General features: G+C 36.2%; 72 protein-coding genes, 2 tRNA genes, 2 rRNA genes and 1 riboswitch (2 of these 77 only partly in view). Of the genes, 10 read left to right on the top strand and 66 right to left on the bottom strand.

What is annotated here, in order from left to right; all coding sequences use genetic code 11:
* The 18 genes from ACXKY9_RS01810 to ACXKY9_RS01725 form a co-directional block, all read right to left on the bottom strand.
* Positions 1–3,281, bottom strand: the 5' portion of a protein-coding gene (locus ACXKY9_RS01810) for a phage tail spike protein (protein ID WP_038415075.1). Its footprint begins 2,278 nt before the window's first position; 3,281 of the gene's 5,559 nt are visible here — the first part of the coding sequence; its start codon is at positions 3,279–3,281; the stop codon falls past the left edge of the window.
* Complete coding sequence (locus tag ACXKY9_RS01805) at positions 3,278–4,747, bottom strand: distal tail protein Dit (protein ID WP_038413233.1); 1,470 nt, start codon at positions 4,745–4,747, stop codon at positions 3,278–3,280. The genes ACXKY9_RS01810 and ACXKY9_RS01805 overlap by 4 nt, the downstream gene beginning before the upstream one ends.
* Before the next feature lie 41 nt (positions 4,748–4,788).
* Positions 4,789–8,433, bottom strand: a complete 3,645-nt coding sequence (locus ACXKY9_RS01800; RefSeq protein WP_038413231.1) for a phage tail protein — start codon at positions 8,431–8,433, stop codon at positions 4,789–4,791.
* Positions 8,434–8,663: 230 nt separating this feature from the next.
* Positions 8,664–9,026: a hypothetical protein gene (locus ACXKY9_RS01795; protein ID WP_038413229.1), complete on the bottom strand. Its 363-nt coding sequence runs from the start codon at positions 9,024–9,026 to the stop codon at positions 8,664–8,666.
* 6 nt (positions 9,027–9,032) lie between these two features.
* Positions 9,033–9,626, bottom strand: coding sequence for a major tail protein (locus tag ACXKY9_RS01790; RefSeq protein WP_001004921.1), 594 nt, complete (start codon positions 9,624–9,626; stop codon positions 9,033–9,035).
* Positions 9,627–9,956 (bottom strand): hypothetical protein, encoded by a 330-nt coding sequence (locus tag ACXKY9_RS01785; protein ID WP_038413227.1) that lies wholly within the window; start codon positions 9,954–9,956, stop codon positions 9,627–9,629. It abuts the gene before it with no gap.
* Positions 9,953–10,309 carry an HK97 gp10 family phage protein gene (locus tag ACXKY9_RS01780; protein ID WP_038413224.1) on the bottom strand — a complete coding sequence of 119 codons (357 nt, stop codon included), beginning with the start codon at positions 10,307–10,309 and terminating at the stop codon, positions 9,953–9,955. The genes ACXKY9_RS01785 and ACXKY9_RS01780 overlap by 4 nt, the downstream gene beginning before the upstream one ends.
* Positions 10,302–10,601: a phage head closure protein gene (locus ACXKY9_RS01775; protein WP_038413222.1), complete on the bottom strand. Its 300-nt coding sequence runs from the start codon at positions 10,599–10,601 to the stop codon at positions 10,302–10,304. The genes ACXKY9_RS01780 and ACXKY9_RS01775 overlap by 8 nt, the downstream gene beginning before the upstream one ends.
* A complete protein-coding gene (locus ACXKY9_RS01770) occupies positions 10,598–10,870 on the bottom strand; it encodes a head-tail connector protein (RefSeq protein WP_038413220.1) in 273 nt (90 codons plus the stop codon). Before ACXKY9_RS01770 ends, ACXKY9_RS01775 begins: the two co-directional genes overlap by 4 nt.
* A complete protein-coding gene (locus ACXKY9_RS01765; RefSeq protein WP_001016250.1) occupies positions 10,867–11,124 on the bottom strand; it encodes a hypothetical protein in 258 nt (85 codons plus the stop codon). Before ACXKY9_RS01765 ends, ACXKY9_RS01770 begins: the two co-directional genes overlap by 4 nt.
* A 15-nt stretch (positions 11,125–11,139) precedes the next feature.
* Positions 11,140–12,324 (bottom strand): phage major capsid protein, encoded by a 1,185-nt coding sequence (locus ACXKY9_RS01760; protein WP_038413218.1) that lies wholly within the window; start codon positions 12,322–12,324, stop codon positions 11,140–11,142.
* A 16-nt stretch (positions 12,325–12,340) separates the two neighbouring features.
* On the bottom strand, positions 12,341–12,925 hold the full coding sequence (locus ACXKY9_RS01755) for an HK97 family phage prohead protease (protein WP_000361708.1): 585 nt from the start codon (positions 12,923–12,925) through the stop codon (positions 12,341–12,343).
* On the bottom strand, positions 12,882–14,105 hold the full coding sequence (locus ACXKY9_RS01750) for a phage portal protein (protein ID WP_038413216.1): 1,224 nt from the start codon (positions 14,103–14,105) through the stop codon (positions 12,882–12,884). The genes ACXKY9_RS01755 and ACXKY9_RS01750 overlap by 44 nt, the downstream gene beginning before the upstream one ends.
* A 13-nt stretch (positions 14,106–14,118) precedes the next feature.
* Positions 14,119–15,819, bottom strand: coding sequence for a terminase large subunit (locus ACXKY9_RS01745; protein ID WP_038413214.1), 1,701 nt, complete (start codon positions 15,817–15,819; stop codon positions 14,119–14,121).
* Positions 15,816–16,178, bottom strand: a complete 363-nt coding sequence (locus ACXKY9_RS01740) for a hypothetical protein (protein ID WP_038413211.1) — start codon at positions 16,176–16,178, stop codon at positions 15,816–15,818. Before ACXKY9_RS01740 ends, ACXKY9_RS01745 begins: the two co-directional genes overlap by 4 nt.
* Before the next feature lie 92 nt (positions 16,179–16,270).
* Positions 16,271–16,666: a hypothetical protein gene (locus tag ACXKY9_RS01735; RefSeq protein ID WP_038413209.1), complete on the bottom strand. Its 396-nt coding sequence runs from the start codon at positions 16,664–16,666 to the stop codon at positions 16,271–16,273.
* A gap of 2 nt (positions 16,667–16,668) precedes the next feature.
* Complete coding sequence (locus ACXKY9_RS01730; protein ID WP_038413207.1) at positions 16,669–16,971, bottom strand: HNH endonuclease signature motif containing protein; 303 nt, start codon at positions 16,969–16,971, stop codon at positions 16,669–16,671.
* 16 nt (positions 16,972–16,987) lie between these two features.
* The gene (locus ACXKY9_RS01725) at positions 16,988–17,209 is read right to left on the bottom strand and encodes a hypothetical protein (protein ID WP_038413205.1); all 222 of its coding nucleotides are present in this window, start codon (positions 17,207–17,209) and stop codon (positions 16,988–16,990) included.
* Positions 17,210–17,380: 171 nt separating this feature from the next.
* On the opposite strand from ACXKY9_RS01725, the gene ACXKY9_RS01720 reads away from it, so the two are divergent.
* Together ACXKY9_RS01720 and ACXKY9_RS01715 are read left to right on the top strand one after the other, a co-directional pair.
* On the top strand, positions 17,381–17,569 hold the full coding sequence (locus ACXKY9_RS01720; RefSeq protein ID WP_080546591.1) for a type II toxin-antitoxin system HicA family toxin: 189 nt from the start codon (positions 17,381–17,383) through the stop codon (positions 17,567–17,569).
* A 51-nt stretch (positions 17,570–17,620) separates the two neighbouring features.
* On the top strand, positions 17,621–18,046 hold the full coding sequence (locus tag ACXKY9_RS01715; RefSeq protein WP_038413203.1) for a type II toxin-antitoxin system HicB family antitoxin: 426 nt from the start codon (positions 17,621–17,623) through the stop codon (positions 18,044–18,046).
* Positions 18,047–18,431: 385 nt separating this feature from the next.
* Here the strand turns inward: ACXKY9_RS01715 and ACXKY9_RS01710 are convergent, their stop codons facing one another.
* The 21 genes from ACXKY9_RS01710 to ACXKY9_RS01610 form a co-directional block, all read right to left on the bottom strand.
* Complete coding sequence (locus ACXKY9_RS01710; RefSeq protein WP_038413911.1) at positions 18,432–18,833, bottom strand: hypothetical protein; 402 nt, start codon at positions 18,831–18,833, stop codon at positions 18,432–18,434.
* Between the two features lie 37 nt (positions 18,834–18,870).
* Entirely contained in the window at positions 18,871–19,176 is a 306-nt protein-coding gene (locus ACXKY9_RS01705; protein WP_228161370.1) for a hypothetical protein, read from the bottom strand.
* A gap of 17 nt (positions 19,177–19,193) precedes the next feature.
* On the bottom strand, positions 19,194–19,721 hold the full coding sequence (gene recU, locus ACXKY9_RS01700; RefSeq protein ID WP_000540089.1) for a Holliday junction resolvase RecU: 528 nt from the start codon (positions 19,719–19,721) through the stop codon (positions 19,194–19,196).
* Between the two features lie 38 nt (positions 19,722–19,759).
* Positions 19,760–20,119 (bottom strand): hypothetical protein, encoded by a 360-nt coding sequence (locus ACXKY9_RS01695; protein WP_038413198.1) that lies wholly within the window; start codon positions 20,117–20,119, stop codon positions 19,760–19,762.
* A gap of 82 nt (positions 20,120–20,201) precedes the next feature.
* The gene (locus tag ACXKY9_RS01690; RefSeq protein ID WP_001093039.1) at positions 20,202–20,993 is read right to left on the bottom strand and encodes a prohibitin family protein; all 792 of its coding nucleotides are present in this window, start codon (positions 20,991–20,993) and stop codon (positions 20,202–20,204) included.
* A gap of 1 nt (position 20,994) precedes the next feature.
* Entirely contained in the window at positions 20,995–21,135 is a 141-nt protein-coding gene (locus ACXKY9_RS01685; RefSeq protein ID WP_170951649.1) for a hypothetical protein, read from the bottom strand.
* A 4-nt stretch (positions 21,136–21,139) separates the two neighbouring features.
* On the bottom strand, positions 21,140–21,430 hold the full coding sequence (locus ACXKY9_RS01680; protein WP_038413196.1) for a hypothetical protein: 291 nt from the start codon (positions 21,428–21,430) through the stop codon (positions 21,140–21,142).
* 58 nt (positions 21,431–21,488) lie between these two features.
* A complete protein-coding gene (locus ACXKY9_RS01675; RefSeq protein WP_038413194.1) occupies positions 21,489–21,923 on the bottom strand; it encodes a hypothetical protein in 435 nt (144 codons plus the stop codon).
* Between the two features lie 38 nt (positions 21,924–21,961).
* Positions 21,962–22,519, bottom strand: a complete 558-nt coding sequence (locus tag ACXKY9_RS01670; RefSeq protein ID WP_001245737.1) for a hypothetical protein — start codon at positions 22,517–22,519, stop codon at positions 21,962–21,964.
* A 23-nt stretch (positions 22,520–22,542) separates the two neighbouring features.
* Positions 22,543–22,773, bottom strand: coding sequence for a hypothetical protein (locus tag ACXKY9_RS01665; RefSeq protein ID WP_038413192.1), 231 nt, complete (start codon positions 22,771–22,773; stop codon positions 22,543–22,545).
* Complete coding sequence (locus tag ACXKY9_RS01660) at positions 22,766–23,245, bottom strand: hypothetical protein (protein WP_038413190.1); 480 nt, start codon at positions 23,243–23,245, stop codon at positions 22,766–22,768. Before ACXKY9_RS01660 ends, ACXKY9_RS01665 begins: the two co-directional genes overlap by 8 nt.
* Before the next feature lie 11 nt (positions 23,246–23,256).
* A complete protein-coding gene (locus ACXKY9_RS01655; RefSeq protein WP_038413188.1) occupies positions 23,257–24,210 on the bottom strand; it encodes a DnaD domain protein in 954 nt (317 codons plus the stop codon).
* 93 nt (positions 24,211–24,303) lie between these two features.
* Complete coding sequence (locus tag ACXKY9_RS01650) at positions 24,304–24,642, bottom strand: hypothetical protein (RefSeq protein ID WP_038413186.1); 339 nt, start codon at positions 24,640–24,642, stop codon at positions 24,304–24,306.
* Positions 24,575–24,790 (bottom strand): hypothetical protein, encoded by a 216-nt coding sequence (locus tag ACXKY9_RS01645; RefSeq protein ID WP_038413184.1) that lies wholly within the window; start codon positions 24,788–24,790, stop codon positions 24,575–24,577. The genes ACXKY9_RS01650 and ACXKY9_RS01645 overlap by 68 nt, the downstream gene beginning before the upstream one ends.
* A complete protein-coding gene (locus tag ACXKY9_RS01640; RefSeq protein WP_000178946.1) occupies positions 24,790–25,503 on the bottom strand; it encodes a hypothetical protein in 714 nt (237 codons plus the stop codon). Before ACXKY9_RS01640 ends, ACXKY9_RS01645 begins: the two co-directional genes overlap by 1 nt.
* A 17-nt stretch (positions 25,504–25,520) precedes the next feature.
* Positions 25,521–25,955, bottom strand: a complete 435-nt coding sequence (locus ACXKY9_RS01635) for a hypothetical protein (RefSeq protein WP_000453492.1) — start codon at positions 25,953–25,955, stop codon at positions 25,521–25,523.
* 26 nt (positions 25,956–25,981) lie between these two features.
* Entirely contained in the window at positions 25,982–26,170 is a 189-nt protein-coding gene (locus ACXKY9_RS01630; RefSeq protein WP_001187283.1) for a hypothetical protein, read from the bottom strand.
* A gap of 11 nt (positions 26,171–26,181) precedes the next feature.
* Positions 26,182–26,997, bottom strand: a complete 816-nt coding sequence (locus ACXKY9_RS01625; protein ID WP_038413182.1) for an ORF6C domain-containing protein — start codon at positions 26,995–26,997, stop codon at positions 26,182–26,184.
* Between the two features lie 15 nt (positions 26,998–27,012).
* Complete coding sequence (locus ACXKY9_RS01620) at positions 27,013–27,168, bottom strand: DUF6906 family protein (RefSeq protein ID WP_021729278.1); 156 nt, start codon at positions 27,166–27,168, stop codon at positions 27,013–27,015.
* A 53-nt stretch (positions 27,169–27,221) separates the two neighbouring features.
* Positions 27,222–27,410: a hypothetical protein gene (locus ACXKY9_RS01615; RefSeq protein ID WP_000383685.1), complete on the bottom strand. Its 189-nt coding sequence runs from the start codon at positions 27,408–27,410 to the stop codon at positions 27,222–27,224.
* A gap of 13 nt (positions 27,411–27,423) precedes the next feature.
* Positions 27,424–27,678: a DUF739 family protein gene (locus ACXKY9_RS01610; RefSeq protein WP_001042666.1), complete on the bottom strand. Its 255-nt coding sequence runs from the start codon at positions 27,676–27,678 to the stop codon at positions 27,424–27,426.
* Positions 27,679–27,863: 185 nt separating this feature from the next.
* Here ACXKY9_RS01610 and ACXKY9_RS01605 point away from each other — a divergent pair, with 185 nt between their 5' ends.
* From ACXKY9_RS01605 to ACXKY9_RS01595, 3 genes are read left to right on the top strand one after another with little or no spacing between them, the layout of a single operon-like run.
* Complete coding sequence (locus ACXKY9_RS01605) at positions 27,864–28,343, top strand: helix-turn-helix domain-containing protein (RefSeq protein WP_038413181.1); 480 nt, start codon at positions 27,864–27,866, stop codon at positions 28,341–28,343.
* Between the two features lie 13 nt (positions 28,344–28,356).
* A complete protein-coding gene (locus ACXKY9_RS01600) occupies positions 28,357–28,797 on the top strand; it encodes an ImmA/IrrE family metallo-endopeptidase (RefSeq protein ID WP_021729275.1) in 441 nt (146 codons plus the stop codon).
* Complete coding sequence (locus tag ACXKY9_RS01595; protein ID WP_325767384.1) at positions 28,794–29,891, top strand: tyrosine-type recombinase/integrase; 1,098 nt, start codon at positions 28,794–28,796, stop codon at positions 29,889–29,891. Before ACXKY9_RS01600 ends, ACXKY9_RS01595 begins: the two co-directional genes overlap by 4 nt.
* A 65-nt stretch (positions 29,892–29,956) precedes the next feature.
* Here the strand turns inward: ACXKY9_RS01595 and guaA are convergent, their stop codons facing one another.
* The 16 genes from guaA to ACXKY9_RS01515 form a co-directional block, all read right to left on the bottom strand.
* Positions 29,957–31,495, bottom strand: a complete 1,539-nt coding sequence (gene guaA, locus ACXKY9_RS01590) for a glutamine-hydrolyzing GMP synthase (RefSeq protein ID WP_000743906.1) — start codon at positions 31,493–31,495, stop codon at positions 29,957–29,959.
* A 164-nt stretch (positions 31,496–31,659) separates the two neighbouring features.
* Positions 31,660–31,761: riboswitch (purine riboswitch) on the bottom strand.
* Between the two features lie 453 nt (positions 31,762–32,214).
* Entirely contained in the window at positions 32,215–32,424 is a 210-nt protein-coding gene (locus tag ACXKY9_RS01585; protein ID WP_016090283.1) for a hypothetical protein, read from the bottom strand.
* Positions 32,425–32,436: 12 nt separating this feature from the next.
* Positions 32,437–32,766 (bottom strand): phage head closure protein, encoded by a 330-nt coding sequence (locus ACXKY9_RS01580; RefSeq protein WP_016090284.1) that lies wholly within the window; start codon positions 32,764–32,766, stop codon positions 32,437–32,439.
* Between the two features lie 16 nt (positions 32,767–32,782).
* A complete protein-coding gene (locus ACXKY9_RS01575) occupies positions 32,783–34,423 on the bottom strand; it encodes a terminase large subunit (RefSeq protein WP_016090285.1) in 1,641 nt (546 codons plus the stop codon).
* A 4-nt stretch (positions 34,424–34,427) separates the two neighbouring features.
* A complete protein-coding gene (locus ACXKY9_RS01570) occupies positions 34,428–34,775 on the bottom strand; it encodes a hypothetical protein (RefSeq protein ID WP_016090286.1) in 348 nt (115 codons plus the stop codon).
* Between the two features lie 126 nt (positions 34,776–34,901).
* Complete coding sequence (locus ACXKY9_RS01565; RefSeq protein ID WP_016090287.1) at positions 34,902–35,192, bottom strand: HNH endonuclease; 291 nt, start codon at positions 35,190–35,192, stop codon at positions 34,902–34,904.
* Positions 35,185–35,472 (bottom strand): head-tail connector protein, encoded by a 288-nt coding sequence (locus ACXKY9_RS01560; protein ID WP_016090288.1) that lies wholly within the window; start codon positions 35,470–35,472, stop codon positions 35,185–35,187. The genes ACXKY9_RS01565 and ACXKY9_RS01560 overlap by 8 nt, the downstream gene beginning before the upstream one ends.
* A gap of 66 nt (positions 35,473–35,538) precedes the next feature.
* A complete protein-coding gene (locus ACXKY9_RS01555) occupies positions 35,539–36,801 on the bottom strand; it encodes a phage major capsid protein (RefSeq protein WP_016090289.1) in 1,263 nt (420 codons plus the stop codon).
* A 4-nt stretch (positions 36,802–36,805) separates the two neighbouring features.
* A complete protein-coding gene (locus ACXKY9_RS01550; protein ID WP_016090290.1) occupies positions 36,806–37,384 on the bottom strand; it encodes an HK97 family phage prohead protease in 579 nt (192 codons plus the stop codon).
* The gene (locus ACXKY9_RS01545) at positions 37,381–38,577 is read right to left on the bottom strand and encodes a phage portal protein (RefSeq protein WP_016090291.1); all 1,197 of its coding nucleotides are present in this window, start codon (positions 38,575–38,577) and stop codon (positions 37,381–37,383) included. The genes ACXKY9_RS01550 and ACXKY9_RS01545 overlap by 4 nt, the downstream gene beginning before the upstream one ends.
* 4 nt (positions 38,578–38,581) lie before the next feature.
* Positions 38,582–38,734 (bottom strand): hypothetical protein, encoded by a 153-nt coding sequence (locus ACXKY9_RS01540; protein ID WP_016090292.1) that lies wholly within the window; start codon positions 38,732–38,734, stop codon positions 38,582–38,584.
* Positions 38,731–38,958 (bottom strand): hypothetical protein, encoded by a 228-nt coding sequence (locus ACXKY9_RS01535; protein WP_016090293.1) that lies wholly within the window; start codon positions 38,956–38,958, stop codon positions 38,731–38,733. Before ACXKY9_RS01535 ends, ACXKY9_RS01540 begins: the two co-directional genes overlap by 4 nt.
* Before the next feature lie 331 nt (positions 38,959–39,289).
* Positions 39,290–41,719 carry a DUF927 domain-containing protein gene (locus tag ACXKY9_RS01530; protein ID WP_016090294.1) on the bottom strand — a complete coding sequence of 810 codons (2,430 nt, stop codon included), beginning with the start codon at positions 41,717–41,719 and terminating at the stop codon, positions 39,290–39,292.
* A gap of 101 nt (positions 41,720–41,820) precedes the next feature.
* Positions 41,821–42,147, bottom strand: a complete 327-nt coding sequence (locus tag ACXKY9_RS01525) for a hypothetical protein (protein ID WP_016090295.1) — start codon at positions 42,145–42,147, stop codon at positions 41,821–41,823.
* Between the two features lie 14 nt (positions 42,148–42,161).
* Positions 42,162–42,308: a hypothetical protein gene (locus ACXKY9_RS01520; RefSeq protein WP_016090296.1), complete on the bottom strand. Its 147-nt coding sequence runs from the start codon at positions 42,306–42,308 to the stop codon at positions 42,162–42,164.
* Positions 42,309–42,449: 141 nt separating this feature from the next.
* Positions 42,450–42,719, bottom strand: a complete 270-nt coding sequence (locus ACXKY9_RS01515; RefSeq protein WP_016090297.1) for a helix-turn-helix domain-containing protein — start codon at positions 42,717–42,719, stop codon at positions 42,450–42,452.
* 222 nt (positions 42,720–42,941) lie between these two features.
* Between ACXKY9_RS01515 and ACXKY9_RS01510 the strand changes: the two genes are divergently transcribed.
* Positions 42,942–43,526, top strand: coding sequence for a helix-turn-helix domain-containing protein (locus ACXKY9_RS01510; protein ID WP_016090298.1), 585 nt, complete (start codon positions 42,942–42,944; stop codon positions 43,524–43,526).
* Between the two features lie 48 nt (positions 43,527–43,574).
* The gene (locus ACXKY9_RS01505; protein WP_016090299.1) at positions 43,575–44,753 is read left to right on the top strand and encodes a site-specific integrase; all 1,179 of its coding nucleotides are present in this window, start codon (positions 43,575–43,577) and stop codon (positions 44,751–44,753) included.
* Between the two features lie 78 nt (positions 44,754–44,831).
* Here the strand turns inward: ACXKY9_RS01505 and groL are convergent, their stop codons facing one another.
* Both groL and groES read right to left on the bottom strand, forming a co-directional pair.
* On the bottom strand, positions 44,832–46,466 hold the full coding sequence (groL, locus tag ACXKY9_RS01500) for a chaperonin GroEL (protein ID WP_001029993.1): 1,635 nt from the start codon (positions 46,464–46,466) through the stop codon (positions 44,832–44,834).
* A 38-nt stretch (positions 46,467–46,504) separates the two neighbouring features.
* Positions 46,505–46,789 (bottom strand): co-chaperone GroES, encoded by a 285-nt coding sequence (gene groES / locus ACXKY9_RS01495; RefSeq protein WP_000917311.1) that lies wholly within the window; start codon positions 46,787–46,789, stop codon positions 46,505–46,507.
* Between the two features lie 391 nt (positions 46,790–47,180).
* Here groES and ACXKY9_RS01490 point away from each other — a divergent pair, with 391 nt between their 5' ends.
* Both ACXKY9_RS01490 and ACXKY9_RS01485 read left to right on the top strand, forming a co-directional pair.
* Positions 47,181–47,930, top strand: coding sequence for a CPBP family intramembrane glutamic endopeptidase (locus ACXKY9_RS01490; protein WP_000745326.1), 750 nt, complete (start codon positions 47,181–47,183; stop codon positions 47,928–47,930).
* Positions 47,927–48,118: a YdiK family protein gene (locus tag ACXKY9_RS01485; protein WP_001246200.1), complete on the top strand. Its 192-nt coding sequence runs from the start codon at positions 47,927–47,929 to the stop codon at positions 48,116–48,118. The genes ACXKY9_RS01490 and ACXKY9_RS01485 overlap by 4 nt, the downstream gene beginning before the upstream one ends.
* A 29-nt stretch (positions 48,119–48,147) precedes the next feature.
* Here ACXKY9_RS01485 and ACXKY9_RS01480 read toward each other — a convergent pair whose 3' ends face one another.
* Positions 48,148–48,777, bottom strand: coding sequence for a redox-sensing transcriptional repressor Rex (locus ACXKY9_RS01480; RefSeq protein ID WP_000372699.1), 630 nt, complete (start codon positions 48,775–48,777; stop codon positions 48,148–48,150).
* A 187-nt stretch (positions 48,778–48,964) separates the two neighbouring features.
* On the opposite strand from ACXKY9_RS01480, the gene ACXKY9_RS01475 reads away from it, so the two are divergent.
* A complete protein-coding gene (locus ACXKY9_RS01475; RefSeq protein ID WP_000602145.1) occupies positions 48,965–50,890 on the top strand; it encodes an ABC-F family ATP-binding cassette domain-containing protein in 1,926 nt (641 codons plus the stop codon).
* 485 nt (positions 50,891–51,375) lie between these two features.
* Here the strand turns inward: ACXKY9_RS01475 and tsaD are convergent, their stop codons facing one another.
* From tsaD to ACXKY9_RS01435, 8 genes are all read right to left on the bottom strand, one after another.
* Positions 51,376–52,392 (bottom strand): tRNA (adenosine(37)-N6)-threonylcarbamoyltransferase complex transferase subunit TsaD, encoded by a 1,017-nt coding sequence (gene tsaD, locus ACXKY9_RS01470; RefSeq protein ID WP_000414585.1) that lies wholly within the window; start codon positions 52,390–52,392, stop codon positions 51,376–51,378.
* Complete coding sequence (gene rimI, locus ACXKY9_RS01465; RefSeq protein ID WP_000367190.1) at positions 52,392–52,835, bottom strand: ribosomal protein S18-alanine N-acetyltransferase; 444 nt, start codon at positions 52,833–52,835, stop codon at positions 52,392–52,394. Before rimI ends, tsaD begins: the two co-directional genes overlap by 1 nt.
* Before the next feature lie 13 nt (positions 52,836–52,848).
* Positions 52,849–53,541, bottom strand: coding sequence for a tRNA (adenosine(37)-N6)-threonylcarbamoyltransferase complex dimerization subunit type 1 TsaB (gene tsaB, locus ACXKY9_RS01460; protein WP_000865756.1), 693 nt, complete (start codon positions 53,539–53,541; stop codon positions 52,849–52,851).
* Positions 53,522–53,995: a tRNA (adenosine(37)-N6)-threonylcarbamoyltransferase complex ATPase subunit type 1 TsaE gene (gene tsaE, locus ACXKY9_RS01455; RefSeq protein WP_000049649.1), complete on the bottom strand. Its 474-nt coding sequence runs from the start codon at positions 53,993–53,995 to the stop codon at positions 53,522–53,524. The genes tsaB and tsaE overlap by 20 nt, the downstream gene beginning before the upstream one ends.
* 174 nt (positions 53,996–54,169) lie before the next feature.
* Positions 54,170–54,245: transfer RNA gene (locus ACXKY9_RS01450), tRNA-Asp, on the bottom strand.
* Between the two features lie 3 nt (positions 54,246–54,248).
* Positions 54,249–54,325 (bottom strand) — tRNA-Met (locus ACXKY9_RS01445).
* A 12-nt stretch (positions 54,326–54,337) separates the two neighbouring features.
* Positions 54,338–54,453: ribosomal RNA gene (gene rrf / locus ACXKY9_RS01440) — 5S ribosomal RNA — on the bottom strand.
* Between the two features lie 48 nt (positions 54,454–54,501).
* Positions 54,502–56,218, bottom strand: a 23S ribosomal RNA gene (locus tag ACXKY9_RS01435); it runs 1,206 nt beyond the window's last position.

The following is a 56,218-nucleotide window of genomic DNA, read 5'->3' as shown; positions in this document are numbered from 1 at the left end:
AATCCTACCGCTATTTTGTTATTTACTGTTTCCGTCCATACATCTAAAGCGATCGTGTACGTATCACCTGGCTGGAAATCATTTCGGAAACTAGCTGGCATTTCTTGAGGCATTCCAAGCCACCTTTTACCTTGACCGAATTGACCATTTTTGTTAATAACAGCAACTACAGGATACCCAAACTTTTTGTCATTAACGTGCATATGATAACCCTTTGTAGGATCTGTTGTTCCAGCGTTATAACCTGTTGCCCAATTACCAGCGCGCAAATTACCGTTTAGGTTCTTATCCCATTGCAGGTCGTTATCGGCCCAATAGTGTGTGAAATCTCCGTTCCGTACATAGTTACGATCACCAGCATCATTAATGATAGATTCCGTTTTTTCAATACGCTCTTTTACACCCTCGAAACTTTGTTCCAACTCATAAGTCGATTTTGTAAAACCCGTAGGAACAGAACCTTTTTCTAGTTTAGGTTTCTTGAAACGAAATTTCTTACCCTTTGAATTTTCGTTTCTTTCAAATCTTAATCGTAATCCCCATCCAGTTGCCCGCGCATCAATTTTAAATGTAAATGATCTTCTAGACCAATTAGCGACAGAGAATCTATTGTACAAGTTTTCTGCCCAAACTCCATTAATAAATTGGAATACAAGTAAATCAATAGGAACATCGTTTTGCATATCGATACTAAATGTCATATCTTTCTCTTTTTCGTAGTCACCCATCTTAGTATTATCTAGATGGAATTGGTAGAAAGAGTCGGTATGATCTGTACATTCTACAATCATGTAATCCTCAGTGAATGATTGAGTAGCTTTGTTGACTAGTGCGCCTCCAGACATTCCAATTGTTTGTGGCTTTTGATTTCGCCCAGTATTGATTAGCCAGTTTTCAACGCCCACTGTACGAGATTCAACCTGCTCCAATTTTTTAGAGATTCTCCCAGCCTCTTCTTTGATTTCGGTTGTTATCTTGGTGAAAACATTACCATCTGCAATATCTTCAGGAGCAGGTCTCCACGAATAATCTTTACTGCCTATAGTCAATTGTGGTGAACTCTGCTGATACCAACAACCAGCAGGAGGATTTACGTCAGGTTCTATACGAAAATGACTCTCGTTATCCGTTCCCGTTGATGCCATCATACCCACTGTCACTACGAATGAAACAATTACACGCTGCCATTGATTAGTAGATTTATTTGGACGGATGCCAGTAGCACCTGCAGCAAAATAGAAAGTGTGTTGTAGATCTTGGCCATTCGGCAAACCTTTTACACGAGTAAAAATTGAATAGGTTACTTTATCTCCTACTTTTACAACTTTTCGATCTACTAAATCCTTGAAGTTATAAGCTAAAGCAGTCCATGATGTTTGAGTTTCTACGACTGCATTACCTTGAAAAACATCCTTCGAAATTTTAACTTTATCTGCTGATTTAAGCCACCAACGATTGTCTGCTTGCGCAAAGGTCAAAGCGCCATCAAAAGATTTAGAACCGATTAACAAGTTTCTTACATCGTCATTAATGTTCGCTACACTTTCTTTAACTGCTGAAATAACTTTCTTATTTCCGTCCACATCACTTTCTAATGTATTGATTTTACTTGTAGTATCAGTACTATTTTTCGTTAATGTTTCAATAGACAATTTAAATTTCTCAGAATCCTGTTCAACCTGAGTTACTTTTTTATCAATTTCACCTTGATCTCTTTGTACATCAGAAATAGTTCTTGTAACTTTTGAAAGACCCTCTGTTACTGTATTAAATTGCCCAGTTGCTTCTTCTTGCGCTTCTTCCACTTTCTTATTTAATTCTTCTTTTGTAAGTTTAATATCCTTATTAACCTGCTCCAGTGTATCTTTTTTAATAGATTCCACATCAGGAATAAGAAGCTCCCACCCTTTACCATTCCACACTTTTAAAATACCAGGTTTACCGTTACTAATATCTCGCCATAATGTTTTACCTACTATAAGATTATCAATTGGTGGGTTTTTAGCTTCAACAATATTTACCGTATTATTTTTCAGGTTTTCCTGAACCTTTTCAGCAATTTTCTTAGCGGATTCAGATTCTTTTTGAGCATCATTTGCTTTTTCAGCAGTCTCTTTAACCAACTTATCTAGCTGATCTAAAATTTCTTGTTTACTACCTAATGAAGCCAGGACTTTATTATAGAGCTTGCGTAATTCCTCGTTTGGATCAACAATTTCACGGTAATCACCAAATACATATTTATCTTGCATCGGATCTTTAAATGACTCATCTCCAGCGATTGCTCGTGCTTCAAGGTATAACTTGGGTGTAAATCCAGTATCTTTGATTCGGATTGTATCACCTTCATTAATTAACTCATGTGCCAATCCAAACACACGACCGATTGATTGTGCTTCAACTTCATAAGAAACAGATGTGTTTACACGTTTTTTCATCTCCGTTTTCATAAGAGTCATTAAACGGCCTGGAGTGATATCTTGTTCTGTCTCTGGAGTATAGAATCCGAATTTATGCTTTCCTTTTTCATTCCAGCGCTGGAACGCATCATTATCTACGATGTACGGCAGACCATTATTAATACTCTCAACTGTAACTATCTTATCTCCTTCACCTTTAACGAACCCTATAAGCGCTGTACAGACATTTTGAGAGTTTTCAATACGTTTGATTCCCATTAAATCTTTACCAAGAGTTACTTCTTTACCTATTTCTCGACCACGCTTCTTAATCATATCCACATAACGACCAACGAATTGATTACCAACAACTTCAGCACGATACACAATTTCCAAATCAAAAAGAGAAGCGATATCCTTTAATAATTTAAGCGGATCTATAGGTTCATTGATAGTCATTGTATGAAAACCAGAGTATTCTGTACGACCTCGTTTCCACTTTGTCCCTGTTAAAGCTATGTCAATAAACTCATTGACCGTTTTCCCTTCAATTCGTTGAGGATTGATAACACCTGCTTTTGCTAATAAAATCCACTCACCAGATGCATAAGTAATTACGGATCTATCATTAGAAACTTTTTCAGCTTCCGTAATTACATACGGTACAATAACACCGCTACGCACTTCTTTTAACACTAAGTTTTGTTGCAAGAGTGTAGCTGCTTGTTCTGTACCATCAGCCGTTGTAAAATCAAACTTATCAATATTGTTCTTGATTTCCCAATGCCGTTTATCATCCCAATAATCTTTAGATTGGATAGTAGAAACAATTTGTTCTGTTTGAAAATCAACAACATGAAGTATCCCACTTGGTGTCCTCATCTAAATCGCTCCCTATATTTCACCTTTGCTGTTCCTATATCAGAAGGAATAATTTCAAGTTTATTCATACCTTTATTGATAACAGGAAAATTACTAAAAATATCTTTTATGTTAATAGCGTTTTTCCCTTCAATACTGACACGACTGTTTTCTGTATCAATCACGACTTTGTCACCAACATCGACTATATAAGGCGGTGTATTTTGATTATTTAAATTCACTTTCCAAAATTTCAAATCAGAAACTGTCATCGCTTCTACTGGCGGAACATCTTGCCACTGCATGATACTAATCTGTATTTGAGCTGCTTTTTCCATATGTTTATTGTCTTTATCAGTCCACCTTGCAAAGCGTTCTGAATCATCTTTTTCTGTTCCAGGAAGAAATTTTGAAATATAAGCCTCCCAATCGTTACCGGTTCTAGCGATCCACAACCTGCCATAATACTGATTCCATGTATTCGGATAATCACCACTCTCATAAATTAAACCTGTTTTTCCAGGTTTATTATCATATCCAATTACCATCGTTCCAAAATTTTGTTCAGCTTGCCAATAGAGGTCATTCATGGCAATTTTTGAAAGAACTTTGCTGTTTTCATCGAGTATCGCTATCTCAACTCGTCCCATTTCATTAATCGTTTTACTTTTACATGTAACGTGGGCTTGCATAATAAAATCTTGTACTGGCCCACCAGGGATACTCTTCTTAACAGCTGCGCCATGCCATCCATTACCTGATCCATAGTCCGAACAATAGAATTGGTAACTATCTGTTTTCATTTCACCAACTGGATTCCCATCTTCCATAGAACTAACCTTACTCCATCCTACAGTTGTAGACATTTCATCCCATATAAGACGTTGATTTCTTTCTACAGGCAATTGCTCCATTTTTAATGGCATTCCAATACGGAAATAATCCGTTTCCTTTGCATATTTATCTTCAAACCATACATCTAAAAAAGTGTTTGGTTTCGTAATGTCAATCTCAATAATAGGATTAGAATGAACAGTTCCTTTGTTTTGAACATTTGCCGTTAACCCAAGCGCACCTGTTTGAAAATCTACTGTTCGAGTAGGTCCTAATTTATAAGGCATCGGACAAATAAACTTCAAAGTGCCTTTACCTAACGTAACGAAATCATCAGGATCAAACTCTTCATCAATCACAGCTAAATATGTTCTATCAGGAGTTGCATCAAAAACTAGCTCAACTGCTTCTTCTGTAATTAACCAAGCTGCTATTTCTTCTTTTAACGTTTCTAAATTTGTTCCATCTGGAACGATAATTCCCACAGGAACAGGAAGTGGACGAGGATCTGTTTCCATTCCTAATAATCTCGCGCCTGGATATCCAGGTGTTTTTAAGAAATTACGTTTTAAAGGCGCCCATGTTGGTGGACTCCATCCTTTTTCTATTTGGATATATTCTTTTCGTTGATTGTTGAATGTAAAAGAGCTCATTTTGACACCCCGTTTCTTTATAAAATAAAAGAAACCCAAACCTAAAAGTCTGAGTTTCTTTTTGCTTCTCTTTCTTGATACTCGGTTGTATAGCGATAAGTACCGCGTGCCACGTCTCTTCCTTCTAAATTAACAGGTACTTCAATAACTAAATCTCCACCAAGCATTGGAATGACTCCACCGCCAGATGATCCTGAAGAATAATTAATCACTGGATTCGCAACACTAGCTGCCATAGCTTGTCTACTATTTGACATATTCCCATACACACCACTCATAACACTCTTTAACCCTGATAATTGACTCATTGAACTAGCCATCATCCGGCTCATATCACTCATTAGTTGATTCATAGTTCCAGTGATACCGAGAGATCTTTCTTTTGAAGATAACGGTGTAACTGTGATAGAATTCCCTCTTTTAGTAAACAGTTCGGGGCCTTTTTCTCCAGTAATAAATGAGCCATCTCCTACAGGTTTTCCACCTTTCGCAAGCATTGGTACATGCGGAATAGTCGGCGCGCTAACTCCTGGTATATTGTTTAGTAATTCTGCTGGTGTATTAAAGCCATCTATAAATTTATTTATGATACGAATAATTCCATTGATAGCTGTACGAATACCACTTTTAATACCATCCCATACGCCTAATACTGCTGATTTCATACCTTCAAATGCTCCACTAACCGCATTTGTTACCCAACGAACAGGAGTCATAATGGCTTCTTTTAATCCATTCCAGACAGAAGATGCGGTTGACTTGATACCTTCCCAAATGTTTGAAAGTGTAGATTTAATACCATTCCAAATACTACTGCTCGTGCTACTAATCATGTTCCAAACCGTTGAAATGGCTTCTTTGATGCTATTGAATACAGAACTCGCTGTGGAAACAATTGCATTCCATAAGCTAGATAGATAGCTTTTAATCGTATTCCATACTGCACTTGTTGTGGAACTAATCGTATTCCATGTATTCACAATCCAATCTTTTATTGAGGTGAATATTGGCGTTACAAAAGCTACTAACCCGTTCCAGCATGATTGTAAGAAATTCTTAACAGCATTCCATACAGACATTGTTGCTGAACTGATTGTATCCCACACAGCAATGATCCAGGACTTGATTTTTTCAAAAATCGGCATAACAAACGCTACAAGTCCATTCCAACAAGAAACTAAGAAATTCTTAATTGTTTCCCATACAAAACTTGTAGTAGAACTAATGGTATTCCAACATTCAGAAATGAAATTCTTGATACTTTCAAATATTGGCGTAGCAAAGTATAAAATAGCCGTCCAAATTGCTTGTAAGTATTGAGTAATAAAACCCCATACAGTTTGAATCACTGTGGAAATGCCATTCCAAATCATGGAGAAGAAATCAGCAATTCCTTGTAAGATAGGAGTTAGAAAGGCAACTAGCCCATTCCAAGTGTTAATGAAAAACTCACTAATCGCTGTCCACACTTCAGAAGTAGTTTGACTGATGCCATTCCAAACTTCCGATAATGTTTCAACTACTCCATCCCATATTCCAGTCAAATACTCTACAATCGAATTCCATGTTTCCGTAGTAGTTTCAACAATCGAATTCCATGTTTCAGATAAAGACTCCATGATTCCATTCCATAGTTCTGTTAAAAATTCTTTAATGGCATTCCATGCTGAAGAAGTAGATTCACTAATGCTTTCCCATGTTTCTGTTGCCCATTGGGATATGCCTTCCCAAATTCCTGTTAGAAATTCTGTAATTGAATTCCATACCTCCATGGTCCATTTTTGGATATCGTCCCAATTTTTATAAATTGCAATTCCTATAGCTGCTATAAGCCCTATAATAATAGGAACTACAGCAACAAACGTGGCTGCTAGTCCTGCCCCGATACCAAACAGACCCATGACCGCCATAACGATAGGAGCAAGTGCCATAACCGCACCAGAAATTACACCAATAGCAACACCAATAGCCGCTAACGTTGCTGCTAATTCTGGATTATTAGAAACCCATTCTGCAAATTTCGAAACAAGGTCTGCTATCACTAATAACACTGGTTCAAGCGCCTTCTGTAAATCATTCATTGCTTTTTGCATTTTAGCCGCTGGAGACGCATCTAATTTAGAGGTGGTGTTATTTAAATCTTCTACACCTTTTTTTAGATCCACTTGTTTTCCTTCTGCTTTTAAAATGGTATCAATGATCTTCTTTCCTTGGTCTTCCCAAAGAGTACCGAACATCTTCGTGCCAAGTGCATTTCTGTCTGTAGCATTTTCAACACCAGCTAAAGCCTTGGTTGCTTCAAGCATCGCCTTTTGTCCATTTTCACCGCCACCAGCAATCGCCTGACCCCATTTTTCAAACTGGTCAGCTGAAATCTTTGTTTTATCTAAAACCTCTTGCATAGATTTATCTACACCCGCACCAAATTCCGCCATTTTGATACGTCCTTCTTTGACACCGTCTAGAAGATTATCAATATTCCACGTTTTCGTATCAATTCCAGCCGACATAATTCCTTGTACTTCTTTTGCTGTAAACCCTGCCTGCATCATTTGGTCGCCATATTCAGCAATAATATCTAGTTGCTCAGGTGGAAAACCTGTTTTAAGGAGAGTATGAACTAACCCTAAAGCTTCCTCATTTGTAATTCCTAAAGTTGCCCCAATTTCGTTCGCTTCCTGTATCAATTCGGTAAAATCAATATCAGAATAAACCGCTACAATACCAGCGGCACCTTTAGCTATGGCTGCATTTGTTTCGTCAGAAGCATCTTTATTTAATGCCCACTGCCTACGGTTTCCTTCTAAAGCTTCATCTATGTCAACACCATACGCAGTAACAGCCCTTACTGATTCTTCAACTGTCTTTTTAGATGACTCCGGCACTTCGAAAGATACATCAATTTTTGTTTTTAACTTTGATATATCCATCGCTTTTTCAACTGCGGTTGCAATTCCACCACCAGCTGCCAACCCACCAATGACGTTTTCGAGTCCTACTTGGAGCCCTTCAAACTTCTTCTCCGTTCTCTCAGCCTCTTGTTGCAAATCCCTTAACTCGTTTCGAACTTGTTGAATTGAATTTCCAGCATCCACAGATCGAAGAGCCCGTTGTAATTTTTCTATGTCAGCTTCTGTTCCCAATGCTTCCCGTCCAATAATTCCAATTGCTTGTTCTAATTGTTTACTTGTTGCTGTACCGTTTCGAATTGCATTTACAAGACGATTACCTAATGCGCCTGCAAAATCATCAACGCTTTTTCCTGTAGCACTAAACAATGTTTCTAATTGTCTTGTTGAACTCGCTACATTCTCTTGTTCAGATTTCATATTACCAAGCTTATTTTTCAGCCCATCAAGTGATCCTTGTGTAAATTCAATTTCACGCCTAAACGCGCGGTACTGTTCTTCAGAAATTTTTCCGTTTTGGAATTGTGCTTGTACTTGTTGTTCCGCTGCTTTCAATTTATCTAGCTTTTGCGTTGTATTTTCTATTTGTTGTGTAAGTAATTTTTGTTTTTGAGAAAGTGCCTCAACATTACCAGGATCGAATTTCAAAAGACGTTCTACATCTTTTAATTCTTTGGCCAAGTTGTCACTCTGCTTATTTACATCTTTTAAAGCGTTTTGAAGACCTGTGGTTTCACCATTAATTTCAATCGTAATACCTTTAATTCTTCCTGCCATTTTCTCACCCCTTTCTTAGAATGAATCAAAGTCTTTTTGGTTTGCTTTTCTTACTTTTTCTTTGTCTGGATTCTCCATTTCAGCGAATTCAGCAATGTAATCAAAGCAATCACCAATTGTCATAACTTCCAAATCCCAATGCGTTAATTTCGCTTTATAACAAAGAGCAAGGAACGTATCAGCGGTTAATTCTTCATCACTGAAAGTCCCTTGCTCTCCATTACTTTTGTTTATTTTTTTTTTGCGCCCATTGTACTTTGAATCATATCCATAATTTCCGGAATAATCTCTGAGATAGGGAATTCATCAAAACCGTCTAACCATGTAATTGGCTCGGCAATTTCTGGATTTGCTGTTTTCGCGTATAACCAAACTAAATCATAAATAACTTCAAAATCCAGTTTACTTGAATCGATATTTGCTAAATCAATAGTAGCTAGTGAACCCTCTTGAGGATTTGAAGGAGACAAAATCCCTAACTTAAACATATCAGCAAATAAATCACGTCTGAATTGTGCTTTATATCGTTTAACAGTAGCTGCTGTACTTTTTAATCGGACTTGTTTTCCATCTATTGTAATTGTCTTTTCCATTTACTATTACGCTCCTTTTGGTGCTGCTGGTTTTTTAACGTACACTTCTTTGTACCAATTTTTGTAAATTTCTTGCGTTGTTTTAGATGTTGTTTTTGTTTTAACCATAGGTCTTCCCCCTGGTGCTAAAATAATTGGACTAGAAACAAACTTCAGTTCATTTGTATTTGGCTCAGCTGAACTTGTTTTTGTTTTAGATGCAAGTGTTGGACGACTTGCTGAACAGTTATACATAACATGTCGAGTTGCATTGACATCACCATCAAACTCAAATAATAATGCGAATGGTTTTCCTTTTGCATCAGCCAATTCATTCAATACACCATCTGTTTCGTCTAATTCCTCACCAAGTGCATCAATAGCAAATTTTTCTGGGATAGTAGCAATACTTAATGTTCCATCGTAACCCTGATTATTACTTGCTGCGTAATAAAGCATGTCATCCGCATAGAATTCAATTAAATCACCGCGTGGCTCAAATGTTAGTTCCACTCCACCAGGTAATGGAATTGGCGTACCAAATGTAACTAAAAAATCCTTAATATCTAATGGCACGTAATGTACATTTTTTAAACCGAATGTTACCTTGTTTTCATTCATTTACAACAACCTCGTTTCATATATTTTTTGAAATAGTTTTTCAGATTCAATAAAAGTTCCATACGAATCATAAGGAATTTCATGATCGTCAAGGACTTGTTCTAGCTTGGCTTCTGCAACTAAATCCTTCTTAGTTGTATAAAGTTCTATATTTACATCATTTATTTTGTGATAGGCCTTATTGTCAGCGGCCATATTAGGTGATCCATCTACAAAGTAGCAAACATAAGGTGGTAAAGGTACGGGAACACCTGGTGTTTCAGTGAAATGCGAATAAGCCACAGGATAACCTGTAGCCTCAAGAATTTTCTTTAATTCACCTAATGTCATTGCCCAATCGCCCTTTCAACACGTTCAACAAAATCATGAATCGCATGCTCTTCAGCTGGTGCAATATGAACCTTTGCTGGTACTCGTCCACCATTTGCCTTCGCATGACCTTTCTCCAGTAAATGAGTAAGCTGCGGTTTTAAAGCATTATGAACAATAATCGCGTTTCCATCCTTCTTTTTTCGCCAACCTCTACTATACCTACCTGTATTTTTAGGACTTTTTTGCTTTAATTCACCCACTAAATTATCCGCTACCTCTTCCTTCGCAACTTCCATGTCTTCCTCAATTACATTGGCATATCTTTGTAGTTCTCTAGCAATTTCATTGGATAATTCATCAATATTAGCCACCTGTCTTCACCTCACAATAGAGTTCAATTCTTTCATCGTCTCTTTCATATGTGCGATAAATGTTGTATTTCTTTTTGTGATACTGTACTTTCTGTTCTTCTTGATAATCCAATGTGTAAACAATTAATACACATTTAGGCTTAAAACCATTTTGGCCCGCTTGAAAGAATTCATTTTGAGAAACACTTTTTTTCTCACAAAATACTTGTCTTGTAAAATCTTCCGCTACTTCTATTTGACCTAAATCATCTGTAGTAGTCGTTACAACTGGAAAGAATACAATATCATTCATTTGTAATCACCTGCTAAAGTGAGATGATTTTTTAACATGTTATACGATGCCTGGAATCTTTCAGCCTCTTTAGCTTCAGCAACAAATTCTGCTTTGCAATATACTTTTATCGCTCTTTTGATTAACGGATCATCGTCATTATTCGCTTTAATAGAAGAAACACCCGACAACATTAAATCGTGTCGAGCTGCCTCTATTGCATCGTTTATTTCATCGTCAAGGGCATCATGAGAAATGCGCAATGCCTTTTTTATATCTTTTAAAATCATGATTCGTTACCCCTCAATGATTGTTCAGCTGACATCGCTTCCTCTTTCCCTTGCACTTTTTCACCATTCGATAATTCATACCATCCACCGCCAGTATGCTTAGGGAATGTAGAAATCTCTTTATTTCCTTTTAAGAATCCTTTTTCAATTAAAAAGGCAACACGTTCCGAATCATTTGACTCGTACATATCGCCTTTTGAATATCCAACTTTTGTTTCTTTATCAATGAAAGCATTCAAGACTAAATGATTCATTGTATCACTCCTTTATTAAGCTGCTGGAGCTTTTTTTAAAACAACTAAAGAGTTTTTGTCTACTACTTTACCATCCACAATCATAATTGCCTTTGTAACTTGATCGTCAGTTTCATTGTCTTCATATTTCTTAACACCCATTTGGTAGTTTGTATTCAGAATATAATCCTTGTAATTAAATAAGAATGCAAATGTTGTTCCTTCAGTAGCCGTTGCGAAACTATCAACATAATTACATAGAACAACTGGACGACCTAATAAAATGCGTTCTGGTTTACCGGAAATCCCGTAATTTGTACGTGCAATCGGCTGGCCGTCTGCATCTGTCATTGCCGAAAATTCCATAAATGTCTTTTTCGTCATCGTCCAAATCGCGCTTGCTTCATACTCAAGTGGTAAAGCCGCTTCTGCATCTGTTAACGTTTTGTAGTTAATTTTCGCAACATCTAATGCTTGTCCGTCAACAGGTGTTTCCGCTAGAATCCCTTTTGGCTTACCAGACCCATCACCACTAACAATCGCTTGTTCAATCGCTTTTGTCATAGCTTCCACAATATTATTAATTAATGTTGTTTCAAATACCGCAAGAGACATTGTTTCTACTTCAAGAGAAACCGCTACGGCACAACGTAATTTATGATAGTTGAAAGTAATGCTTCCTGTAGTTTTCTTTTGTTTATCACTTCCAGAGCTTTCAGCAACCCATGTTGCGACTGGTTTAACTGCTGAAGTTGGTACTGTTACGCCACCTTTAATAGCTGTACGAGTAATTAAAGGTAGAATCATTCCTACTGCTTCAATCTTTTCGATAATTTTATCTAATACTGTTTGTGGGATAACAGAACCGATGTCACTTGTTTTCGTAACAGCATTTGCACGTAATTCAGTTGGAATTGCTTCACCGCGTAATACGTAATTCATAAAAGCATTACGATATTCAACTGTATTTGTACCAAGTTCACGTTTTTCATTTGATGAATCCGTATTAAATGTTTCAATCTTATTAGCACCAGTTGCATTTCCTTCATTGATAGAACGTGCTTCATTTAAAAGTTGTTCACGCTTCTCAATTGCTGCCAACTGATTATTAATATCTCGTAATTCTGTTTCAATTGTATCAAGGTTATCAATAGAGCGAGTTTCATCACTTAATAATTCACTGATTTCAGATTTACGTTTTAATAATTGTTCTTTATTCATGTTCAAAGTCCACCTTTTATAATAATGTTTGTAAATATAGTCTTCTGCGCTTTTCCGAGCGCTTTTTTTCTTCTGTAAAATGTTTATAAGGATCATATCCCCTAGCACTTACTTCTGAATCTGGGTATGCTGGGAAAGCTACTGCACTAACTTCTAATAGTTTTGCTTTTGTAACAGTTCGTAGCATCAAATCATCATCTGGTTCTTGGATTTCTTCACTTATCATGCTAAACCCAAACGAAACACCATCTACATCTCCACGCTTAATAGATTTGTAAGTGTCATTACCTAGAGTTGTATCTGGTAAATCCAATTCAAAGCGTAAGCCCACGGCATCCTCGCTCAAACGTAACGTATTATTCTTTGTTCTTCCCAGCACTTTAGATGTATCATGAGACCATAAAAAACGTTGGTCATCATTTTGTAATGTTTCTGTGAATGCTCCATTTTTAAATTGCTCACGAAACTTACGATAATATCCCATAACTACGGATTTCTTTTCCCACTTTACTGCATAGCCTATAAGTGTCCGATTTCCGTTATCATCTTCTCTAATTTCAATCTTCTGTGTTACTATTTCCCTTGTTTCCGTCTTGTCCATTATCCCCACCTCCTTTAACAGTTGTATTTCCGTCTTTAACTAACGCTGTATCTAGTCTTCGAATCGGCTTGTCGCCACCTTCAATTGGACCTACAGAGAGAATAGAACGCCATTCATTCGGTGTCATTGCTCCTCTATCAACCATTTGAACTAAATTCATTTTAGTCTGCATAGAAGCATATTGAAGGCTTGCTGCTTCGAAAATAATTTTGTTCCCAAAGCCACGTTCCCTACGTGAAAAAAACTTCCTGGTAAATTCCCCAGAAAGTTGCATCGCTAACGGTTCAATTTCAGATTCATAGTAAGCATTCCATTCATCCTCATTGTATTTACTTTGAATGATTTTTTCGTTTGTATTAAAGAAGTTATAAATTCTCTGTGTTGTTTCTTGCATTTGTTTTGAATCTGGAACAAATGCTTCTGGTTTAACTTGTTCTAAATCATAACGTGGATCAGATGAAGCTGCTCCACCATTTTCATTATCAATACTCAAATAATTTCTCTTAAAATTTTGAACTTGTGCATCGATGTCCTCTTGCTTTAAAACCGATTTAAATTTTAATATCCATTTCACCACTGCACTATTTTTAATTGCTTTCACAATTCCCTGATCGGTAGTTGTAACAATATCCATTAAGGAAGATAAAGCTTTACCTGGATGTTCACCAAAGAAATCATCTTCGTTAAAATCTTTTCTAAGATGGATAACATCGACATAAGGAACGGTCATTCTCTTCCCATTTTTAAAATAAAAAGTAAGAAAAATATCACCTTGAGCTCCCTCTACAACTTCTACAGTTACACATGGCAAAGGATAAATTTCAATTGGAACTCCTAATTCATCTCGTTTGATATATGCAAAGGCGTTATGGTTCAGCTCTAGCTGTACAGTCATTTTTTCTTGGAATATTTGACCTGTCATTAATGGATTCGGTTCTTCTAAAATGAATCTAATATACGGCTCTGGATTTACTTTAAATTCATTTGTATTATCTCGTATATGCTTTGCTATTAATTTACCAACAGCCTTGGCTTTAGGACGTATACAGGCCCTAATAATATCACTTTGATAGATATTCCCATTCCACGAGAAAAAGCCCCCTCCATTATCGTTTATCATTTCAAAACGGGTCGTAGTAGGCGGTTGTTTTCTACCGAATATTTTGTTGAATAACCCCAATTCCTCACCTCCCTCAAATCATATTTAAGTAATCATTACGTTTTTCTTGAAGCACAACATATGCATTTAAAAGCGCTGCGGTTCCGTCAATCCTTCTACGTTGATTATTTGTTTTGTTCGGCTGTATATTCAGGTTTTTATCCACATCAATGGCTGTATTCGATAAGCACCATTTATCAATGCTATTATTGTTGTAATTTACTAAATTAGACTCTAAATCTGCTCCTAATAATTTCATAGGGCTAGAAAGAGTTTGTTTCCCTTGGGCAACTGGAATCATTGCTTCTTTACCAAAGTAGCCTTCCATTTCCTCCACCCAATATTTTGCGGACCATCTATCATAACCGATCCACGGAATATAAATACCGAGTTCATCCCTGACTTCTAAGAACCATTGTGTTACAAATTTATAATGAACTGAATTACCTGGTGTTGTTCTCAATATTCCTTGTTCTGCCCATAAATTATATGGAATCTTATCTTCTTTACTTCTTTGTTCAAGCAAATCTTCAGGAAGCCAATACATTTGTAATACATAGACATGCGGATCGTTTGGAAGCATAAAAATAACCTTCGCTGCGGTTAAATCAGTTGTTGAAGATAAATCACAACCGCCAATCCCATAAGAAGGCTTTAATTTTGCTACATCAAAGGTAGCCTTGTTATTTAATTGTTCAAATGTTAACCAGGCTTCTGTACTTGTTTCGCGGATATTAAAATCTTTTGTTAGTAAGTTCTTAACTAGCAAAGAATTTGCTTTCGCTTTGTTTACCTTTGTTTCAAGTTGGTCTATCTTTTTTATCGTACCTAAACCAGGATTAGCTTTTGTCCATTTAGTATTATCAGTCCATTCCTCTCTTTTATCCAACTCATATATGATTGGTAAAAAGCGATCGTCTTTATAGCCGTCTGGATCGTCCAAACCATTTAAAAGCATTTCGGCTTCTTCATATTTCATATCATAAACTGATTCACGAATGGTTCCAGCTGTTGTAATCATAAATATCATTGGTTGTTCCCTTGAAGAAGTACCATCCACTATAACGTCATATAGATTCTTATCTTTCCAAGCATGTATTTCATCCATCATCGCTCCATGAACATTAAGACCATCAAGTGTTTCTGAATCACTTCCCAAAGGTTTAAACGTACTATCATTAAAATCTGCATTTAATTCACGAACAAGCGGTTTAATTCGTTTTAATAATACGGGGGATTTCTTAACCATCCTTTTGGCATCTAACCAAACTAATTTTGCTTGGTCTAATTTAGTAGCAACTGCATATATTTCTGCACCTGGTTCACCATCGGCAACTTGTAAATACAAACCAATTCCAGAAGCGATTGTTGACTTTCCGTTTTTACGAGCCACAATTAAGAGTACTTCTCTATACTTTCTCGTTCCATCAATTTTATGAACAAATCCAAAAGAAGCTGCTAAAAATGCTTTTTGCCAAAGCTCTAATTCAATCGATTTACCTCCCCATTTTCCTTTTGAGTGTTTGCAAAAATTCTCAATAAATTCTATTACGTGATTCGCTTTATTTGCATCGTACTCAAATACAGAGGAAGTATCATGCACATCATCTACAAGCTTTTTATATATCCGCCTAACTTTACTGGATACAATTACTTGTCCAGATTCGATTTGATTGTAATACTCAATGATTGGATTATAAGTTAACGGATACTGTTTTTTTACTTGCTTACTCATTTTCTATTCACGAAGTCTTCAAACCCATCATCCTCTTCTTTAGGCTGTTCTTTCGGGAGCAAGTCAGTTAGTTGTTTCATTACCTGTACATGATTTTTTATCATTGTGTTGTATACTTCAACAGCTGAAGATTTTTTAACTCCAAATTGATTTGCTCCGTTTTGGTATTGTTCAGTAACACCATTCTGATTAATATCTTCTTGCAGATCTTCTAAAGTGACAGCCATAAAAGCAGCGTTTTTTATGAGTGAAGAAACTGCTCTCTTTTTCTTAGGCTCTAAATTCTTTAATAAACTGTTTAATCGTGTCATCTCTCGCTTAATTCTTTTTTCTTTTTCTATATCTAAATTATCGCTCATAAAATCTCACTCCTTCCATGACCACACCCCCTATAGAAATGACCTGTGTGTTACATGAAGCTCCCCTCTCGGTCCCCCTAAGGGGCCTTGATTTATTTTTGAAAGGGGGGGCTTGGTTCTTTTTGTTCCTGATTCTTTTCTGCTAATAAACTATCAATTAGTTTATTAATTATATTTAGATGCGCTTCTTTTTCTTCTTCTAACTCTTTATCTGCATCTATCTCTTCTTTTAACGCTTCAATTACTTTAAGTACATCCGATAATTTTTCTTTACTTACATGTCCATCTAGTTCCTTGGTATCAATAGCATTAAAGACTATGCTAAGAGCAATAGCTTTCTCTAGCTTTGTTAGTTTCATATATTGTTTGTTTAGTACCCGCTCTACATCACATGTACAAATATCCATTCCCTTATTAGAATAGTTATTAAGCATGAACTGTATCTTGTCTACTTGTTCTTTATTTAACACCTTACCATTACACTGCATCTCTAATCCCTCCTAATTAATTCACCGTTCTCATTAAACATTACATCTTCCCTCATCGGACTGTACTTACTAAATGTCTTAGTGTTATGACATTTTAAGCATAAGTATTGTAAGTTCTCATGGTTCAATATGATATCCGGATTGTTTATATTTACTGGTGTAATCTCCACTATATGGTCAACGATATATCCAGGTACTTCTTTGCAATGCTCACACATACCATCTAATGTTGAGGCTATATATGACTTTCTACATTTCTTCCATGCCGTTGATTTATAAAACTTCTTTGCAAATTCTTTAGCCATTCACTTTGCTCACTCTTTACCATTCTCCTAATAACTCTCGTAACTTCGGGTGTCTGTATTCGTACCACTTATAGAAAGATAACCAAAATGCTTTTATTGTATCTTCATACATTTCTTTTGCCTCTTCACAACTTAATTGAAACTCATTTTTTAAACATTGTAATGATTCGTTGTAGTGAAACCTTTCTACACTTTCACGCCAATTAACTAATGTACCGATTAAATAATGTCGTGTCATTTGCTAAACACCACCTATGTAATTTTTACATAATAAAAAGCACCCAAATCGGGTGCTCAATATACTGATATATTCATAAAAAAACATATAAAAAACAGAGAAATTCACCTTTATCTATTGATACGCATTGTAATGCGTGTTATAATAAGTATAGAAAGTTGAAAGGAGGTAATAACGATTTCAAGTAGGGAAGTAATTAAGAGGTTAAAAAAAGAAGGATGGTTTATAGTGAACATTGAAGGCAGCCACCATCAGTTCAAACATCCTTCTAAGATTGGCAAAGTAACCGTGAAACATCCGTGCAAGGATATTCCAAAAGGTACACTTCGCTCAATCTATAAGCAAGCGGGTTGGTTATAAACCGCCCCTTGCTTTCCCTAATTATACAAGAAATCGTTATAAAAACAAATTATGAAAAAAGACTATTATATTTATCCAGCTGTCTTAGAACAATCTTCTGATGGCTTTGGTATTTACTTTCCTGATCTCCCTGGTTGTACATCTTTTGCCGATACACAAGAAGATGCTTTAAAAGAAGCTAGAGAAGCATTAGGACTCCATTTATCTGAAATGGAGAAAGATAATGATACACTTCCAGAGCCAATGTCAATAAAATGGTTAAAACCAAAATTAGAGTCAAATGAATACTCTATTTTAATCGATGTTTGGATGCCACCACTTAGAAAAAAAGATAGTACAGTTTACAAAAGAAAAAATGTTACTCTTCCTTCTTGGTTGGAAGAACATGCAGCAAATCAAAATGTCAATTTCTCTGAAATGCTTGTAGAAGCATTAGAAAAGCATTTAGGATATAAAGAAAAAAAGAATACACCATAAAGGACGCCATATAAGCGTCCTCTTTTTTTATATAAGCTATTTGTTACTCATATTCATTTTTTTATTCTTCTTTGAACCGACACTATAGATAGGCACGTATCAGCTCAAAGAAGAGCAAAAGCTCTCCTTATGGACCGTTTAATTATTTTTGTATTCCTGCATAATCACAATTAGATTCGAAAGTTCTCTTTGTAATTATTTACTCGCCCTATAAACGCCAGTTCATTCAAACAGACATCCATAAAGCTTTATTCGGTAACCAACCCATTCAAATTTTACAGTTACTATTAAAAATAGAAAAGAGCAACCATGCACCAGTCGCTCTTACGTAAAATTCTATGCTATTACTATAATTCATTTTTTCAATAGATACCATATGTAAAACTTACTGTAAGAAAAGTGTAAGTTCCTCAGCGAGCTTTATCCTTCTAGAAATTTCAGCATGCTTCTGATATACATAACTACTACTATAGCCTAATTCCCTAGCTATAGATTCTAACGTTTTTCGTTGCACATACTTACCAAATAGAATTTTATTTTCTAGCCCTTCAAACTTACTAATTAATATTTTGAGGTCGTACTGATCGTTCATCTTATTCGCTAGTTCATATTCTATAGCCGATATGTGTTCCTCTATTTTCGCACCATCTGAATCCGCAGTTAACTTATACTTTGATAAATCACCAACACTCCAACGTATTAATTCTCTTTTACTTCTATGCAATTTATTTTCTAAATAAATGATTTCATCTTCCAACTTTTTATAATCTTTAAACCATTCAAACAAGGGTTGGCTCACCTGCTTCCTCTTTCACCATGTCAACTCATTTCTTCATGTTACGTTTATTTAACTGTTTTCTTAAATGCCCGTAACTCACATTAAACCTTTTAGCAATTTCAATATATTTCATTCCATGTTCTTTAAGTTTCATGGTTTCTTCACAAATTTTATTCCATTCGTCTTCTGTTCTTTGTATGGATGTTTTAACAAAAACTTTACCACCCAAAACAACCCCTATTTCATTCAATCTCTTCCCCACTTCACACTTTGTCCAACAATACACAAAATCACGAGAACATTTATTGTCACACTGACGGCAATGATTATCTGTTAATCCTAGTATTTCCATCCTCACCTCTTTTGGACTCATATAGTAACCATTCCTAACTTATCTACATGATATAAATAATCAACAGGTGCTCTATTAGTTTGTGGTACTATATACGCTCTTTTCTCAAATTCCTCTCTTGGAATAGACTTTCTTCCTCCGTCATAAAGCATAGCTTCATAGTATTCTGCTACTACAGAAACAGGAACAAAATAAATAACCTGATCCGTTCTGAATTCTATTAAAAAGAAACAAAGTGCTCCCTGTTCTTGTGTATCCTTTAAATAGTCAATCTGGTGCCTACTTATATTATCTAACGGGAAGCTCGTGGTTTTTTCAGTAGATTTCGCTTCAAAATAAACAGCTCTTCCTTTGTACACACCGTCATAATCTACTGTAGATTTACTTTCCCATGCACTTTTAGTTATATTGCCTTTCTTATCTGTCTTTATCACTTTTATTGGTGTAGGGCGCTTATTAAATACTCCTACATTTGCCGCTTTATACATACGGCATGTATTGTTTAATAAAAGTTCAAATGACATTCCTCTATTGGCGTAACCCATGATACTCCCTCTCTTTCTACTCAAATAAAGATTTCGTCTTAAATCCCTTCAAAATAGCTATCCGAATCCTCACCTTGTTTCCACATTTCAAAAGTTTCCTCACGACCATCTTTATAAGTTACAGAAACAGCAGGTGTTGCCCATCTACTTGAAGCATAAACATACGTATCATTTTGTGGAATATATCCTTCATCGCTATTCCAAACTTCTCCTGATGTGCATCCCCAATCTTCAGCAAGCCCAGCTTCAACAGATTGAAAAGCTTCTTTATTTTTTTCAATGAAAGCTTTTAATAATTCCCAATCAATTTGACGAAATCCTCCTTCACGTTCTGGCATTGTTGGTCCTACAATAAAACCACTTGCAAAGCTCATATATCCTTTATCGATACTTTTCATCTCTCATTCTCCTGTTCTAATAAAATTCCAATTTAATAACATTCCAGGACTCTCTCATTCCAGAAAGTCCTGGGAATATAATTTACTTAACTTGAACCAACGGATTAGCTTCACCACTTACTTGCGGTAACTTACCATCCCATTTTTCTATCTTTTTAATTTCTACAATTTCTGGAGTTAAAGACTTCTTAATAATCTCATTCGCTTCAGCTTTTCCTCTTGCTTCCTCAATGGCTTTCTCTGCATTGATTGTAGCTTGCTTCTTCTCAATCTCTGCCTTTTCAAGGTTTTGTTGGGCGTCTACTACTCCTTGAATCGCTTTCGCTGTATTTGCGTCTGGTTTAGGCGCTTCTAACGTAACGGAATCTACTAAGAATCCAGTAGTGTCTACCATTTTTCTAAACTCTTTTTCTATCGCTCCATTAATTTCCCCTTGGTGTTGGAAGACCTCAAGAACTGAATAGTTAGAGAAAACGTTTAATGTAGCTTTCTTAAGTCGAGTCTGCAACCACCCGTTCTCAATCACATCTGGAGCTTGTCCTTTGAACTTGTTATAAATCTTAGGAAGTTTCTCTGCATCATTCATGTAATCATAAGATAGACTCACTGTTAAAGGCTTACCATCTTTGGTTTGTACGCTGAATTTATCCACTTTAACCGTTTCTGTTGAAATAGGATAAGCTGTTACACGTTTAAATGGTGAAACTAAGTGCCACCCTTGTCCTAAAGTCTCCTTTTCAATTCCTGTACTTCTGTTATAGACAACACCTGCATGTCCCTGGTCAATCACCTTTACGCTCATTGCAGTTAAAATTCCACCTGTTAAAAGACTAAATCCTACTACTGCTGCACCTACGATTTTCTTTGTATTCATTTTATTTTTCCTCCTTGAATATGTTTTTAATTTTTAATACTACATTTCCAATACACTCAAAAACTCCTAATTTACCTGCTACAATCCATAAAAATGACAACATCATGATAAACACTATAATTCCTACAAATAACGAGAACATTGCATCACTCCTTTCTCTTTAGCCTCACAGCAATCCAGCGTGGTATTTTTGTATATTTTAAGAGTGCAAACATGGTAGTTTCCGTATCCCCATTCACAAATGACCAACAAACTCTTCCCATCACTCTGTCCCAATTAAACGTTGAATCAAGTTTTTCGTTGTATGGCCATAACGTTTTGTTCTCTTCAATAGTTATATTTCCCATACCTTTCCTAGCTTTTTTAAACCATTTGTAATCTTTATTGTTACCCTTGCATGCATATAAACCATATTGAGTGCCTCTTGCATATCGCATTTAAAATGTATCTCCTTATCCTTTATTTGAAGTAGAGCAAACTATTTATGCAATTGCTTTATCCAGCCATATCTTCAGCGAAAAATAGAATTTCTAAATTATCTATTGCAACCTCATATATTTGATGCGAGTTCATGATTTGTACAGTTGCTCTATCATCTATTACGTGTAAAACACGAGATGCATACACATCATCCGTTACAACATCACCTGAGCGATACTCGTTTGGCTTACGTCCTTTTTGAGCAAATACACGTCTTACACTTTCTGCGTTGATTTCCTCAACTGTCGCATATCTACATTTATTCGCATGATTGTAGCCCCAATCACCATGTATTGCTCCTTCACATCCCCACGATCCCCATAATTCCACTTTATTGTTAAATGTATCTTTAATCACTCGTTTCACTTGTGTAATAACTTTGTTATCCTTCAATTCGCATACAACCCATTGACCAGCAGCTACATTCTTTTCATCAATTTGTAAATTCATTCCCTATCTCTCCTTAATTCAAGATTTATGAATTCAAACTAATTTGCTATATAAGTTAGCTTTCTACGCTTCATTATTTCTTCTCTTGATGGTATAACCAACTTTGACCAAGGTGAAGCTTCTTTTGCCTTCTTTCCACATTCTGATCGTGTTAACACTGGAGTTGTTATGGCTTCTTCTACAGTCCACTTCAAACGTTTAACTCTGTCACGTGCCGTACTATAACTAATACCATTTAATTCAGCTTGTTCCGCTTGTCCATCAGTTAACACTTTATTTTTACATTTTGAATTGGCTTGTTCCGCCAATTTTAATGCTTGATACTTATCTATAGGTGGCTTACTGATTGCATCAATCAATCTCCAACCTTTTTTTATTCTTGCTGTATAAGTTGAATGAGAGATACCATTTTTCAAAGCTATTTCTTTAATGTTTTTCCATCTATTTGCGTTATATCTTGATGGTTTTGTCATTGCAATTTCTTTGTCCCATCCCAAATTTCTAATCCTACGTGTCAGTAATTCATTACTAATTCCATTCTTTGCAGCCGCCTCATATTCTTCTGGAGTTATATAATAATCATATGGATTCCGCATGAGTATCTTCTCCTATTCAATTGTTAGTTAAGTTCTTGAATTTCTTTTAACGATCTATTCGAAACTTCAATACTACGAATCTTAAAACTATAATTCTTACGATATTTTTTACGAATTTTTAATCCTGCCTCTTCTTTCGTTTCAGCTTCACAAAATTCTAATTTGAATCCTGATTCTGTAACAATATCTACCATGTATGTATCTATGAGCGGCTCGTAAATAAAATCATGATCTATTGTGATTTGTTCAGTCATTTGATTCACCTTCTATCGGTGAAAGCGTAATAATCATTTGTTGATCTAACACATTCCCTATCACAGCATTCATCCATAGATTAGGATTCATTTTTCTCATTAAAAATTCGATGACTGTGATTAACTCTTCAGTAGATAAGGAAACAAATTCACCTAAAAGTTCTTGATTGAACTTGCCACCACGTTTTTCAATCGTTAGATCTACTACGTTGTCAATCACGTATCTTTTTGCAGTTACTAAATCAAATTGACGGACTTTCTCACGGCCGAATCCTTTTATTAATTCCTTTAGTACGTCATGAATGACACGAAAATCTAACACTTTTACTTTCTGTTCAAGCTGCTCTCTACACTGCTTGCATAAAGTCCTTTCCAAACCAGAAATATATATTTTACTCATATCAGACTCAGGATAAGGATTTTCGCATTTATAACACTCTTCTCCAATTACATCTTCAAATGGATTTAACATGTAAATCGCTCCTATGATTTATATTTGTTTAGCACTTCTTGCAATCTCTCACGCTCTTCATCAATAGATTGCGAGTTTTGCTTTTCAATTTCTTTTTTAGTTGGCTCAACATCTTCACGTAACCAATCTGGAACAATTTCTTTTCTATTTGAACGACCTGGTCCCGAACCATTCAATCGTTTGTTCTTACTCATTTCAAAGCGTCTATCTAATGCAGCAACATCATCTAATGTTTTTACTTTTTGCTTTTCCCAGCTTTTCAAAATGGCCTTAATGTAATTCCATTTTGGCTTATTTTCATCAATAGCTTTGTGAGCAGCATGTTTAATTAATTCGCTACCAAACGAATCACAAAACTCTCCTAATTCCGTAATGGCAATTTCACTTAATGGAATTCCTTCACCTTTTAAAAAGTTATAACTGACTTTAAATTCTTCATCGACTAATACATGTGATTTCGATTCTTTATTATCATCATGATAATAATTAGTATTTTGTATATTATTAGTACTTAGTAAAGAATTAGTATTTAGTAGTCGGCATTTTTCCATAGGGTGGTTCGTCCACTCGGTGGTTTCACCATCATGTGGTTCATCCATAGGGTGGCTTTTCCACTCAGTGGTTTCACCATTAGGTGGTTTATCCACCCTATGGTTTTTGGTATCTATGGTTGGTAACTCATAAACAATGGTTTCCCAATGTGAAATTTTCCCTGTTTCTGAATTTTGGATTGGATATCTCTTCAAATACCCTGCCTTTTTCAACTCTTTTAGGGTACTTGTTGTTGTTTTCTCGCTATCCTTGGCATGTTGACTTAATTCAGTAGCATGAAATGTCCAATCATCCGGTAAAGAAAGCATGTAAGCCAATAACCCCTTTGCCCTCCAACTTAAATTTTCATCGCGCAAAGGCGTATTGTGTATAACCGAATAATTTGTATCCTTTTTCACTCGAAAAATACCCATATTTCCTACCTCTCCTATTTCCAAAACATCAATTAATTGTTATAATACGTATTATTATTTTTTCTTTAGGACCCGTTGCAGCGGGTTCTTCTCTTATGCATTCTTGCGAATTCTTTCAACTACTTCTTTTCTGCCACCAACCTTTTCAAGACGATCTGCTACACGAAAAACCTCTGCTCTTTCTGCTTCACGATCACTTTTCTGTTTCTTAAAATACATAGCTGATAACTGCTTTGATATCTCTAAATCTCTTATACTTTGCTTCTGATAAGCGTTATGCAATTCAAGATACAAAGTTTTATTCCTTTCCTTATTTGCCTGGTTCATTTGTTTATATAACAGATGCAGATTTTGTATACACTCTCTACGCTCCTCTTCTAATTCCAAAGCCTTTTCTAGATGTTCCGAAAGAACTCGGCTTTCTATTCCCATTATCTAAAGCCTCCCTTTCTAAGCGATCACTTTCATCAAACTTTTGTTCAATGAAAGTACCACCTTTATAAACTCCATACGCAAGTATCACAATCCCTAATCCAAAGATACAGACATTCGTTGTACTTTCTACCGTTGTAATATCCATTAGGCTAAAACAAACACCTTTTTTGACTCAATTTCTTGCGCCAACGCTTCGTTTAAATACTCTTTAATGTTATTCATCGCTTCTAACTTCCAAGCCCCACCATCAGCTTCAAACAAACCACAACGTGCACCTTCACGCATTCTGAACACAAACTTACTTTCTGGTTGTTCCACTTCAACAAATGTTCTATACGGGCTTAATTGCACTGGATTAGGTACTTTTGCATTCCCTCTACTCGCAACTCCTGTTTTCACTGTTACAGCTTGCGATACACCATCATCTCCAATTTCCTTAACATCATTTTCTACAACCGTACCTACTACCTGTAAAACAATGTCTCGATGATTGTTTTGTACAAAACCTGATTGCAATGCAATATTAAATTCTTCTCTGTCATAAAAGCTTCCAAAATTAAAACGTGGAATGGATGCTTGTGCTTCGATATAAGTACTTCTAGCCTTATCTCCATTAACCGCAGTAAAGCATCTTACCGTTGTTGGGTTTACAATATGAATCATTACAGCTTCTGTTGTGTCAAATTCTGATTTCACGTAACCTACTAAACCAGATAAACTACGAACAGTAATCTCTGCTGGTGTCGGTTCTTGCACAAGATGTAATCGTTGTGTTGAATAAGTTTGTTCCCCAATTTTATGTGTTTCAATCGTTCCAATCTCTAATACTTTTTCAATTGCTTCTCTTGTCATAGTCATTTTTATTTCCCCTTTTCTTAATTAGATTTACTTTTCATATAATCGATTACTACTGTTTGCTTCTCAGCAGCCTGATTTTGTTCTTTTTCTTCTACTTCTTCTACAGGTTGGCCAACATCTGTTTTCACATCACCCTGTAGATCCATATAAAACTGTCCCTGGATCCCGGAAGCTAACTCTTGACCAACTAAATTTCCGTTTTGATCCATATCTAATAGAATCTTAGATTCTACCGCTTCTGTTGGCGCTAGTTTCGAAGTGGCTTGAACTTGACAATTCCACACATCACGCTTTTTATCACCAGCAAACGAAAGGGTTAAAACAATCTTTCTTGCTTTTTTAGGATCAGTATTTAAATCTGCCATATTTTCCATTACACGCTCAAACTCTTGATGAAATCTTTCAGCAAGTGCTCCATCAGCAAATGTATTTAAATCAATCATGACTTCCATTACTTTTCTCACCTAAACCTTTCTTATTAAAATTCAACATCCACTTGAATATCGATGTTCATAGGTAGTTCTTGAGCTACAATAATTGAATTAGGACTCGTTCCTTTTTTAATCAACTTTTGAACTCCTTCTTTTGCGGCATCCTTTGTTTTGTATCCAAAAACATTTGGTGTACTGGATAAACTCGTAACAATTACTAAAATTTGTTGTTGCATGATTGCTCCTCCTACTGAACTTCCGCCATATTTATTTGTGAATTCACAAAAGTGATTTCTTCACTTAATACAATTGGTAATGTATATTCTTCAACAATTTTTGATGCCAACTCCAAATGACCACGTTTAATCGCTTTATGACTTGTCACTCCAAATTGTCTATATAACTGTCGGTAAATGTCTTTATAAACTTTCGATCTCAATCCACGATTTTGATAGGCATTAGAATTTTTACCACCAAGTAATACAACGCCATAACGTTTTACTGCATTAGAAATTTCATCACACTCAACAGCGAATAGTGGTACATTCTCCCGCAAGTCTTCCACATCTGATTTGATGTGCTGGAGTTCTTGTTTTTGTCCTTCTAATACATCAAATGTTAGTTTTAAAATACTCATTGGATCTGTAGGAATTTGTTTCTGTTCTCTCATGTTGAAATACCCGTCCACAAACTGATCGTATAATTCCCATGCTGTGTCATCTTCTAGAATTTTTAGTAGTTTAGCGTATCCTCGTTCGGAGAGGAGGTAGATCGCTTTACTAATAGTTATGTCACGATTAGTGAATCCTAATTGTTCTAACAGTCGTTCAGACCGACCGTTCTTTAAATCCAAAATATCAATACCATCTTTAAATCGAGCTCTATTTTTATTAATTAATTCATTTACATGCTTCAACTCTTTATAATGAATTTTTGCAATTTCCTTCACCAACATCGCTTTCTTACCTTCATCAAATCCACCCTCGATTCCAGTGAATTCGTTACCTGCAATGTTTTGTTTCCCTAAAATATGGAGCTCGTTTGTTGTTGTTAATTGATCCATGCTATTTCCTCCTATTTATGCACTTGGAATTACTTTTGTTGTATTTGTATAACGATGTACTAAATGTAATTCATTACTTACTTTTTTGAAGATTAACCAAATATCAGGATTAAGATTGTATGACTCAATATGAATTTTTTCCTTTTTTGTTGGCTTTTTACCATTTTTCATTCAACTCACCTCCTCTGTATCTACAACATCAAGATTAATTTCACTTAACCCGCTTACCGTAATTCATGATTATTTTTAGGTATTTTTGTTCTTTCGTGAAAATACTCTATTGGCACTCGTCCGGCTACCGTGATATAACCTTTTTCTTTTAGTTCATTGTTAAGCTGTTTAATAATTTCTCGCGCTTTCGTCTCTTTCACACTAAACAAATCCATGACATGTTCACATCTATAGACATCCATCAACCACACCTCGTTAAGCAACACCGTTAGTTACGAAACGCAACATTCGAGGAAAAAAAATTCGGATTACCTCATTCGGTTCTATTTTTAATTCATTCACAATTTTATTTACTTCTTCTGTATCAAACACAGAGTAACCGTTAATCTTATCATTCAAGGTAGTTGTGCTTATCTCTAACGCCTCAGCCAATTTCCTATAACTAGAATTTTCTTCTCTTATTTTTCCTTTTAAAGCTTTTAATTCTGGATATTTACGTCTTTTGTTCATATAATCACCCCTCTCTCTTCTAATAAATCGCAGTTATTGTTACGTTTCGTAACTCACCCCTAGAATACCCTTAAAAAAAACAACTGTCAATACGTTTCGTAACATTTTTGTCGATTTCACCTCTGTTGTTGTTGCGTTTTGTAACAAACTTGTTTATACTAATCGAAAAAGGGGGTTGTTACAAAATGGAACAAAAGCAACTTTTAAATAAAGAAATATTCCCTATCAGATTGAAAGAAATCATGCTTGAGAATAACCAAACAATTTATACTCTTTCGGAAAGAATTAATCTTTCTGCAGCCACCGTATCCCGATATTGTAGTGGTAAAATGGCGCCAAAACTAACTACTATAGAAGTTATAGCAAAACAATTTGGTATAAACCCTGCTTGGTTAATGGGGTACGATGTAGATAAACTTATCGAAAAAAAGCAATCAGATCGGAAATATTATCAAATAACTGAAAAAGACAAAAAAGACATTGCTAAACAATTAGAAAAAATGTTAGATGGATTGGGTGATGACAAAAATGGTTTTGCCGCTTTCGATGGCGAACCACTTGACGAAGCCACAAAGATGGTATTAAAAGATTCACTTGAACGTTCGATGCTTTTAGCGCGAGAAATAGCTAAGAAAAAATTCACTCCTAAGAAATATAGAAATTAAGGAGGACTTTGGGTTGAAGGATAACATAAAACAACACGCACTAGATCTAGTAAAAGAACACGGCACAAACAATCCATTTAAAATAGCTAAAGAAAGAAACATCGAATTAATATTTGAAGACCTGCAACATATCTACGGATATTATCATTACTGTCGACGCGTTCAACTTATTCATATCAATTGCACTCTAGAAGAATTTTACCAACTCTATGTCTGTGCTCATGAATTAGGTCATGCTGTTAGACACCCTGAAGAAGATACCGCTTTTCTTAATAAGCAGACACTCTTTTCCACAGATAAATTAGAAGTAGAAGCAAATACTTTTGCTGTTGAATTATTGATGCCTGATGATGAAGTTTATCATTATCTCCGTTCTGGATACACCATAGAACAAATTGCAAGTGTTTATGGAGTTCCTAAACGGTTCATGAAATATAAAACATTTAATTTTTGAACTTATTTGGAAGGAGTTGTGAAAGGATGCCTATCTATAAAGACAAAGAAAGAGGAACGTACTATGTAAAAATCGTTTACCGCGACTACGAGGGAAACAAGAAGCAGAAAAAAAAACGTGGTTTCAAAAAAAAGAACGATGCTGTCGCCTGGGAAAAAGAATTCCATAAAAAACATAATGAAAGTAGCGATATGAGTTTCGCTAGTCTAGTTGAATTATACATGGAAGATATAGTTCATCGCATTAGACCAAATACTTTCGAAAATAAAAAATATATTATTAATTCAAGAATACTACCATTCTTTTCAAAAATCGCCATAAATGAGATCAAACCTATGCATATACGTAAATGGCAAAACACCCTAATTTCTCAAGGGTTTAGCCAAACATATCTAAAAACAATTAATAACCAATTAAATGCGATACTCAATTTCGCTGTAAAATTTTACGGATTATCTGCCAATCCTTCAAAAGTAGTCGGCTCTATAGGAAAAAAGCAAGCTGATTCTATGAATTTTTGGACGTTAGAGGAATTCAATTTATTCTACGAACAATTAGAAAAAGAAGAAAGTAAAGTTATATTCTCTATACTTTTTTGGACAGGAATTCGTTCCGGGGAGTTATTAGGGTTGCAATGGAAAGACATAGACTTATTAAGCAACACAATATCCATTACAAAATCACTTCAAAAGGTGAATGGTGAAACTGTCATAAATCCTCCCAAAACACCAAAAAGTAAAAGAATTATTCATATCCCTTTGGCACTAAGTGCATTGATTGTAAAATATAAAAACAAATTATACAAACCTAAACATAATGATTTTTTATTTGATTGTTCTAAGTACTATGTGTTATATGAATTAAGAAGAGGAATAAAAAAAGCGAATATAAAAAAGATACGTGTGCACGACCTTAGACATTCACACGCATCTCTTCTAATCGAATTAGGATATAGCCCATTATTGATATCGGAAAGATTAGGCCATGAAAAAATCGAGACGACATTGCAAGTTTATTCACATCTGTATCCAAACAAGCATGATGCTGTCGCAAAGAAGTTAAATAACTTAATGGAACAAAAAAGTTCCATATGAGTACCACACTTCTAAAAATATCGTTTAAAAGCGTGGTACTTCAACGTTCACAGCTATTTATTCATCTATTCCCACTCAATAGTTGCTGGTGGCTTACTCGTTACATCATACACGATACGGTTAACGTGTTTTACTTCGTTTACGATACGTACAGAGATTTTCTCTAATACGTCCCAAGGGATACGTGCCCAGTCAGCTGTCATACCGTCGATAGATGTTACTGCACGGATACCTACTGTGTAATCGTAAGTACGCTCGTCACCCATAACACCTACGCTACGCATACCAGGAAGTGCAGTGAAGTATTGCCAGATTTCACGGTCTAAGCCCGCTTTAATAATTTCTTCACGTAAAATCGCATCAGATTCACGAACGATTTCTAATTTCTCTTCTGTAATTTCACCTAATACACGAATACCAAGACCCGGTCCTGGGAATGGTTGACGCCATACGATTTCATCAGGAATTCCTAGTTCAGATCCTAATACACGTACTTCGTCTTTAAATAACGTGTTTAAAGGCTCAATTAATTTGAACTGCATGTCTTCTGGAAGTCCACCAACGTTGTGGTGAGATTTAATTGTTTGTGCAGTTGCTGTACCACTTTCAACGATGTCTGTGTAAAGTGTACCTTGTGCTAAAAAGTCCATACCTTGTAATTTAGACGCTTCATCATCAAATACGTAAATGAATTCGTTACCGATGATTTTACGTTTTTGTTCTGGATCTTCTACACCTTTTAACTTGTTCATGAAGCGTTCTTTTGCATCCACTTTAATAACGTTCATGTGGAAGCCTTCGCTAAATGTTTTCATAACGCCTTCTGCTTCGCCTTTACGCAGTAAGCCGTGGTCAACGAAAATACAAGTTAATTGATCGCCGATTGCTTTATGAATTAATACTGCTACAACAGAAGAGTCTACACCGCCACTAAGTGCGCATAGTACTTTTTTGTCTCCAACAGTTTCACGAATTTTTTCTAATTCTACTTCGATAAAGTTCTCCATGTTCCATCCTTCAGAACAACCACATACGCCGAATACGAAGTTTTTAATTAAATCGTTACCGTGCTCAGAGTGACGTACTTCTGGGTGGAATTGTACACCGTATAAGTTTTTCGCTTCATTGCTCATACCAGCAATTGGGCAAGACTCACTTGTTGCGTCTACTACGAATCCTTCAGGTAAACCAGTTACTAAGTCACCATGGCTCATCCATACAACTTGCTCTTCTGGAAGGTTCGCATATAATTTTGATTCGTTCTCTACTTTAAGAACAGCCTTTCCGTACTCACGGTGATTTGCACGCTCTACTTTACCACCGAAGTGTTGCGTCATAAGCTGCATACCGTAACAAATACCGAAGATTGGTAAACCTAGTTCAAAGATTTTTTCATCACAATGTAATGCACCTTCACCGTATACGCTATTTGGTCCACCAGAGAAAATAATCCCTTTTGGATTCATTGCTTTAATTTCTTCTGCAGTAATTGTATGTGGATGAAGTTCACTGTATACACCGAACTCACGAATTCGACGTGCTATTAACTGATTGTATTGACTTCCAAAATCTAAAACGATAATTGTATCGTGTTGTTTCTTCAAAATAATCACCCCAACGTTAGTTCTCGTATATAAATATTTTCACCAATTTGGCGAAAAGCATTACCAATATAATAAAAAAAGCCAGTCCTCCGCCTCTAGTCTCATAACAAAGAAAAGGCAGGGGTCTGGCTTTATAAAGAAAGATAGTCTCCGCTCTTTATAAATATAAGACACACTGCCTTCATAGTCAGGTTGTTTGCGGTAACCCGGTAGAGACTCTCAAACCATATCATTGAGGATATATGAAGGATCGTTTTATATTATCTTCCTAGATTCTAACAATGAAATATCAATATGGTCAAGAGAGAAAGCGACAAAATTCTACAGAAATTCATTTCCTTTTCTAAAAAACATAAAAAAACATCCATTTCTATATAGAAATGGATGTTTTTTAGGGCAAACGGAATTACATCATTCCGCCCATGCATCAGATATATAAATAAGAAGAAATACGACTTTTTCCAAACCTGTAAACCCTACGTTTTTTTAAATTTAGAGGATAAAAAAGAAAATAAAAAGTAAATGATTATATATGTTTCGTGACCGAAATGTGACCAAAAAATAATATATGAGAGATACCCTCCAAAGATTTTCCTTCTTCATTTCTCACGATACATTTCGCTCCTAAAATTTCACGAGCGAAAATTACTTACTAGAGACGATAGTTAGTCAATAAAAAAGGGTGGGCGCAATTTTGCGCTCATCCCTTCTTCATATCATTAACGGTTATTTTCTTTTAGAAATTTTACGATTTTACTTTTAAAATCATGTAGACAATAAAAGACTTGTCGATTGATTTCCTCTAGATCATCCTTTGTTAAATATTCATTTTCGTGTACTTGGTCAAACGTTTCAACATTAAATAAAGTATTTTCTCTAAAGTCATCTAAAGCCTTATCTAATTCTTTTTCTAATCTTTCAGTTGACATATTCCATTCCCCCTATTTAATTACATAAGCATATATAACTAAGTCTTGTTTATTACCTTCAAAGTCATCAATTCGAGTTATTCCATAATCAGTACCTCTAAAACGCACTTTCATAGTTGGATCAATATCATTACGCCATCTAATTTTAAAAATAGCCTCTATTTTGTATTTAATTGCAGCCGCTCCAAAAAATTCATCTGCTGAAGCTTGTCGATAATATGCCCAAATGTTTTCGCCGCTGGGTAACGGTTCCCATTCCGGAATTCGCTGTCCCATTTCATCTTCTGTCCATGTTGCCGTTAAAAGAGTTATTTTCTTATCCTTTTTTTGAGTTGTAGCCATAATAATTCTCCCTCCCCTATAAGGCTCTTAAAAATTCATCATGATGCTCAAATAAACCAACATAAGCATCTAACATACTTGCTGTTCCATCTATTCGCATCTTAGCAGCTTGATTTTTTACTGGTACAATGTTGCCGTTACGATCCGTTTCCACACCTGTATTAGTTAAACACCATTTAAGAATAGGTGAATTATTATAATTAATCTTTTTCGCTTGCAAATCGGCTCCCATCTGCTGCATAGGAAGACTTAAAGTTTTGGCTCCTTGAATGCATCTAACCATTTTAAAGCCATGTTGCTCCATTTCTTCTACCCAATACTTAGCCGAATAACTGTCATAATAAACCCACAAAGGTGTTATTCCGTAATTGTTGAGCATTTCCACAAACCATGCTGTTATATCACCGTAATTTATGCTATTTCCGTTACAAAGACGTAATAGCCCTTGCTCTAGCCATTTATCATATGGAATCTTATCCATTTGAACTCGTTTTTCAAAACTATCACGTGGCAGCCAATACATTTGATGAATAAACCGTTTTTTGGTGTCTTTATCCACAAATAAAAGAGTTGCACAAGATAAGTCAGTAGTAACACTTAAATCCGCTCCACCGATAGCATAGCAATTTCTAAACTGCTGTATATCAAATGTTTCCTCGTTGTTTATATCATCAAATGTAAGCCATGCGCTCTTTATTGTATCCCTAACATTAAAGTCCTTTGTAAGTAAGCCGCTTAGATCGCTAGGGTTATTCTTTGCCTTTTCCACTTTTCTTTCTAAATCATCTAGTTTTTTAATTGATCCCAAAGCTGGGTTTGCCTTTTTCCATGTTGTAGGGTCTGTCCATTCTTCTTTTGAATCTAATTCGTAAAGAATCGGCAAAAAGCTATCATCTTCAAATTTACCGTCTACTACATTACAAGCATACGAATACATATCATCAAATATATTCTCTCTGACTGTCCCAGCCGTTGTAATCATAATTAACATAGGTTGTTGTCGTGCTGATTGACTTTGCTTCATAACTTCGTATAAATTACGATCTAAAATTGAATGTAATTCATCAATAATAACCATGCTGCTATTAAGTCCGTCTAATGTATTACTATTTTTCGCCAACGGCATAAGTTTAGACATAGTAAGCGGAAAATACAGATCACTTTTTCGTTTCTTAATATGCTTGGATAAATTAGGACTTTGTTGAATCATGCTATGAGTTTCATCAAACAATATACGAGCTTGATCTCGCTTACTAGCTATACTGTAAACTTCCGCACCGCCTTCTCCATCCGCAATAAGCATATAAGCCGCTATTCCTGCTAACATCGTTGTTTTTCCATTTTTTCGTGATACATAGAATAAACTTTCTCGATATCGTCTTAATCCTGTATCCTTATCCACAAAACCGAACAAAGCAGCTATATAAGCTTTTTGAAATAGTTCTAACTCAATCGGCTTACCTGCCCATTCTCCCTTACTGTGCTTGCAAAAACGCTCTATAAATTCAATAGGTTTATTTGCCTTGTCTTCATCAAAGACATATTTGCTTGGTTTTGCTATATCCTCAACTAATCGTTTATATTGCCTATAAACTCGCTTAGAAACCATTACTTCTCCAGATTCAATTGCATTCCAATACCCTTGTATATAATTCACGTTATCACCTCTTAATAAAGTCAATTAGTTCATCTTCTTTTGGTTTTAAATCTGTTGGCGGTAATAAATCAACTAATTGCTTATACAAAAGACTGTAACGCTGTACAGTTGTGTTATAGGCTTTTAACGCTGGATGTTCCCTTAAAAATTCTTGCCTACCTTGTTTAAACATTGCTGTCGGTCCTTCTTCATTTACTTGAGTTTTTAAAGCCTCTAAAGTAGTTTGCATAAATACAAGCTCGTTATATAAACTCTGCGCTATCGGTAAACGCTCTTTAGGAATCTGCCTTAATATCGTTTTAAGTTTTTTCATATCACTAGAAATCGCTGTAACTTTCTTAGAAGTCCTCATATAATCACCTTCATTTTTTGTTTTTTTCCATCCCTCCCTTTATATAGAAAGTCATGGAGAGGAAAAGAAAGGCTCCTCCTCGGTCCTCGAGCCATGCCTTTTTCTTAAATTAATGGGGGGTATGTTTTATTTTTGAATCAAATTCCCTTTGCTATCGAATGCTAATCCATTTGCGCATATCTCGCTGCTATGATGTTCTTGGTTATGGCACGTTTGGCATAATGCCTCTAAATTGTCCCAACTCAACGTTATATTGGGATTATTAATATTTTGTGGTGTAATATAGCGTTTATGATGGCATATAACGGCTATATCACCGCATCTTTCACATAAATAGTGCTTACTTTGCATGAATCCATCTTTACATTTACGCCATGTTGCACTGTTATAAAAAGATTTTGCATAATCCTTAGCCATTTTTCATATTCCTACCTAATACAGTCAATGCCGCTAATAGATTGTCGATTGTTCGCTTTAATCGTTCACTATCCTGATCTTGTGGGTCATACCACAACTGTAAGAGAAACTTTGTTACTGTTTGTGCTAATGGATGTACTGATGTATCATCTGTCCATGTTCTTCCTGTTGTTATCTCGAGATAAGACGGAATAGATTCTAATAACGGAATGATGATTACGTCATTGTCTTCACCATCTACTCTTACTGTGTCCCTTGCTTCCTCGATACTAATTAACAATTTACTCACTCCTTTAAATAAAAGGGATACCAGCGCTATACTGATACCCCTTCATACTTAGTTTGCTTATGCTTGCTTTTTAGATAGTTTAATAAATGCTTCTGGTACAAGTGGTTTCGTATCTGCAATTGCCATTGCTCGGTAATCAACTAATCCACTCTTAAAGCTTGATTCTCTTGATGTTTCAATCATTACACCTTGCGGCATGTTGTAACCCATGTACTGGAAGTTTCCTAGAATAATAGTGTCGTCCTCGATATTGTCATCAATAACTACTTCTTTACCTAGAATGTATCCAATGCTTTCATTCTTTGGATCCGCAATAAAGATAGGTCGTCCGTTTGCATCCACAAGGCTATATACTTCGTTGTATAGTGTAGCGTTACTCATAGCCCATTTTGCCCCTGCTGCATATCCTCGCTTAAGCATAGCCAATGCTTTTGTAAAGTCTGTATACTTCCCTGTATTTTCAAAGCTATTTGTATCATTCCATGTAACACCTGTTACCAGCCCTGTACCTTGACCACTTCCAGTACCATTCACTAAAGCATCTGCAATAGCTTCCATTACACAATTAGTAAGTTCATCAGTCATATATGCTTCAAATGCTTGGATAGACATTTTCTTAGCTGCAGCACTGATAGAAAATACTTTAATGATCTCATAGCCTTTAAATGATACAGTTGCTGTTGAAACATTTTCACTTTCTACTGGCGCCCCTTCTACATGCCATTGTGCCTTACTAGAAGGTGTTCCGATTGGTACACTAATATTAGTTGGGATATTAAAGTTACGGCAATGTGAGATTAATCCGCCCATTGTACGTGCTTTCTTGATAACCTCATTTAACGTAGTTGTAGGCAATACAGCTGCACTATTCGTTGTTGTGTTAAATGCATCCGCTCGGTGTTCCGCTTCTTGAATTTCCATCGCTCGGTTAAATGTTCTTGTTTCAATATCTGTAAGCTTTTGCCCTAGCATTGTTTTATAGAATGCACTGCGGTATTCTGCGCTGCCAAAAATATTTTCTGTTGGTACTTGTTGCCCCTGGTTAAAGTTCATTCCAGTAATCGGATTGAATTGGCTACGTTGTGCCGTTCCTTCGTTTGCTGGTGGTGTTTGAGTTTGACTTTGTTGTGCTTGTTTTTCTTTTTCTTTACTGTTATTCATTGCTTGTTGCAACCCTTCGATTTCAATATTGATAGATGTAATATCTGCATTTGGATCAGTATCAACTGTACCCTTAATTTGTGCTGCTCTTGTTTCCATTTCTGCTAAAGAATGATTACGATAAAAATTAAATGCCTCTGCTACTGTAGTGAATTTCATATTCTTACACTCTCCTCATTAATAATTGATTAATTTTTATTTTTAATGCTTGTCTTTCTGTTGATTTCAACATTTCCCATGAACTTTCAATAGCTGCCCTTGCCTCCACACTCGTTTGAGGATATGCAGGAAATGGACAAATACTAAACTCATAGACTTTTTCAATTTTGGTTATTGTTCTTGTGTTCGTCTTTGCATCAAATTGGCTGCCGCCTTCTGGTACTTTAAAAGCAAAGGACATTCCCGATAGGTCTTGGCGCCTTACTGCCGTATAAACGCTTTTTCCCTCTTCGGTTTCTGGTAATTCCGCCCTCATTGTTAATCCTGCCGAATCTAACGCAAAGGACATTGTTTTAGGTGTTCTTGCTAAAGGGATTTTACTCATATCATGGTTATACAGTAAGCGAATATCCGATAAATCAGCTTTATCTAATGCGCCCCTTTTAATAATCTCGATATATTCCCCAAATGGTGCTTTTATGGTGGTAGGCTGATCGTACACAATCGGTCTACCATTTAGAATAAGGCTGCTGTCACCTGCCGGCTCGGCTGCTCTTAGTTCTGCTACTCTCAATTCTTTCATTGGTTATTACCCCCTTGTTCTTTAAGTTGATATTGATCGGCTTTTGCTGCATTAACTACATTTAATGTTTGTAGTCGCTTGTCACCGTCCTCAACTGGTGGTAGGTTTAAAATTTCTAATGCTTGATTTATTGTGAATAAGCCTAACGGCATTAATTCCTTAATGATGTTTGTTTTTGTTTCATTACTAGCAAACTGCAACCTATTCGCTTCAAAAATAATAGAATTCCCAAAGGACTGCTCACGCTCTGTGAAAAGCTTGTCCGTCAATTCTAAAGAGAATTGAATTGCTAAAGGCTCTAATACACTTTCATAAAACGCCGCCCAGTCTTCCTCTGAATAAGTGCTATTCACAATGGATTCACTAATACCCAAATACTCATAGATTTTCTTTTTCACCGCTTCAAGCTGCTTATCATCAATAGTTGTCGGCTTTGTTTCTAGTGGGATATAGTCATATTTATTGTCTATTGCTGCGATTCCACCATTGTTGCCAATGGATAAGTAATCATTGGTGAAAGCTTCTTTTTCTTCTTTTAGCTTCTCAGGTGATAAAACTTGATTGTATTTCAAGATACCTCTAATAGTTGCATTGGATTTTATTGCATTGCTCAACCCTTCATTTTGCGTATGTGCCAAATCTAACGCTGGCAAAATAGCTGTATTGGTATCACCTAATAGATCATTAGAATTAAAGAAACGTCTTACTATAAATACCTCTGAAAAATGCAATGTGACTTGTTGACCATTCGCAAATAAGAAACGACAATACATTTCACCTGTTAGATCGGTGAGGTATTCCACACTTTGAGGTGACAATGGATATATAGCAACTAAATTACCTTTGTCGTCCTTTTCTAAGTAAGCAAAAGCATTATTGTAAAGATAGTAATGAGTAACCAACTTATAAATAAGATCATATGCCGTCATATAAGGGTTCGGTCTTACTTGTAAAATCCGATTTAAATTATAATCACCCTTTTTCCGACGGTCTGATGATGTCATTACATGCGTTCCTTTTAGCTTTGCAGCATTTCTAGCTATGCTATCCACAGCCGCCCTATAAATATCACTTTCATAAGCGTTACCGCTAAAAGGTGTAAATATTGCTGGTCCACCGCTCATAACATCTGCTCTTTCTGTCTTCTGCAGTTCTTTTTTACGGTTAAAAATTTTATTGAAAAAACTCGCCATTTACTCACCACCTCTCATCTAGCCATATTTTCTTTCTACCTGTCTCTATTTCGTATTCTTGTATAAGCTTCATAAGGTCTAAACGATCTACCATTACCTTTTCATCATCACGATGAATTTCTAATTGTTCCTTCAATCGTTCTAATATTTCATTCATGAGGTTTCCCCCATCCTCACAACCTCTTTACCCGATAATTTCATCTTTTTAAGGATATAGCCTGTACGAATATAAGGACTATCTTCCTCAAAACAATGTGCATCTCTATGTCCTTCACCTATTCCATGATGATGAAACTTTCCACAGTATTGACACCATGTACTAAGATTTCCTTTTTTATCACGTTCAATTGCTAGTACGGTTGGAATTTTTTTAATTGCCATTTCTACCATCCTTATTCATTTGATTAGTACCAAGAGTTCTAGACAGTTCCAGCGCATTTCTTATTTAGTACTTCCGCAAAAACATTGTCATATCAACATATTCTCCACTTCAGTTCTTAAAGTTCCAAAAGTACCACGTTTTTTCAAAGTACATATATATGGGTTTTATAGAAAAAAGTTATGAATAGTTTTTTCTATAAAATATATATTTATTTTCTTAGTACTCTTGGTACTTTTAGTACTATTCGTATTGAATACTTGCTATATCAATGTTTTTAGGAGTACCAAATCTATAAAATGAACTTTATTTTCTTAGTACTCTTGGTACCCCTTAGTTATTAGGTGGATTTTCTTCAAAATCAAAACCTAATTGTTGGACAATCTCTTTATTTATAGTTACAGCATTGATTTTTCGCCCTTTATGGCTAATTTTTTGATAATCAACTGCTTTCCCATCTAAAACATTAGGAACAGTAAATCCCCTTTTCAACCACTCTTTTCTAGTCCTTTTTTCTTCTGGTCCTAAGAACTCTTTTAAAAAAGATGGTGTTAAACAAATTGAACTAAACTTATAAATTGCTTTGATATTTTTGGGAGCATAGTCATAATAAATACCATCCCTATTACTATCCAAGTAAGTTAAAATTTCATTCAATAGTTCTTTTGGTTTATCTATTGCTTTATTTTCTTGGGCAATTTCGTCAAAAAGCTTGTCCAGTTGCTCAAGATCTACACTAACCTTGAAAAATTCTTTTAGGAGTCTACCTGCATAATGGACTGTTGCATAATAAAGGGATAATCTTGTTAAAACCTCATTTCCCTGTGCTTTATTCATATAAAAATCTTTAAATTTATAAAAAGATGGGAGCAACTCCTTCTTACGTACTTGGTACTGTTTTAAAAACTCTAAACCAATTACTCCATAATTTGTTTCTAGCCCCTTATATAAATCAGCGAAGAATATATAATCTACTCCTTCAAATGGGCTATCATTTAAACTCACAATTCGAGCAGCAGCTCCCCCAGCTTTAGATGCATATTCATTTAGACTTACTTCTCCAGTAGTTAACATGATATTTTTCCATGTATTTTCTCTTTGCGAACCACTAAGAGAACCCCTACCTTTAGACTTCCCTCCACTGAAGTTATAAACAATGGATTGAAGTAATCTTTCATCCGCTTTACGGCTATCATCCATTAACAAAGGAAAACTGTTTAAGAAGGATGCTTTACGTTCAATACTAACTTTGGTTGCGTTAAATTCATTTACAAGTTCACTTGTCCCCCACACGCTGGCTGCAACTTTTAATACGCTTGTTTTTCCTTTTGAAGTTCCGCTAGAAAGATCCACAATGAAAGGATCTATTTTTAAATCATGAAGCAGTACACTAGCAAAGGATGCTAATACAAAAAATAATGCTCTCGGATGGGCTTTAATACGATTAAATACTTCATCTATCCACCCTTGGACTGTCCCAGCTACTTGGAATGATTCAAAAAGTTGCTGCTCTCCTTGATCATTAGGCAGTATTTCATAATCTGTTGCTAGTAATGGATGGGCCAAACCACTTTTCACATAACCTAAACGGTCTACCATCAGCCCTCTATCAATCTCGGTAAACGCTAAAACCTTATCAAAGTAATCTATTAACTGCTTTATGTTATTATCATTTGAAGGAAACCCTTTATCTGCTAATGGCATCATCTCCCTCTTAGTGACCAATGCTCCAGCTGGAACAATCTCGGTGACGACCTTCCCTCTATCATTCCAGGTTAACTCATAATATAATTGTTGACGTTCAACGTTATGTAGTTCTCTTTTTAGAATCGGAACATGCCTAGCAACCATGATTTCCCGTTCATCAAGTTCTCCATTCTTGACCTTAGTTTCCACTCTATATAAAGCATTATTTTTAACTTTGTAAGGAGATGGAATATTTACAGGAATGATAGAATCCTCTTGTTTTTTCTCATTATCGTTTGTTATTCCCTCATCCGCTTTTCCTTCATTGACCTTCTTATAGGCCGAATTAACAACCTTTGTAATATCCTTAATAAGAAACCCTTTTTTGAAGGAAACAAAGTATTTGTGAGCCAATTTAAGACTGGACAATACTTCCTTTTTGCTCACCTTACAAATTAATAACCTTCTGGCTAAATCATAAAAATCCCCATCACGTGAACCGTTAGTTTCATATGGATAACTCATAGGTGAAGGTGTTTTCGCACCATTCCATGCTTTATATAAGAACTGTGGAAGCTCGTCCAATTTTTCTAGACTTTGAGTTACAACATGACGCCCTTCTGTATTTTCGGTCGGGAATACGATATAACCCTTTTCCACTGCTCGTGTATCTTGTGTTAACCCTAAACGATTAACGTAATTCTGATACTGACCTTCTTTTTTCGTTAAATCCGTTTCGCCTTTGAATATAAACTGCCAGCCATTAGGAGTTTTAATTAAATGGTGATGAATGTTTTCTCCTTCAAGTAATTCTCTTAGTAACTGACCTTCTTTAGAATCGTCAATGTCGACAATGAAAATACCTTTTGGAACAACACACCCTATCCAGCCACCTTGACCAAGCCATCCATTAATTTGATCGTTATCTAATGAATGCGTGACTTTCCAAGAACCTACTGGTGTTTTTGCTTTTTGATACTCTTGATTGCCCTTTGCATATCCAGTAAGCTTAATAATTTTCGCTCCAGGCATTATGTTGTTAATTGCTTCTGTATAATTCGCTGCTGTAGATAACAACTTCTCACCTCCCTTGTCACAAGACGAACTCAATGTTAAAATATAAGTAGATAAATAATTGTTCTTGAGGATATATGAATTCGCAGTTCATATATCTTTTTTTATTGTCTTTTTTCACCATTCTTTACTACCTCTTTAAATAATCCATCTTTAATTTCATCTACTCTTTCATATTCTTTATTTAATTCATTCATCGTATGATTGAGCAGGCGCCAATACACTCTTAGCTTTCTATGAAACCCACGAAAACAATAAATTTCCTCACCTTTGTATACCGCTGTATCCATATCCTCTACTAAGTGCGCTAAAAGAACTTCTACATCTGTTAAAGTCGCAACGCTTACTCCCAGCGATCCTAATTCACCATCAAGTTCACTTGTGAAATTTTTTAAATTTGGTTGTTCATTGACTGCTACTAATTGATCCATATTTCTAACGCTCCTTATTTACTATTGTTAATTTCGTATAATCTTTTCTTAGCTTCAAACTCCATAGCTTCTAAAATCTCAGGATTTTTTCTTGCTACAGCACATCGTTTTACAATTTCATGCGCCTTCATTAACCTCGTTGCAGACAATACTCCGTTCATATGTATTCACCTCATTTTTTTAATTTGACGTTGCAACCGTCTTTTTTTCAGCTATCATTTCCAACATTGCATTTATGTTCGGTCCGCAATAGACCATCTGACCAACAAAATATTAGTAGCTTTTTATATTTTCATAGTTTCCTATTTATCCTTACGCATCCAGTCAAGGATATCCCAACGATTCAAACGAATAACTTGTCCCCTTTTAAAATAAGGTATTTCATTTGTAGCTATTAATGATCGTACGGTTGGAATACTTACTTTCATATATTCAGCTGCTTCCTTAATTGTAAAAATATCATCTTGCATTTTTTCTTCCTGCAGTTCCTCTTTTAACTCACGTAATAAACTTTTCAAATCAGAACGAGAAGTTATCAACGTATCATCTGGTAACTCAAATTTTAAATTCACTACTCACCCTCCTTTTTAATAAGTTCTTTAAAGTAAAACATTCAATATGATAGATATACATAACTTTTGATGATTTTTACTACTATTTGTTGTATTTTCTTGTTGTAAGACAATAATATACCTCATTGAGTTGTTGTGTCAACGGTTTTTATTTATTTTTACTTCATTTAGTTGTAATGTTTATTATTTTTCCATATAATACAAGCAAGGAGGGTAAACAACATGCAAGAAAACATAGGTAAGGTAATTAAAGAAATTCGAAAGGCGAAAGGAATTTCAGCATTTGTATTAGGAGAAATGATAGGAGTATCTCAACAAGCAATTTCCCAATATGAAAACGGCAAAAGAAAAATTTCCTTTGAAGTACTGAATAATATAGCTAAGGCACTTAATGTTCCTATGGATACTTTTTTATTTGTAAATCATGAAGCAATAGAACAGAAAATTGCTGAAAGAGGTGTAGAGGCTTTAGAAAAGGAGCCAAGTTTATTTAACGATAAAACCGCTAAAGGACTACTAAAACTTTCAGATGACCTAAACTTCTTTGAAAGCTTCTTAGAAAGTCTGGGTTATCATAAGGAGACTCTTAATACTAACGGAGAATATCACCTAAATTTAAGTCCAACTAGTACAAATCAAATAACCGACACTGAAACAAATGAACATGTTATTTTAAGCGGCCGTGAATATCTCGAATTTTATGAAAGAATATCTAGGGTTATTGATTTTGAATTCAATGAACTAAAAAGAAAAAAAGATTCTACTAATGCTATAAATCAGTTATTTGGACAAGATGAACTATTATAGGTGGACTGCCTGCCTATAATAGTTAATTTATTATATTGAGGTGATAAAATGGCTTCATTCCAAAAGTATGAAACAAAACAAGGCTATAAATGGTTGTTAATCGCTGAAATTGGTATTGATCCAGCAACAGGGAAAAGGAAGCAGAAAAAAGTAAGGGGTTTTAAAACAAAAAAAGAAGCCCAATTAGCTGCAGCAAGCATAGAGCAAGAAGTAGCTAATGGAACTTACATCAATGAACCTGACATATTATTTAAAGATTTTGTGCAAGAGTGGCTTAACATTTACAGCAAAAGCACCAAAATAAGTAGCCTACGTGTTAGACAAAAGCAGTCGGATAAATTAGTCGACTTTTTCGCAAACATCAAAATGAAAGATATCACAAAAAAGATGTATCAAACAGCTTTAAATGATTTACATGATAAAGGATATGCGTTTAATACACTTGATGGCATCCATACAGCAGGTAGAATGATTTTTAAAAAGGCTATAGAGTTACAAATAATAAAATTCAACCCTACAGATAACGTAAAACTCCCTAGAAAGGTGGAGACAGTAGAAGATATAGAAAACGATAAGAAGGCTATAAAATACCTGGAGAAAGAAGAATTAGCGCATTTCTTACAGGTCGCAAAGGAAAAAGGATTAGATAACGATTATGTATTTTTTTCTGTTTTAGCATACAGTGGATTGCGTGCCGGGGAATTATTAGCTTTAAAGTGGACTGATGTAGACTTTGAAAACAATACTATCAAAATAACTAAGACGTTATATAATCCAGATAACAATAGCCAACGCTATCATTTACTTACACCAAAGACTAAAGGTTCTATCAGAACCATTAAAATGGATCATGGTATCATGAAATTGCTAAAAAGCCATAAAGCAAAACAAAATGAGTTAAAGCTATACACACGTCCTAAATACGTAGATCAAGGCTTTATTATTACAAAAGCAAGCGGCTATCCCGAAGTAATTAAAATGGTTCAGAATAGATTAAAGCGCCTTATAAAGTTATCCAATATAACAAAAAATATTACTCCTCATTCATTCAGGCATACACATACATCGTTACTTATTGAGGCTGGTGTAGGTATTAAAGAAATCCAACAACGTTTAGGGCATACAGACATCGAAACTACTATGAACATATATGCACACATGACAAAAAATATGGAAGAAAAAGCCTCTCAAAAGTTCAGCGAACTAATGAAAGGCTTCGTAATTTAAATATTAGTGACCAAAGCGTGACCGAAACGTAACTATTGAGGCTCAAAAGCTTTATATATCAAGCTTTAACCTTAATGGTTACATCATTCCGCCCATACCACCCATGCCCATGCCGCCCATGTCAGGCATTGCTGGTGCATTTGGTTCTGGTTTGTCAGCTACTACAGCTTCAGTTGTTAAGAACATAGCTGCAACAGATGCTGCGTTTTGAAGTGCAGAACGAGTTACTTTAGCTGGATCTACGATACCAGACTCAAGCATGTTAACCCATTCGCCAGTAGCTGCGTTGAAACCAACGCCTACTTTTTCGCCTTTTAGACGCTCTACAACTACAGATCCTTCTAGACCAGCGTTGATTGCGATTTGACGAACTGGCTCTTCTAGTGCGCGAAGTACGATGTTGATACCTGTTGCTTCGTCGCCTTCAGCTACGATAGAAGCTACTTTTGTGTATACGTTCATAAGTGAAGTACCACCACCTGCAACGATACCTTCTTCTACTGCTGCACGAGTTGAGTTAAGTGCATCTTCAATACGAAGTTTGCGTTCTTTCAACTCAGTTTCAGTTGCTGCACCTACTTTAATTACCGCTACGCCACCTGCAAGTTTTGCAAGACGCTCTTGTAATTTTTCACGATCGAATTCAGAAGTTGTTTCTTCTAATTGCGCACGGATTTGACCGATGCGAGCTTCGATTTGTTCTGTGCTTCCTACACCTTCAACTACAGTTGTGTTTTCTTTTGTAACAACAACTTTACCAGCGCGTCCTAAAGATTCAACTGTAGCAGATTTTAAGTCACGACCTAATTCTTCAGTGATTACTTCGCCACCTGTTAAGATCGCGATATCTTCTAGCATTGCTTTACGACGGTCACCAAATCCAGGAGCTTTAACAGCTACTACATTGAATGTACCACGAAGTTTGTTCACTACTAATGTAGCTAACGCTTCGCCTTCTACATCTTCAGCAATGATAAGAAGTGGTTTACCTTGTTGTACCACTTGCTCTAATACTGGTAAGATTTCTTGAATGTTAGAAATCTTTTTGTCAGTGATTAAGATGTATGGGTTATCAAGAACTGCTTCCATTTTGTCAGAATCAGTAATCATGTAAGGAGATGCATATCCACGATCAAATTGCATACCTTCTACTACGTCTAATTCTGTTGTGAAGCCTTTAGATTCTTCTAAAGTAATAACGCCGTCGTTACCAACGCGCTCCATTGCTTCAGCGATTAATTGACCTACTTCTTCGTCAGCAGCAGAAATAGCAGCTACTTGTGCGATAGAAGATTTACCTTCGATTGGTTTAGAAATCGTTTTTAATTCTTCAATTGCAGCAGTAACAGCTTTTTCGATACCTTTACGAAGACCCATTGGGTTCGCACCAGCTGTTACGTTTTTAAGACCTTCACGAATCATAGCTTGCGCTAATACAGTTGCAGTTGTTGTTCCGTCACCAGCTACGTCATTTGTTTTGCTAGCAACTTCTGCTACTAGTTTCGCACCCATGTTTTCGAATGCATCTTCTAATTCGATTTCTTTTGCGATTGTTACACCGTCATTTGTAATAAGTGGTGAACCGAATTTTTTCTCAAGAACAACGTTACGACCTTTTGGTCCAAGCGTTACTTTTACTGCATTTGCAAGAGTGTCGACACCGCGAAGCATCGAACGACGTGCTTCTTCACTAAATTTAATATCTTTTGCCATAATAATTGACCCCCTTGGATTTTTTAAGATTTATATAATTAACCGATAACTGCTAAAATGTCACTTTCACGTAAAATCAAGTAGTCTGTACCTTCATATTTCACTTCAGTACCTGCATATTTTGAGAAGATGATAAGATCACCTGCTGCTACCTCTAAAGCAACACGCTCACCATTCTCAAGCACTCGACCAGTACCTACTGCAACAACTTTACCCTCTTGTGGTTTTTCTTTTGCAGTATCTGGTAATACGATACCACTTGCTGTTTTTTCTTCTGCTTGAACAAGCTCAATTACAACGCGATCACCTAATGGCTTTAGCATGAACAATAACCTCCTCATTTTGTTATGTAAATTTCTTTTATTAGCACTCAAGTCATCCGAGTGCTAACACACTTATAATAATAAATAATCTCAATTTCTTTTGCAAGTAAAAAAATCATAATTTTTTCGCAAATCACTATATAAACTTTCTATATAGAATACTGCCTTTACTATATGAATCGTTGTTTCCACTGCTCGTATGTTACAATATGAAAGGACACCCTAAGTTGTTTTCGCTACACACACAACTTTCTCCTGTCTTCTATTATAATTTCAAATAAGGATTTACGAAAAAAACATAATTCAAGTGAGGTTTATATCGTAGGTAGCATATTTACATGTTATCCTAACTTATCTCATACACTATAGTTAGAAAGGATGGTTAAACCATTTGAAGAAACAATACTGGTGGATTATCGTTACATACATTTTAATGCAGTTATCTGGCGTTGTTGGATTGCCACTTCTCCTAAAAACAGGACTCTATGATAATAGAGGATTTACCATTGAGGAAAAAGGACAAATCATAACGGGACACTGGGCAATTATTAGCTTCTTTGTTGCATTATGTATCGTACTTTGGTTACTTAGAACAGATATTCGTGACAGGCATTTAGATCCAAAGCGCTCTTCTGCTCCAGCTACTATTGGATGGATTTTCATCGGGTTCTTCTTAGCTTTCTTTTCACAAATAGTTGCCGGTATGATCGAGATGCAGCTGCTAGGAATTAAACAAGGTTCAGAAAATACAATGAAACTAATGGAGATTGCAAGAACGACCCCTTGGTTCCTTATTGTTGTATCTATAATTGGACCTATCTTAGAAGAAATCGTATTTAGAAAAATTTTATTTGGTGCACTTTATAAGAAGTTTAACTTCTTTATCGCAGCTATCATTAGTTCGCTTGTATTCGCAGCAATTCATTTTGATTTTACTCATTTATTGGTATACACTGCTATGGGGCTCGTATTCGCCTTCTTATATGTGAAGACGAAACGGATTATCGTTCCGATTGCAGCTCATGTTGCGATGAATACATTGGTCGCTATTGGGCAAATTTTTATGAGCAATGAACAAATTCAAGAAATGATTAAAGAAGCTGAAAAAATGCAAGGCTTTATCGGAGGATTTTTTGTATGAGAAACTCACCATTGTTCATGGCTGCACTATACTTCCTTCTTGGATGTATCTTTACACGCTTCGCCATTACGAACGTGACAGATACAATCTGGAATATGTGGACAATACTATTTGCAGTTATGGCAACAATTGATTTTAATTTGGCACTTCGCCTTATATTAATTAAATTCACAAAGAAGAAACAATAATAAAACGCAGAGGTCGCTTCCTCTGCGTTTTATTGTGGATAGTTTTTCAAAAAGTAAACTAATGTTTGTAACTCTACAGCTAAGTCAATATGATGAATTCTAATATTCTCTGATACGTTTAATCGCGCTGGTGTGAAATTCAAAATACCATGCACGCTCGTTTCAGCTAATCTATCTGCTACAGCTTGTGCTACTGTAGCCGGTACTGTTAATATTGCCACTTGTATATCATTTGATAATCTCTCTTCTAATTCATCTAAATGATATACAGGAATGCCCCCGATTTCTGTTCCAACTTTCTCTTCACTAACATCAAATGCCATTTCAATTTTTGTATTATTGTTTTTCGTGAAATTATAATGTAAGAAAGCGGTCCCTAAATTACCTACTCCAATAAGTGCTACACGTGTTATATCATCTTGATCAAGTGTTTCGCGGAAAAATGATAATAGATAATTTACGTTATATCCATATCCCTTTTTCCCTAACGCTCCAAAATACGAAAAATCTCTTCGTATTGTTGCGGAATCTACTTTTACTGCCTCACTCAATTCGGCCGATGAAACACGCTGCTTACCAGAAAGAGATAAGTTTTGGATAAATCGATAGTATAGAGGCAATCTTTTAGCAGTGGCTTGTGGAATCTTTTGCTGATCCATATGACCTCTCCTCTCTTCCTATCTTTATTCATATACTTTAATCAAATACAGAAGTTTAGCACTCATTAAATTCCTTGTATAATAAAGAGAAGAAGTATTCTCTCTTTATTTTAAACTATACACTATTTTTAGTATGATTGAGAAATATAAACATGGCAAAGTTAAGAAATTATTTGAGGTGAAAACATTGATTTTATTACAAGTAAACGCGCTTTCGAAATTATACGGTGCAGAAACGATTCTTGCAAACATAAAATTGGAAGTACAAACAAAAGATCGTATCGCATTAGTTGGAAGGAATGGAGCAGGCAAATCTACATTATTAAAAATTATCGCTGGTGAATTATCTCATGATGGTGGCGAAATTATAAAACCGAAAGATGTCTCAATCGGATATTTAGCTCAAAATACTGGACTAGAAACGTCTTTAACAATTTGGGATGAAATGCTAACCGTCTTTACCCACTTACAGCAAATGGAGACAAAACTTCGAAGGCTTGAGCAAGAAATGGGAAAAGAAGAAAACTTTTCAAACGAAGCTACATATGAAAGATTGTTAGCTGATTATGACCAATTGCAACTCAATTATAAAGATCAAGGTGGATATCAATATGAAGCGGATATTCGCTCCATTTTAAGCGGCCTTGGCTTCCCAGTTGAAACGCACCAGACGACGATCTCTACTTTAAGCGGCGGGCAAAAAACAAGATTAGCTCTCGGGAAATTATTATTAACAAAACCAGACTTACTTATTTTGGATGAGCCTACAAACCATTTAGACATCGAAACATTAACGTGGCTTGAGCAATATTTACAAGGTTATCCTGGCGCAATATTAATCGTTTCACATGACCGTTATTTCTTAGACAAACTCGTTACACAAGTATATGAAATTTCGAATAAAGAAAGCAGACGATTTGTTGGTAACTACAGTAAATATTTAGACTTAAAATCAGCATTATATGAGCAAGAAATGAAACGTTACGAAAAACAACAAGATGAAATCGCAAAACTTGAGGACTTCGTTCAAAAGAATATAGCTCGCGCTTCTACAACGAAACGTGCTCAAAGTCGTCGTAAACAACTAGACAGAATGGAATTATTAACGAGACCATTAGGGGATTCTAAGTCAGCATCATTCCACTTCGATATTGAAAAGCAAAGTGGAAATGATGTTTTACAAGTAAATGATGCAACCATCGGCTATGATGAGAACCCTATAATTGAACATGTAACTATGCGCTTAACTCGCGGAGATAGTGTTGCTTTAGTTGGTCCAAACGGAATTGGGAAATCCACATTGTTAAAGTCTATTGTGAATAAGTTACCACTATTAAATGGTGATGTTTCTTTCGGATCAAATGTATCTGTTGGTTATTATGATCAAGAACAAGCAAACTTAACATCTTCTAAACGGGTTTTAAATGAACTATGGGATGAATATCCACTGCAACCTGAAAAAGAAATCCGTACTATACTCGGGAATTTTTTATTCACAGGAGATGATGTACTGAAACCAGTATCTTCCCTTAGTGGTGGACAAAAAGCTCGATTAGCTCTTGCAAAACTTATGATGCAAAAATCAAATTTATTAATTCTAGATGAACCTACGAACCACCTTGATTTAAACAGTAAAGAAATTTTGGAGAATGCTTTAATTGATTATCCAGGGACTCTTCTATTCGTCTCACATGACCGCTACTTTATTAACCGTGTAACAACGACTGTGGTTGAGTTATCAACAGAAGGTGCACAGGAATATTTAGGGGATTACGATTACTACGTTGAAAAGAAAAATGAAATGATTGAACGTGCAGAACTTGAACAGCAAGAAAGTGACATTCCTGTTCAAAAGGTGGTTGCACAAGAGAAATTAAATTATTTAGAAGAAAAAGAGCGTAAAAAACTAGAGCGTCAACGCACTAGAAAAATTGAAGAGCTAGAACAAAGTATATTAGAATTAGAAGAAGAAATTGCTACGTTAGAAGATCAACTTTGCTTACCAGAAATATATGCAGATTATGAAAAAGCTAGTGAAATTACAACTAAAAAGCAAACGCTACAAGAACAACTTGAAACTTGTATGGCAGAATGGGAAGAGCTGCATGTATAAGCATATTTAAATAAGAAAGATGTCTCATAAGTCAGGATTTTTGACTATGCGACATCTTTTTTTCTTTTAATACAGAAACAATTTTTTGAGTATATCAATCGTAACTTAGAATATACCAACGATTTTTCAAATATATCTATTGTAACCCTATATATATTAACAGTTCGACACGAAATATCGATTTAACGACAAAGATTGACAATATTAGCATCTTCTATAATAGGGGGATGTTTCAAAATGTTTTTCGGGGATATCTTCTTACTTTTTATTTCCCGAAAAAGAACAAACACAAAGGTCTGACATCATCCTATTTATCCACAAGTTTATACACATATCCACCTTTATAAAATAAACCTTAAAATAACTTTTCCACATTATCCACAATTAATAAAAAAGTTATCAACATTTTATATACACAATAAAACCCACATTATCAACAGACAATATGGGTTTTATCCACAACCTGTGGTTAATTATGTGTATAACTATGCTTCAATATCTAATCCTGGATTTGCATTTAAGGCTAATGTTGCACGCTTACCTTGTTCATAAGCAATTGTCCCTGCCGCTGCAATCATCGCTGCATTATCTGTGCATAAAGATAGCGGCGGAATAATTAATTCAATGTTTTCTTTTTGTGCAAATTCCTCTTCTAATCGCGCACGAAGTCCTTTATTAGCAGCTACTCCACCAGCAAGAAGTAATTGCTTTACATTATAAGCTTCTGCTGCACGAGCTGCTTTCGTTACAAGTACATCTATTACACTTTCTTGGAAACTTGCCGCTAAATCTTCTGGCGCAATTTCTATACCGCGTTGTTTTGCGTTATGCACAGTGTTGATAACTGCTGATTTCAATCCACTAAAGCTAAAATCATATGAATCCGGTTCTAGCCATGCACGAGGCAAATCAATTGTCGGTTCTCCTTCATGTGCAAGGCGATCAATATGAGGACCACCTGGATATGGCATAGATAACGTACGAGCTACTTTATCATATGCTTCTCCAGCTGCATCGTCTCGTGTTTCACCAATTACTTCGAATGAACCATGTTCTTTCATATAAACAAGTTCCGTATGCCCACCAGATACAACAAGTGATAATAACGGGAATTGAACTTCTTTTACTAAACGGTTCGCATAAATATGACCAGCAATATGATGAACACCGACTAACGGAATATCATGTGCAAACGCTACTGCCTTCGCTGCATTTACTCCAATTAGAAGTGCTCCTACTAAACCAGGACCTTCTGTTACAGCAATTGCATCAATATCATCAAATGTGATGTTTGCTTCCTTTAAAGCTTCTTCTAACACAACTGTAATTTCTTCTACATGATGACGGGATGCAATCTCTGGTACAACGCCGCCAAAACGTTTATGACTTTCAATTTGTGATGCAACGACATTCGCAATAATTTCCGTTCCATTTTTAACAACTGCTACTGCTGTTTCATCACAACTTGTTTCAATACCAAGTATAATCGTATTTTTTTCCATTATATATTCACCCACATTACGAGACCATCTTCCTGATTGTCTGCATAGTATCGTTTACGAATCCCACCATTTTGAAATCCGTATTTTCTGTATAACTGCTTTGCTACTTCATTTGATACACGTACTTCAAGTGTCATTGTTTTTACCCCTAGTTCTTTCGCTTCAGAAATAACTGCTTTCAATAGGGCATCTCCTAACTTTTGACCTCGGTATTCTGGCAAAATAGCTATATTTGTTATATGTGATTCATCAATAATTATCCACAATCCACAATACCCGACTACACGACCATCTTTTTCTAACACAATATAATGTGCATGTTCATTCATCGTTAATTCACGGTGAAAGGCATCTGCAGTCCAAGGAGTTGAAAAAGACGCTTCTTCAATAGCTACAATTTGAGCAATATCATCAAGCTCCATCTTTCTAAATATCATATCCATCTTCTGCAAGCTCCTACTTGTTTTGACTTTCTAACCACTTTGTTTCAGCTTCAGCTAAACGAAGATAGCTTGGAACAAACGTATGCACATCTTGTTCTTCTTTTTGTAATCCTAAGAATGCTAGCTCACTTGGTCTTGGGTTATTTTTAGTAAATGGAGCGAATACAGCTTGATCACCTAAATGTTCTATAATTGTTTCTTTATGCAATTTAACATCGTTACCGATAAATAAAACAGGCTGTCCTTTATCTTTTAACATTTGCAACCAGTCCACAATAAGAATAATTCGGTCTTCTTCTATTGAAGTTAACTGCTCTCCTTCATATGTATATAACCCAGTATAAATTTGCCCACGTCTTCCATCAAATAAAGGACAAATTAACCCGCTAAAGTTAGCACCGTTTGCAGCTACTACCTCTAAACTTGATACACCTACAATTGGTATTTGAAGTGACCAAGCTAATGTTTTCGCCGCTGTCACGCCTATGCGAACACCTGTATAGGATCCAGGTCCAGCAGCTACAACGATTTTAGTTAATTCCTTCGGTTTTACGCCACACTCTTTTAACAGTTTCTCTACAGCTGGCATAAGACGTACAGAATGGTTTTTTGTTAAATTTGTAATGATTTCCCCAATTACGTTTCCTTCCTCAATAAGGGATACACCCATTACGTAATTTGAAGTATCAATTGCTAGTACTTTCATCTTGTAATAGCTCCTCACATAATCTAATATAGCGATCTCCAATTGGCTCGAGTATAATTTTTCTTGTGTCATCTCCAGCATGGAATAAACTAATTTGTAACTTTTCATTTGGTAAATATGCCTCTATTAAATGAGCCCATTCTACTACCGTAATTCCTTTACCGTAGAAATATTCATCAAAGCCTAAGTCCTCTTCACTTTCTGCTAAGCGATACACGTCCATATGATATAGCGGTAATCTTCCTTTATATTCTTTAATGATATTAAAGGTAGGACTATTTACAACTCTTTTCACTCCAAGACCTTTTGCTAGTCCCTTTGTAAAAGTCGTCTTACCAGCTCCAAGATCTCCTTCTAAAATAATTACGTCTTGTGCCTCTACGAGCTTACCTAGTTTTTCTGATAACCTTTGTGTTTCCTCAGAAGATTTTGTTGTTACTTCATATTTACTCACAGACTTCACCTACTTTACTCACAATGTTCTCTGCTCTTTATTATACAGGTTTTGAATATATAAAAAAGTCCTTAGGAGTTGTCCTAAGGATAGTTTGACTGTCTTTATTAGTTTTTTGTTAAAACAAATAAAAAAATACGAAACAACTTGTTTCGTTCTTTTCTTTATATGAAATGGCGGTCCCGACCGGGGTCGAACCGGCGATCTCCTGCGTGACAGGCAGGCATGTTAACCACTACACCACGGGACCATTTGGTTGCGGGGACAGGATTTGAACCTGCGACCTTCGGGTTATGAGCCCGACGAGCTACCGTGCTGCTCCACCCCGCGACAATATAAATAGCTTGGCGACGTCCTACTCTCACAGGGACAAGGTCCCAACTACCATCGGCGCTAGAGAGCTTAACTTCCGTGTTCGGTATGGGAACGGGTGTGACCTCTCTGCCATCATCACCAAACTATGAAGGCATATTCCTTCAAAACTAGATAACATTGCTACATATTATATGGTTAAGTCCTCGATCTATTAGTATTCGTCAGCTCCACATGTCACCATGCTTCCACCTCGAACCTATCAACCTGATCATCTTTCAGGGATCTTACTAGCTTACGCTATGGGAAATCTCATCTTGAGGGGGGCTTCATGCTTAGATGCTTTCAGCACTTATCCCTTCCGCACATAGCTACCCAGCTATGCCCTTGGCAGAACAACTGGTACACCAGCGGTGCGTCCATCCCGGTCCTCTCGTACTAAGGACAGCTCCTCTCAAATTTCCTACGCCCACGACGGATAGGGACCGAACTGTCTCACGACGTTCTGAACCCAGCTCGCGTACCGCTTTAATGGGCGAACAGCCCAACCCTTGGGACCGACTACAGCCCCAGGATGCGATGAGCCGACATCGAGGTGCCAAACCTCCCCGTCGATGTGGACTCTTGGGGGAGATAAGCCTGTTATCCCCGGGGTAGCTTTTATCCGTTGAGCGATGGCCCTTCCATGCGGAACCACCGGATCACTAAGCCCGACTTTCGTCCCTGCTCGACTTGTAGGTCTCGCAGTCAAGCTCCCTTATGCCTTTGCACTCTACGAATGATTTCCAACCATTCTGAGGGAACCTTTGGGCGCCTCCGTTACACTTTAGGAGGCGACCGCCCCAGTCAAACTGCCCACCTGACACTGTCTCCCGGGTCGATAAGACCCGTAGGTTAGAATTTCAATACAGTCAGGGCGGTATCCCACCAGCGCCTCCACCGAAGCTAGCGCTCCGGTTTCAATGGCTCCCGCCTATCCTGTACAAACTGTACCAAAATTCAATATCAGGCTACAGTAAAGCTCCACGGGGTCTTTCCGTCCTGTCGCGGGTAACCTGCATCTTCACAGGTACTATAATTTCACCGAGTCTCTGGTTGAGACAGTGCCCAAATCGTTACACCTTTCGTGCGGGTCGGAACTTACCCGACAAGGAATTTCGCTACCTTAGGACCGTTATAGTTACGGCCGCCGTTTACTGGGGCTTCAGTTCAGAGCTTCGCTTACGCTAACCCCTCTCCTTAACCTTCCAGCACCGGGCAGGTGTCACCCCCTATACTTCGCCTTACGGCTTCGCAGAGAGCTGTGTTTTTGCTAAACAGTCGCTTGGGCCTATTCACTGCGGCTTTCCGTTAAGAAAGCACCCCTTCTCCCGAAGTTACGGGGTCATTTTGCCGAGTTCCTTAACCAGAGTTCTCTCGCACACCTTAGGATTCTCTCCTCGCCTACCTGTGTCGGTTTGCGGTACAGGCACCTTTTATCTCGCTAGAAGCTTTTCTTGGCAGCGGGGAATCAAAGACTTCGCTCCATAAGGAGCTTCCCCATCACAGCTCAGCCTTCACGATAAGCGGATTTGCCTACTTATCAGCCTAACTGCTTGGACGTGCACAACCAATCGCACGCTTCTTCTATCCTTCTGCGTCCCTCCATTGCTCAAACGATAAAGAGGTGGTACAGGAATATCAACCTGTTGTCCATCGCCTACGCCTGTCGGCCTCGGCTTAGGTCCTGACTAACCCTGAGCGGACGAGCCTTCCTCAGGAAACCTTAGGCATTCGGTGGACGGGATTCTCACCCGTCTTTCGCTACTCATACCGGCATTCTCACTTCTAAGCACTCCACCAGTCCTTACGGTCTGACTTCACTGTCCTTAGAACGCTCCCCTACCACTGATACCATTCGGTATCAATCCG

It is taken from the genome of Bacillus sp. 2175, assembly GCF_057812155.1.
This window is presented reverse-complemented; position numbering and strand designations above follow the sequence as displayed.

Bases quoted from the DNA above. Each gene is read 5' to 3' on its own strand.
- ACXKY9_RS01805 (WP_038413233.1), bottom strand. From the start codon at position 4,747: ATGAGCTCTTTTACATTCAACAATCAACGAAAAGAATATATCCAAATA.
- ACXKY9_RS01800 (WP_038413231.1), bottom strand. From the start codon at position 8,433: ATGGCAGGAAGAATTAAAGGTATTACGATTGAAATTAATGGTGAAACC.
- ACXKY9_RS01795 (WP_038413229.1), bottom strand. From the start codon at position 9,026: ATGGAAAAGACAATTACAATAGATGGAAAACAAGTCCGATTAAAAAGT.
- ACXKY9_RS01790 (WP_001004921.1), bottom strand. From the start codon at position 9,626: ATGAATGAAAACAAGGTAACATTCGGTTTAAAAAATGTACATTACGTG.
- ACXKY9_RS01785 (WP_038413227.1), bottom strand. From the start codon at position 9,956: ATGACATTAGGTGAATTAAAGAAAATTCTTGAGGCTACAGGTTATCCT.
- ACXKY9_RS01775 (WP_038413222.1), bottom strand. From the start codon at position 10,601: ATGAATGATATTGTATTCTTTCCAGTTGTAACGACTACTACAGATGAT.
- ACXKY9_RS01770 (WP_038413220.1), bottom strand. From the start codon at position 10,870: ATGATTTTAAAAGATATAAAAAAGGCATTGCGCATTTCTCATGATGCC.
- ACXKY9_RS01765 (WP_001016250.1), bottom strand. From the start codon at position 11,124: ATGAATCATTTAGTCTTGAATGCTTTCATTGATAAAGAAACAAAAGTT.
- ACXKY9_RS01760 (WP_038413218.1), bottom strand. From the start codon at position 12,324: ATGAATAAAGAACAATTATTAAAACGTAAATCTGAAATCAGTGAATTA.
- ACXKY9_RS01755 (WP_000361708.1), bottom strand. From the start codon at position 12,925: ATGGACAAGACGGAAACAAGGGAAATAGTAACACAGAAGATTGAAATT.
- ACXKY9_RS01745 (WP_038413214.1), bottom strand. From the start codon at position 15,819: ATGAGTAAGCAAGTAAAAAAACAGTATCCGTTAACTTATAATCCAATC.
- ACXKY9_RS01740 (WP_038413211.1), bottom strand. From the start codon at position 16,178: ATGAGCGATAATTTAGATATAGAAAAAGAAAAAAGAATTAAGCGAGAG.
- ACXKY9_RS01735 (WP_038413209.1), bottom strand. From the start codon at position 16,666: ATGCAGTGTAATGGTAAGGTGTTAAATAAAGAACAAGTAGACAAGATA.
- ACXKY9_RS01730 (WP_038413207.1), bottom strand. From the start codon at position 16,971: ATGGCTAAAGAATTTGCAAAGAAGTTTTATAAATCAACGGCATGGAAG.
- ACXKY9_RS01725 (WP_038413205.1), bottom strand. From the start codon at position 17,209: ATGACACGACATTATTTAATCGGTACATTAGTTAATTGGCGTGAAAGT.
- ACXKY9_RS01715 (WP_038413203.1), top strand. From the start codon at position 17,621: ATGAAAAAAGACTATTATATTTATCCAGCTGTCTTAGAACAATCTTCT.
- ACXKY9_RS01705 (WP_228161370.1), bottom strand. From the start codon at position 19,176: ATGGAAATACTAGGATTAACAGATAATCATTGCCGTCAGTGTGACAAT.
- recU (WP_000540089.1), bottom strand. From the start codon at position 19,721: ATGGGTTACGCCAATAGAGGAATGTCATTTGAACTTTTATTAAACAAT.
- ACXKY9_RS01695 (WP_038413198.1), bottom strand. From the start codon at position 20,119: ATGAAAAGTATCGATAAAGGATATATGAGCTTTGCAAGTGGTTTTATT.
- ACXKY9_RS01690 (WP_001093039.1), bottom strand. From the start codon at position 20,993: ATGAATACAAAGAAAATCGTAGGTGCAGCAGTAGTAGGATTTAGTCTT.
- ACXKY9_RS01685 (WP_170951649.1), bottom strand. From the start codon at position 21,135: ATGTTCTCGTTATTTGTAGGAATTATAGTGTTTATCATGATGTTGTCA.
- ACXKY9_RS01680 (WP_038413196.1), bottom strand. From the start codon at position 21,430: ATGCGATATGCAAGAGGCACTCAATATGGTTTATATGCATGCAAGGGT.
- ACXKY9_RS01675 (WP_038413194.1), bottom strand. From the start codon at position 21,923: ATGAATTTACAAATTGATGAAAAGAATGTAGCTGCTGGTCAATGGGTT.
- ACXKY9_RS01670 (WP_001245737.1), bottom strand. From the start codon at position 22,519: ATGCGGAATCCATATGATTATTATATAACTCCAGAAGAATATGAGGCG.
- ACXKY9_RS01665 (WP_038413192.1), bottom strand. From the start codon at position 22,773: ATGACTGAACAAATCACAATAGATCATGATTTTATTTACGAGCCGCTC.
- ACXKY9_RS01660 (WP_038413190.1), bottom strand. From the start codon at position 23,245: ATGTTAAATCCATTTGAAGATGTAATTGGAGAAGAGTGTTATAAATGC.
- ACXKY9_RS01655 (WP_038413188.1), bottom strand. From the start codon at position 24,210: ATGGGTATTTTTCGAGTGAAAAAGGATACAAATTATTCGGTTATACAC.
- ACXKY9_RS01650 (WP_038413186.1), bottom strand. From the start codon at position 24,642: ATGGGAATAGAAAGCCGAGTTCTTTCGGAACATCTAGAAAAGGCTTTG.
- ACXKY9_RS01645 (WP_038413184.1), bottom strand. From the start codon at position 24,790: ATGGATATTACAACGGTAGAAAGTACAACGAATGTCTGTATCTTTGGA.
- ACXKY9_RS01640 (WP_000178946.1), bottom strand. From the start codon at position 25,503: ATGACTATGACAAGAGAAGCAATTGAAAAAGTATTAGAGATTGGAACG.
- ACXKY9_RS01635 (WP_000453492.1), bottom strand. From the start codon at position 25,955: ATGGAAGTCATGATTGATTTAAATACATTTGCTGATGGAGCACTTGCT.
- ACXKY9_RS01630 (WP_001187283.1), bottom strand. From the start codon at position 26,170: ATGCAACAACAAATTTTAGTAATTGTTACGAGTTTATCCAGTACACCA.
- ACXKY9_RS01625 (WP_038413182.1), bottom strand. From the start codon at position 26,997: ATGGATCAATTAACAACAACAAACGAGCTCCATATTTTAGGGAAACAA.
- ACXKY9_RS01620 (WP_021729278.1), bottom strand. From the start codon at position 27,168: ATGAAAAATGGTAAAAAGCCAACAAAAAAGGAAAAAATTCATATTGAG.
- ACXKY9_RS01615 (WP_000383685.1), bottom strand. From the start codon at position 27,410: ATGGATGTCTATAGATGTGAACATGTCATGGATTTGTTTAGTGTGAAA.
- ACXKY9_RS01610 (WP_001042666.1), bottom strand. From the start codon at position 27,678: ATGAACAAAAGACGTAAATATCCAGAATTAAAAGCTTTAAAAGGAAAA.
- ACXKY9_RS01605 (WP_038413181.1), top strand. From the start codon at position 27,864: ATGGAACAAAAGCAACTTTTAAATAAAGAAATATTCCCTATCAGATTG.
- ACXKY9_RS01585 (WP_016090283.1), bottom strand. From the start codon at position 32,424: ATGTCAACTGAAAGATTAGAAAAAGAATTAGATAAGGCTTTAGATGAC.
- ACXKY9_RS01580 (WP_016090284.1), bottom strand. From the start codon at position 32,766: ATGGCTACAACTCAAAAAAAGGATAAGAAAATAACTCTTTTAACGGCA.
- ACXKY9_RS01570 (WP_016090286.1), bottom strand. From the start codon at position 34,775: ATGAGGACTTCTAAGAAAGTTACAGCGATTTCTAGTGATATGAAAAAA.
- ACXKY9_RS01565 (WP_016090287.1), bottom strand. From the start codon at position 35,192: ATGGCTAAGGATTATGCAAAATCTTTTTATAACAGTGCAACATGGCGT.
- ACXKY9_RS01555 (WP_016090289.1), bottom strand. From the start codon at position 36,801: ATGAAATTCACTACAGTAGCAGAGGCATTTAATTTTTATCGTAATCAT.
- ACXKY9_RS01550 (WP_016090290.1), bottom strand. From the start codon at position 37,384: ATGAAAGAATTGAGAGTAGCAGAACTAAGAGCAGCCGAGCCGGCAGGT.
- ACXKY9_RS01545 (WP_016090291.1), bottom strand. From the start codon at position 38,577: ATGGCGAGTTTTTTCAATAAAATTTTTAACCGTAAAAAAGAACTGCAG.
- ACXKY9_RS01540 (WP_016090292.1), bottom strand. From the start codon at position 38,734: ATGAATGAAATATTAGAACGATTGAAGGAACAATTAGAAATTCATCGT.
- ACXKY9_RS01535 (WP_016090293.1), bottom strand. From the start codon at position 38,958: ATGGCAATTAAAAAAATTCCAACCGTACTAGCAATTGAACGTGATAAA.
- ACXKY9_RS01525 (WP_016090295.1), bottom strand. From the start codon at position 42,147: ATGGATCAATTAGTAGCAGTCAATGAACAACCAAATTTAAAAAATTTC.
- ACXKY9_RS01520 (WP_016090296.1), bottom strand. From the start codon at position 42,308: ATGAACGGAGTATTGTCTGCAACGAGGTTAATGAAGGCGCATGAAATT.
- ACXKY9_RS01510 (WP_016090298.1), top strand. From the start codon at position 42,942: ATGCAAGAAAACATAGGTAAGGTAATTAAAGAAATTCGAAAGGCGAAA.
- ACXKY9_RS01505 (WP_016090299.1), top strand. From the start codon at position 43,575: ATGGCTTCATTCCAAAAGTATGAAACAAAACAAGGCTATAAATGGTTG.
- groL (WP_001029993.1), bottom strand. From the start codon at position 46,466: ATGGCAAAAGATATTAAATTTAGTGAAGAAGCACGTCGTTCGATGCTT.
- groES (WP_000917311.1), bottom strand. From the start codon at position 46,789: ATGCTAAAGCCATTAGGTGATCGCGTTGTAATTGAGCTTGTTCAAGCA.
- ACXKY9_RS01485 (WP_001246200.1), top strand. From the start codon at position 47,927: ATGAGAAACTCACCATTGTTCATGGCTGCACTATACTTCCTTCTTGGA.
- ACXKY9_RS01480 (WP_000372699.1), bottom strand. From the start codon at position 48,777: ATGGATCAGCAAAAGATTCCACAAGCCACTGCTAAAAGATTGCCTCTA.
- tsaD (WP_000414585.1), bottom strand. From the start codon at position 52,392: ATGGAAAAAAATACGATTATACTTGGTATTGAAACAAGTTGTGATGAA.
- rimI (WP_000367190.1), bottom strand. From the start codon at position 52,835: ATGGATATGATATTTAGAAAGATGGAGCTTGATGATATTGCTCAAATT.
- tsaB (WP_000865756.1), bottom strand. From the start codon at position 53,541: ATGAAAGTACTAGCAATTGATACTTCAAATTACGTAATGGGTGTATCC.